Below are 54,488 nucleotides of genomic sequence, written 5' to 3'. Positions count from 1 at the left end.
AAGAGGGTGTCCATCGCGACCCACGCGGTGGTGTCCGTCTCCCGCTCCATGCGCTCCAGCAGGTGGGCCAGGTGGTCGAGGTTCTCCGGGGTGCGGCGCAGCGCCGCGTACCCGGCGACCGGGATCTCGACGTGGCGGCGTACTTCCAGCAGGTCGCTGGCCGCGTAGTCGCCGAAGGTGGGGTCCTCGACGGCGGTCGCGACCACGAAGGTGCCTTTTCCGGTCCTGGAGACGGTCAGACCCATCGTCTGGAGGGCGCGCAGCGCCTCGCGCAGGACCGGCCGGGAGACTTCGAGGGTGCGGCACAGCTCGGCCTCGGAGGGGAGCTTGTCACCGATCGCGTAGGTGCCGCTCTCGATGGCACCGCGGAGGTGGCCGAGCACCGCCTCCATGGCGCTCACGCGCCGCGGTGCCACACCACCTGTCTGGCTGTCTGACAGGTTCACAGGAACGATCCTGCGGTTGACGGGAGCAACCTGTCAAGCAGCCGAAAACGAAGGTGCGGGGTGTGAAGGCCGAAAACCGGCTTCACACCCCGCACCCTGTGTCCCGTCGCACACGGCCGTCGCGCACGGCCGGCGCACTCAGGCGTCGATCACACCGCCGGCGAGCAGACCGAACAGCGCCAGGCCGACGACGATCCGGTAGATCACGAAGGCGTTGAAGGAGTGCTTGGCGACGAACTTCAGCAGCCAGGCGATGGAGGCGTACGCGACCACGAAGGAGACGACCGTGCCGACCACCAGCGGGGCGGCGCCCACGCCCGTGCCCAGCGCGTCCTTCAGCTCGTACAGGCCGGCGCCGGTGAGGGCGGGGATGCCGAGGAAGAACGACAGGCGGGTGGCGGCCACCCGGTCCAGGTCCAGGATGAGCGCCGTGGACATGGTGGCGCCGGAGCGCGAGAAGCCGGGGAAGAGCAGCGCGAGGATCTGGGAGCTGCCGACCAGCATCGCGTCCTTGAACGAGGTGTCGTCCTCACCGCGCTTGTGGCGGCCCATCTGGTCGGCCGCCCACATCACGAAACTGCCGGCGATCAGCGAGCCCGCGACCACCCACAGCGAGGCGAGCGGCCCCTCGATGAGCGGCTTGGCGGCCAGACCCACGGCGACGATCGGGATCGTCGCGTAGATGACCCACCAGGCGAACTTGTAGTCGTGGCTGTGGCGCTCCTCGCGGTTGGCCAGTCCGCGGCCCCACGCGGACACGATCCGCACGATGTCCTTGAAGAAGTACACGAGCACGGCGGCGATCGCGCCGACCTGGATGACGGCCGAGAAGCCGACGACGGCGTTGTCGTCGACAGGGATGTTCATCAGCCCCTCGGTGATCTTCAGGTGGCCGGTGGAGGAGACGGGGAGGAACTCGGTCACTCCCTCGACTACTCCGAGGACGACGGCTTGGCCGACGGAGATGGCGCTCATGGAATCCAGTTCTGAGGAGGTTGGTCGACAGTGCTGTAGACAGTCTTACTACGTCCGGGGCGGCCCGGAACAGTCACGCCCACGTTCCTTGGGCGATCCACACCCCCGCCCAGGCCGCGCCGAGGCCCGCCGTCACACTCGCGACGATGTTGGCGAGGGCGTAGAACCCGGCGCCCGTCTCGGCCAGCCGCAGTGTCTCGTACGAGAAGGTCGAGTACGTCGTCAGGGCCCCGCACAGACCGGTTCCCAGCAGGAGCTGGAGGTGGGGCCCGGCGACACCGGCCGTCGCGGCACCGGTCAGCAGGCCCAGGATCAGACAGCCGACGACGTTGACGGCGAAGGTGCCCCAGGGGAAGACGGAGTCGTGACGGGACTGCACCGCCCGGTCGGTCAGATAGCGCAGCGGGGCACCCACCATGCCACCGATGACGACGAGCACCCAGTTCACAACGACTTCTTACCTTCCATTTCGCCGCCTTCGCCCGGTCCGCCGGTTTCTCCGGTGCGTCCGACGTACCGGACCACCTCGCAGGGTTCGAGGGTCACCAGTCCCTCGGTGACCAGTTCGTCGAGCTGCGGCAGGAAGTCCCGTACGCGCTCCTCGGTGTCCACGACCACGACCGCCACGGGCAGGTCCTCGCTCAGCGACAGCAGCCGGGCGGTGTGGATCCGCGAGGAGGCGCCGAAACCCTCGATGCCCCGGAAGACGCTGGCGCCCGCGAGGCCGGCCCGGTGGGCCCGGTGGACGATCTCGCTGTACAGGGGCTTGTGGTGCCAGCGGTCGCTCTCGCCGATGAAGACGGTCAGGCGCAGCGCGCCCAGGGTCTCTCCCGTCATGACTGCCTCCAGGTCAGGACGCGGCGGGTCGCCGTCGCGGCGAGCCAGACCGCCGTGAGCGCCGCGCACAGGGTCGCGGCGAGATAGCCGAACGCCGTGCCCGGGTGCCCCGCCCGCAGCAGCTTCTCGATGTCGACCGCGTACGTCGAGAAGGTGGTGAAGCCGCCGAGGACCCCGGTGCCGAAGAACGGGCGCAGCAGCGGGTGGGGGCGCCACGCCTCGGTGACGAGCACCAGGAACACGCCGATCACGGCACAGCCGACGACGTTGATCGAGAAGGTCGCCCAGGGGAAGCCGCCGGCCCGCGCGGACCACCACAGGGAGACCGCGTAGCGGGCGACGGCGCCGAGGGCTCCGCCGACGGCGACCACCCCGACCACCGGGAGCTGTCCGCGCAGGGCGTCGCGCCGCACGGCGGAGGTGCGGACGCTCTCGGCTTGTCTGGCTGTCATGTCGTACGTCTCCCGCTGGGGCGCCTCGTCGCACCAGAACGGTGACCACGGCCGGTCAACAGGGTAACGCCGGGTACCGCGAGCGGGTTCATCCGAGAGCCGGGGGAGCCGGTGCCTCGCAGACCGCGACGCCCCGCTCCCACAGGCTCCCCAGGATCAGATGCCCCTCGGTCTCGCACACACCGGTGATCATGCGGAACGGGGGGCTGCGGTGTGTGAGGTGGTGCAGCACCCGTCCTTCGTCGTCCACGGCGAGGACGCCCGACGTGCCGATCGGGCGGAAGGGTGCGCGCACGGCCACCGCGGCGGCGGCCCGGCGCACGGCCGGCGCGGCGCGGTGCAGCAGGTCCAGCGGCGGGACGGGCGGGCCGGCCAGCGCCACCCAGATCGGGCCCTCGGGACCCGCGCGCCCGATGTTGTCCGGCATCCCCGGCAGATCTTCGACGAAGGGCTCGGCGTGGCCCGCCTTCGGTCCGGTGAGCCGGTAGCGGACGAGCCGCCGGGCCCCGGTCTCGGCGATCACCAGGAAGGAGCCGTCGGCGCCGACGGTGAGCCCGTTGGCGAACTGGAGTCCCTCCAGGAGCACTTCGGGCGTACGGCTGCCGGGCGCCAGCCGCAGCAGCCGCCCGGTGCCGGTGTGTTCGACCAGGTCGCCGATCCACTGCCCCAGTGGGTAACGGCGGCTGGAGACGGTGAAGTAGACGGTGCCGTCGGGCCCGGCGACGACATTGCTGGCGAACCGCAGCCGCTCCCCCGCCACCGAGTCGGCGAGGACGTGGACGGTGCCGGCGTCGAGGTCGACGGTGAGCAGTCCGCGTTCCGCGTCGCACACCAGCAGGGCGCCGTCCGGCAGGAGTTCGAGGCCGAGGGGCCGGCCGCCGGTCTCGGCGAGCACCTCGACCCGGGCCGGCTCCTGACCGGTCAGTCCGTCCAGGCGCAGGATGCGGCCGTCCTCGACCCCGGTCAGCACCCGGCCGCGGGGGTCGACGACGACGTCCTCGGGTCCGCGGCCGCCGACGGCGACACGGCGGACGGGAACCAGAGCGGTGGAACGGGCCACGGGCGCCTGCCTCTTCGTTCGGGAGCGGGATGTCGGTGGGAGCCACCGGATCATCGCAGACGCGCCGGACGGGCGACGGGCCGGACGACGGTCAGGCCGACGGTCCGGACGACGGAAGGGCCCGGACCTACCAGCCCTTCTCGAACAGCCGGGCCACCTCGGCGATCCGGACCTCGTCGCGCCGGTAGTAGGTGCGGCGCCGGATCCGGGTGGTGCGCAGCAGTCCGATACGGGCCAGCAGGCCGAGGTGGGTCTCGGCGACCCGGCGGCGCACGCCGAGTTTCACGGCGACGGCATGGGCGGTGACGCCGTCCTCGACGAGGTCGCCGTGCCGCTGCGGAGGAAAGTGCGCGGCAGGATCCTTGAGCCACTCCAGGATGTCCAGACGCCTGTCGCCGACCGGAGCCCTCAGCATCTCGCCCCCTCCGTCCGAGCCTGCTCGAACCGCGTCCTTCCACTGTGGCGCAGCCCGGACCGTCCCGTCCTCCTGTCGGCCACTCCTGACCGGTATCGAACTGCACTGCACAGCAAGGGAGTTCGAGTGCGGGGCTGCTGAGGCGCGAAGGGGCCCGGCCGCGTGCACACGGCCGGGCCCCGTCATCCGCTCAGCGGTGGCTGAACCACGCCATCGACGAGAGCGCCTTGTCGTCGAAACCGAACAGGGCCTGGTTCTCCCAGCCGTTGCCGGAGGTGGCGTCGGTCGGGTCCCAGCCGTTGCCGGTGACCGCGGTCCAGGTCGCCTCCCAGTAGAAGACGCCGAGGCCGCGGCCGTTCGGGACGGCCTCCACGATGTTGGCCACGCTGTTCATCCAGGCCAGCTGGCCCGCCGCCGTCGCCGGGTAGCCGGAGACGAGTTCGGCGGTGGTGTCGATCTGGTTGGTGAGCGAGTCGTCGCTGTCGAGACGGAACGGGTAGGCCGTCTCGGCGACGAAGACGGGCTTGCCGTAGCGCGAGGCGACGTCGTCGAGCGTGGTCTGCGCCGCGGCGAGCGTGCCGTGCCAGTAGCCGTAGTAGGACAGGCCGATCACGTCGTAGTTGATGCCGTAGGCGGCCGCGTTGTCGAACCACCAGCGCACGGTGGCGTCGTCACCGGCGTTGGCCAGGTGCAGGGCGACCTGGGTGCCGGAGGAGACCGCCTTGGCCGCGCTGTAGCCGGAGTTGATCAGGCCGGCGAGCTGGGACCAGTTGTCGGTCGAACCCTCGGACCACAGCATGCCGCCGTTGATCTCGTTGCCCACCTGGACCATGTCGGCCGTGGTGCCCTGGGCCTTCAGGGCGTTCAGCACGTCGTACGTGTGGTTGTACACGTCCGTCTTGAGCTGACTGTACGAGTGCCCCGCCCACGCGGCCGGCTTGGTCTGCTTGCCCGGGTCGGCCCACGAGTCCGAGTAGTGGAAGTCGACCAGCAGCTTCATGCCCTGCGCCTTGATGCGCTTGGCCATGGCCAGCACGCGGGTCTTGTTGTTGTAGCCGTCGGCCGGGTCGACCCAGACCTTCAGGCGCGCGTAGTTCATGCCGGCCGACTTGAGGATGGCGAGCGCGTCCCCGGTGGTGCCGGAGCTGGTCTTGTAGACCCCGCCGTAGGCCTCGCTCTTGGCGAGGGACGAGATGTCGGATCCCTTGATCGACAGTCCGGTCGTGCCCGACGCGAAGGTCAGGTCGTCGACATTGATCCAGTTGCCCGCGTTCGCGTCACTGTTGATGCTGATCGTGCACTGGTTGTTCGTCACGTTGATCGACGTGACGATCCGTATCCAGCTGCTGGTCGAGACCGGCAGATCGGTGCGCTGTTCGGAGCTCCCGCAGTTCTTCAGGGCCAGGTAGGCGGAGTTCTGGCCGCCGCCCGAGCGGACCCAGGCGGTGAGGGTGTAGGTGCCGTTGGTCAGCCCGGAGAGGTACTGGTACGTCTCCACCTTGTAGGCGGCGGAGGCGTAGTGGCTCAGCCGGTAACTCCCGCCGTGGCCGCCGGCCTCCACGTACGAGGCGGCGGTGGAGCCGGACTCGGACCAGCCGCTGGGTACGGCCGTGCCGGTGCCGTCGGCCTCGAAGCCGCCGTTGGTGAGAGTACTGGCGGCCGTCGCGCTCTGGGCGGGCAGCGCGAGGAGGGCGAGCCCGGCGACGAGCGGGAGCAGCAGGGCCCTGATGGTGCGTCTGGGATGGAACATCTTCGTCCGTCGTCCCTTCGACGTGGTGGGGTGAGAGCGCCCCCGGTGGTGCGGTGGGGAGGGGGCGCCACCCCTCCGCCCGCGGCTCGCGGCTCGCACGGACGGAGGGGAGAATCGGCTCAGCCGTCGAGTCGTACGACCCGGACGGCTCCCGCCGGGAGCGCGAGGCAGCCGGCGGCGCGTTCGCCCGTGAGCAGTTCGGTGCCGTGCGCGTGGAGCGGCACCTTGGCGTCCGTGGCGGTGTGGTTGACGGCGAACAGGTACTCGCCCGCCTCGCCGGTGCGCAGCACCACCTCGACGTCGCGGGGCAGTTCGGCGTACGGGGCGACGCCCGCGTCCTGGGCGGCCCGGCCGAGGAGCGCGTCGAGGCCCTCGGGACCCAGACGGGTGGAGACGTACCAGGCGGTGCCCTCGCCCAGGCGGTGGCGGGTGACGGCCGGGCGGCCCGCGGTCAGGCCGTCGGCGTACGTCCAGACGGTCTCGGCGCCGCGCGGCACGACGAACTCGGTCCACACGTCGGCGCCGAGTTCGCCGCCGTCGGGGCCGGTGATCCGCACCGACTCGCCGGCCAGCAGGGGCGAGAGCTCCTCCACGGTCAGGCCGAGGACGTCGCGCAGCGCGCCCGGGCAGGCACCTTCGTGCACCGCGTCGTGCTCGTCGACGATGCCCGAGAAGTAGGACACGACGAGGGTGCCGCCGTTCTCGACGTACTCCTGGAGGTTGTTCCCGGCGGCCTCGGTCATCAGGTAGAGGGCGGGTACGACGACCAGGGGATAGGCCGACAGGTCGGCTTCCGGGTGGGCGAAGTCGACCGTGAGGTGGCGGTCGTACAGGGCCTCGTAGAAGGCGTCGGCGCGCTCGCGCGGGTCGTGGTCCTCGCTGGGGCGCCACTGGAGGTTCTGCGCCCACCAGGAGTGCCAGTCCCACAGGACGGCCACGTCCGCCCGGGTGCGGGTGCCGCGGACGGCGCCGAGCGAGTCGAGCGCGGCGCCGAGTTCGACGACCTCGCGCCACACGCGCGTGTCGGTGCCGCCGTGCGGAAGCATCGCCGAGTGGAACTTCTCGGCGCCGCGCCGCGACTGCCGCCACTGGAAGAACATCGCTCCCTCGGAGCCGCGGGCCACGTGCGCCAGGGAGTTGCGGGCCATCTGGCCGGGAGCCTTGGCGGGGTTGCGGGGCTGCCAGTTGACGCCCGAGGTGGAGTGTTCGAGCAGCAGCCAGGGGGCTCCGCCGGCCACCGAGCGGGTGAGGTCGGCGGCCATGGCGAGGTTGACGTGGGTGCGGCGGCCGTCGGTGATCAGGTAGTGGTCGTTGCTGACGAGGTCGACCTCGCGGCCCCAGGCCCAGTAGTCGACCGAGTCGCACTGGCTCAGGGCCGTCATGAAGTTGGTGGTGACCGGGACGCCGGGGGCCAGCCGGTGCAGGATGTCCCGCTCGGCCGTGAAGTTCTCGCGCATCGTGGCGTCGGCGAAGCGCTTGTAGTCCAGCGCCTGGCCCGGGTTGCCGACCGTGGGGGTCAGCCGGGGCGGCTCGATCTCGTCGAAGGAGGCGTAGCGCTGGCCCCAGAAGGCGGTGCCCCAGGCCTCGTTGACCGCCTCGACGGTCCCGTACGTGTCCGCCAGCCAGCGCCGGAAGTGCGCGGCGCAGGAGTCGCAGTAGCAGGCCGAGACGGGGACGCCGTACTCGTTGTGCACGTGCCACAGGGCGAGCGCGGGGTGCTCGGCGTAGCGCGTGGCGAGCCGGGTGGTGATGTCCGCGGCGGCGGCCCGGTAGGCGGCGTTGCTGTGGCAGATGGCGCCGCGCGAGCCGAACGCGTAGCGCGTGCCGTCGGCCGTCACGGGCAGCGCCTCGGGGTGGGCGCGGAAGAACCACACGGGCGGGACCACGGTGGGTGTGCCCAGGTCGGCCCGTATGCCGTTCTCGTGCAGCAGGTCGAGCAGCCGGTCGAGCCAGCCGAAGTCGTGGACGCCCGGCGCGGGCTCCAGGAGCGCCCAGGAGAAGATCCCGACGCTCACCATGGTGACGCCGGCCTCCCGCATGAGCCGGACGTCCTCGCGCCAGACGGATTCCGGCCACTGCTCCGGGTTGTAGTCCCCACCGAAGGCGAGCCTGGTGAGGCCACTGGGGGTGGTGTCCGGCATGGATCTCTCCCGTTTAATCGATCATTTGGGAACGTGCACACACATCGTTGGCGGCGTGAGCCCAACATAACCGCACAGCAACAACCATTGACAAGTGTCTGGGATGTTTCTCTACTGTGAACGCTCACAGACGCATGGCAGGGTCTCATGCCGCATCGAGACCTTGATCATGTGAACGCTCACAGCAGCATGGCAGGCCCTCGCATCAGGGCGGGGGCCCCAGGTCAGGGGAGAGATCCATGCCGAACACGAAGCGCCGTCGCCTCGTGGCAACCACCGTCGCCGTCGCCCTCGGCGCCACCGCCCTCGCCGCTTGCGGTTCGTCCGGCGACACCGGCGAGGCCGCGTCGGGGCCGGTCTCGCTCACGTACTGGACCTGGACGCCCGGCATGGACAAGGTCGTCGACCTGTGGAACAAGGGCCAGGGCAAGAAGGAACAGATCACCGTCACGGTCAAGAAGCAGGCCTCCGGCGACTCGCTGATCACCAAGATCCTCACCGCCCACAAGGCCAAGCAGGCGCCGGACCTGGTGCAGGCCGAGTACCAGGCGCTGCCGACCCTGGTCAGCAACGACGCGCTGGCCGACATATCCAAGAACGTCGGCGACGCGAAGAACGAGTTCGCCGACGGCGTCTGGCAGCAGACCACGCTCGGCACCGACGCGGTCTACGCGATCCCGCAGGACATCGGGCCGATGATGTTCTACTACCGCCAGGATCTGTTCAAGAAGTACGGCCTGACGGTCCCCACGACCTGGGACCAGTTCGCCGAGACCGCCCGCAAGCTGAAGAAGGCCTCGCCGGACACGGACCTCACCACGTTCTCCGCCAACGACTCGGGCCTCTTCGCGGGCCTGGCCCAGCAGGCCGGCGCCAAGTGGTGGACGGCCTCCGGCAACAAGTGGAAGGTCGGCATCAACGACGCGGCGAGCCAGAAGGTCGCCAAGTTCTGGGGCGGCCTGGTCAAGGAGGGCGTCATCGACAACCAGCCGATGTACACCCCGGCCTGGAACAAGGCCCTCGACACCGGCAAGCAGATCGCCTGGGTCAGCGCCGTGTGGGCGCCGGGCACGCTCACCACGGCGGCACCCGACACCAAGGGCAAGTGGGCCATGGCCCCGCTCCCCCAGTGGTCCGCGGGCGAGAACGTCACCGGCAGCTGGGGCGGCTCCTCGACGGCCGTCACCACGGACTCCAAGCACCAGGCGGCCGCCGCCGAGTTCGCCGCGTGGCTCAACACCGACAAGGACGCGCTCAACGCGCTGGCCAAGGAGAGCGGCATCTACCCGGCCTCCAAGGCCGCCCAGACCAGCGGCGCCTTCCTCACCCCGCCGGACTACTTCGCCAACCAGGCCGACTTCTACACCCAGGCCGCCAAGATCGCCGAGACCACCGCGCCGTCCGCGTGGGGCCCGAACGTGAACGTCGCCTACGCGTCGTTCAACGACGCCTTCGGCGCCGCCGCGAAGAACAAGTCGGACTTCGCCGCCGCCCTGGACTCCATGCAGGACGAGACGGTGGCCGACCTCAAGAAGCAGGGCTTCGGGGTCGCTCAGTGACCACCCCGGCACACCGGAGGTCGTACGGGGTCAAGGGGGCCCCGTACGCCTTCCTGCTCCCCGCGACGATCCTCTTCTGCCTGTTCTTCGCGCTGCCCATCGGGTACGCGCTCTGGCTCAGCTTCCGCAAGGTGCACGTCTCCGGGCTCGGCCTGGGCTCGGGCGCCCGGCAGGAGGTCTGGGCCGGGTTCCAGAACTACACCGCCGCCCTCACGGACGACGAACTGCTCGGCGGCGCGCTGCACGTCCTCGGCTACGGCTGCATCGTCGTGCCCGTGATGCTCGGGCTCGCCCTGCTCTTCGCGCTGATGCTCGACGCCGACAAGGTGCGGCTCGCCCCGTTCACCCGGCTCGCGATCTTCCTGCCGTACGCCATCCCCGGCGTCGTGGCCGCGCTGCTGTGGGGCTTCCTGTACCTGCCCGACGTCAGCCCCTTCTACTTCGTACTGGCGAAACTGGGCCTGCCGCAGCCGGACCTGCTGGACGGCGGTCCGCTCTACCTCGCCCTGTCGAACATCGCGGTCTGGGGCGGCACCGGCTTCAACATGATCGTCATCTACACCGCGCTCCAGGCCATCCCGGCCGAGGTGTACGAGGCGGCCGAGCTGGACGGCGCCACCCCGCTCCAGATCGCGCTGCGGATCAAGATCCCGATGGTGGCGCCCTCGCTGGTGCTGACCTTCTTCTTCTCGATCATCGCGACGCTCCAGGTGTACAACGAACCCACCACCCTCAAACCGCTCACCAACTCCCTGCCCACCACCTGGAGTCCGCTGATGAAGGTGTACCAGGACGCCTTCGGCAAGGGGGACATCTACGCGGCCGCCGCCGAGGCGACACTGATCGCCTTCGTCACGCTCGTGCTGTCCTTCGGGTTCCTGCGGGCCGCGAACCGCCGCAACAAGCAGGAGGCCGCCCGATGAGTTCTCTTGCCGTCCGCAAGGCCGCACCCGCCGCCGGCACCACCCCGGGCACCGCCCAGGGGCCGCCGCTGCACCGGCGGATCGCGCTGGTCCCGACCGTGACCCTGCTGCTCGGCGCGCTGTACTGCCTGCTCCCGGTGGCCTGGGTGGTGATCGCGTCCACCAAGTCCGGTCACGAACTCTTCTCCACGTTCACCTTCCTGCCGGGCAGCGGCTTCACCGACAACGTCAAGGAGCTGAGCACCTATCGCGACGGCGTGTACTGGAAGTGGATGGGCAACTCCGCCCTCTACGCCGGCCTGGGCGCCCTGCTGTCGACGGCCGTCTCGGCCGTGAGCGGCTACGCGCTGGCGATCTACCGCTTCCGCGGCCGGGAGACCCTGTTCAACCTCCTGCTGGCGGGCGTCCTCATGCCGCCGGTGATCCTCGCCGTCCCGCAGTACCTGCTGATGGCGAAGGCCGACCTCACCGGCTCCCAGCTGTCCGTGCTGCTGCCGCAGATCCTCGCCCCCTACGGCGTCTACCTCGCCCGGATCTACGCCGCCGCCGCGGTCCCCTCCGACGTGGTCGAGGCCGGGCGGATGGACGGGGCGAGCGAGTGGCGGATCTTCACCCGGATCGCGCTGCCGATGATGGTGCCCGGACTGGTCACCGTGTTCCTGTTCCAGTTCGTGGCGGTCTGGAACAACTTCCTGCTGCCGTACATCATGCTCAGCGACGACGAGAAGTTCCCGCTCACGGTCGGCCTGTACACCCTCCTGGAACAGGGGTCGAACACCCCGGCCCTGTACACCCTCGTGATCACGGGCGCCTTCCTCGCGGTGCTCCCGCTGATCGCGCTCTTCCTGGTCGTTCAACGGTTCTGGAGCCTGGACCTGCTGTCCGGGGCCGTAAAGTCATGACCATGAACAATGCGGGGGGCCGGCGGAAGCCGCCGACCATCCATGACGTGGCGCGCGAGGCAGGGGTCTCCCGGGGCACAGTCTCGCGCGTGCTCAACGGCGGCCACTACGTCAGCCCCACCGCACAGGAGGCGGTCAACGCCGCCATCCGTCGCACGGGCTACGTCGTCAACCGGCACGCCCGCTCCCTCATCACGGGACGGTCGGACTCGGTCGGCTTCCTGCTGACCGAGCCGCAGGAGCGGTTCTTCGAGGACCCGAACTTCAACATCCTGCTGCGCGGCTGCACCCAGGCGCTGGCCGCGCACGACATACCGCTGCTGCTGATGCTGGCGGGCACCGAGGACGAGCGGCGGCGCATAGCGCGCTACATCACCGCCGGGCACGTGGACGGGGTGCTGCTGGTCTCCAGCCACTCCGGCGACCCGGTGGCGGAGGAGCTGTGCGCGGCGGGCGTGCCGCTCGTCGCGTGCGGCAAGCCGATCGGGCTCGGCTCCAAGGTGAGCTACGTGGCCGCCGACGACCGGGACGGCGCCCGGGACATGGTGCGTCATCTGCTGTCGCTCGGCCGCCGCCGGATCGGCGTGGTCACCGGTCCGCTCGACACCCCGGGCGGTGTGGAGCGGCTCGCCGGCTACCGGGAGGTGCTCGCCGAGGCCGGTGTCGACTTCGACGAACGGCTCGTCGTCTCCGGCGACTACAGCCGGGCCAGCGGCGAGGCGGGCGCCGAGCGGCTGCTCGCGCAGGCCCCCGACCTGGACGCGGTGTTCGTCGCCTCCGACCTGATGGCCCAGGGCGTGCTGGCCGCGCTGCGGCGGGCCGGTCTGCGGGTGCCGGATGACATCGCTGTCGGAGGCTTCGACGACTCCCCCGCGGCGGTCGCGGCCACGCCCGCCCTCACCACCATCCGTCAGCCCTGGGACCGGATCAGCAACGAGATGGTGCGCGTGCTGCTCGCCCAGATCGGCGGCGAGGACACGGCCGCGGTGATCCTGCCGACCGAGCTGGTCAAGCGCGAATCGACATGAGCGGCACGTGAGACGGTCGGGCCGGTCATCGTTCGGGGACCGACGTGAGTGGTCGTGGCGCGGGCGGACCGGTCACCGTTCCGGTGCCGACGTGAGTGGCCGTGGCACGGTCGGGCCGGTCACCGTTCGGGTGCCGACGTGAGTGGCCGTGGCGCGGGCGGACCGGTCATCGTTCGGGGGAACGGGCGGCACCGTCCGTGCTTCCCGGACCGGTCCGTCGCGGGTGGGGCCGTCGGCCGCCTGACGGTCGCCGACCGGTCAGGATCGGAGAAGCCGCCGAGCGGTCGCCCGGCTTAACGTGAGAGCACCGACGGAACACGCCGGTACGACACCGGCGCGCCGCGTCGGCCTGTCGGCCCCCACCTTCACCGAGGAGTACGCCATGACCGCGGGCGTCAAGACGATCATCTACCCCGTCAAGGACCTCGCCCAGGCGAAGACCCTGTTCAGCGCGCTGCTGGGGGTCGAGCCGTACGTGGACGAGCCCTACTACGTCGGGTTCAAGGACGCCGGCCAGGACGTGGGCCTCGACCCGAACGGACACGGCAAGGGCCTGACCGGGCCGGTGCCGTTCTGGCACGTCACCGACATCCGGGCGCAGCTCGCGGCGCTGGTGGCGGCGGGCGCCGAGACCGTGCAGGACGTGCAGGACGTGGGCGGCGGGCGGCTGATCGCGTCCGTGAAGGACGCCGAGGGGAACATGGTGGGGCTCATCGAGGACCCGGTGGCCTGAGACCGGGACGACACGGTGGCTTGAGACCGGGTTCCGCCGGTTCCGCCGCATGCGCATGCACTAGTTGCATACTCAACAAATGGCCGGTTCGGTGTTACCGTGCGGGTATGGCAGTGAACACGGCGACCGCCCGGCTCGAACAACAGTGGCGGGACATCCTGGCGGTGCACGCACGCACGATGTGCGAGATCGACCGTGTGCTGCACCCGTACGGCCTGGGCGCGAGCGACTTCGAGGTGCTCGACATCCTCGACGCCGAGTCGCCCGTGGAGGGCGGGCTCTGCCGCGTGCAGAACCTCGTCGGGCGGGTGCATCTGAGTCAGAGCGCGCTGTCCCGCCTCATCGGGCGGCTGGAAAAGGACGGTCTGGTCGAGCGTTCCGTCTGTGTGGAGGACCGCCGCGGTGTGTGGGTCGCGCTCACCCGCAAGGGGCGCGACCTGCACGCCGAGGTACTGCCGTTGCAGCGCGCGGCGCTGGCCCGGATGCTGACCGAGGAGCAGGCCGAACCATCCGTCAGCCCCTGACCCCGAGAACCGGGGGACGGCTGTCGCCGTCGGAGTTGACGACGATCCAGGTGTCGTCCGCCCTCAGGAGCTGGGCGGTGTGCTCGACCTTGCCGTCGACGTCACGCACCAGGGTCCCGTCGTCCGCCCCCAGGCGGTGCCCGTCCCCCGTGTCGAGCCGCCACAGCCGGTCCGCGCCCCCGAACACCGCCACCTGGCCGCGACCCGCGGGCGCGAGGGCGGTGACCGTGCCGCCCAGGTCCTGGTGCCAGAGCCGTTTTCCGTCCCGCAGCGAGTAGCCGACGACCCGGTCGGGTCCGTCGGCGCCGGGTCGCGCGGCCGCCACGACGAGCCTGCCGTCGCCGACCGTCGCCGACAGCGCGGGCCGCGCGGCGAAGGCTTCGGCCACCGGAGCGACGGCCAGATCCTCCTCGCTCCCGCTGAGCGGGATCTCCACCGGGTCGCCGTCGTCCGTGCCGGAGTACGCCAGTACGGCGGCGACGCCGCGAGCGTCCCGCTCCTTGAGCAGCAGGGTGAACGGGTCGGCCGAGACCACCATGGCGGTGTCGACGGGACTCTCCACCGGCAGCCGACGGCTCCCGACCTCCCGGCCGGTGGCGTTGTCCAGGGTCACCAACCGTGCCGAGGTGGTCGTCGCGTCGCTCGCGGTGCAGGTGACGACGACCCTGGTGGTGCCACCGGCGGCGGAGCCGACCAGCGGCTCGCACCCGGTGCCGGTGTCCGCGCCGCCGCCCTCCTTCTTGTCCGCGCCGCCGTCGCGCGTGCCGCTCGTCCCGCTGAGGCTCGCGGTCCAGCGGGGCGTGCCGTCCGCGAGGCCGTAGCCGTGCACCGCGCCGTCCGCCAGCGCCACGGCCACGCCCCGGTCGGCGGTGAGCAGGCCGTCCGACGCGGTGGTGAACGCGGGTACACCGCTGATCTCCCGCTGCCACAGCTTGCGGCCGCTGCGCACATCGACGCCCCACACGGTGTCGCACGGCTTTCCGTAACGTCCGAAGCCGACCAGACCGACACCGTCGACGACACTCGCGCTCATCGCGCACACCGACCCGCGCACCGGCGCCGTCAGGGACCAGCGCCGGTCCCCGTCGCGGGAGTCGTACGCGACGAGCGCGTCACCGCGTACGCGGACCACCGTCGCGGCGTTCTCGCCGACGGTCCACACGCCGAGGCCGCGCACCGTCGACGGGCGGTCGCGGTCGGCCTGCCACACGGGGTCGAGGACCGGACCGCGCAACCACACGTAGAACTGCCGGCCGGGCCACAGGGCGAGCAGCACGCCCACCACGACGAGCACGGCGGGCAGCGCCCGGCCGGGACGGATCCGGGTGAACGCGGCGAGGGCCGCGGCCGTCGCACCGAACCCGGCGAAGGTGCACAGGAACGCCAGCAGGATGGTCGGCATGGTGCCGTCGGGGCAGGGGTCGAGGTCGCTGCCGCAGGAACCGCCGGGGATCGACGTCCACCCCAGCCAGTGGAACTCCACCGCCAGTCCGATGACCGCCCCCGCCGCCACGACGGCCGCCGCGGTCCACGCCAGTGTCCACCCTGCGCGCGGTCGCGCGTCCTCAACCACCTGTGGCCCCCACCCTGTTGCGTACCGCGGCACCCCCCGGTGCCGCTCCCCCGTCGCAAGCGTCTGGAGCATAACGCGGCGGATCGGATCATGTCAGCGGCGTACCGGCCGCCGGAACCGTCCCCTCACTGCCCCGCCGCGGGCGACTGCGGCCGCCGGTCGGCCGGACGCTGCGGGGAGACCGAGACGGCCCGGAAGTCGCGGGGGCCGGTCCACGGCGCCGGTACCGCGTCGCAGCGGCGGCACAGCTCGTGGGCGATGGCCTCGTAGTTGACCCGCCAGCCGTGGAAGTGCGGCCAGGCCTCGCGGGGGCTGCGCTCGGCGCGGAAGTCCGTGCGCTCCAGCATCGCCACCGCCTCCTCGAACTCGGCGAAGGTGAGCTTGATCGGGGCGTCCGGGGCCGGATCCGCGTCGAACGGGACGTGTACCGAGCGGGCGATGTCCCGCAGTGCCGTGAACCCGGCGCGCAGCACCAGCCGGGCCTCCGGCGGGGCGATCCGCGGGGTCAGCGCGAGCTGCATGGCCGCCGCGTCCATCACGGCGACCAGTCCCACCAGCCAGTTGCGGTACGGCCGGGGCGAGCGGAAGGCGAGCAGCACCGGATACGTGGAGTGGCTCTCGCCCATGTCGGCGGCCAGCCGCTCCCAGGACCGGTACAGCTCGGGCAGGGCCGTCTCGGTGTCGACGAGCCACTGCCGGGCCAGGATCTCCGGGCCCCAGGCGGGCTCCCCGGCCCGGGACTGGAGCAGCGTGACCTCCAGTTCGCGCCGGTTGTAGGCGGCGTAGAGGGTGGGCAGGTAGGCGATCTGGAGGGCGATGACGACCGGGCCGGTGGCCGCCGCGACGAAGTCGAGCGCCGACAGGCTGATCCGCGCGCCGCTGGCGAACCCGAGGGTGAACAGACTGGAGCCCGCCTCGCGGAAGGCGGTCGTCCAGGACAGCGGGGACAGCGCGTACAGCAGCAGGCCGTAACCGATCAGGGCTCCGCCCAGCCAGGTCGCGAGCATGCCGATCAGTATCAGCGGGGCGAGCCAGGTCTGCGCGCGGTCGACGGCACGGTAGCCGCCGGACGGCGCGGCCAGCCGCAGCAGTCGGCGCAGCAGCCACCAGAGCCGGAAGACCAGCACGGAGTAGAGACCGCGCGGCACCACGAGGGTGCGCAGGATGCTGCTGAGGACGAGTAGGAGGACGAGTCCGCCGGCCACGCCGGAGATCCAGAGCATGTGGTCATTCTGGCCCGCGCCACGGCCGGTCCACGGTCGGCGCGATCGGTACGATCGGCAGGGCCGCACGGCGCGGGATCCGACCTCGCGCTCCATGTCGAACACACCGTCGCGGGGGTCGGCGCGAACCGCCCGCGGTGCCATCATGCTCCACGAATGCCGCACAGGACGGCAAAGGCCGCAGCAGGGAGCGTCGCCATGGGCCAGGAGCAGTCGGCAGTCCGGTTCAGCAGCTACCGCACGCGATCCGTGGACGAGTCCCATGACGCGATCGCGAGCCACTACTACGACCTGAGTCTGGACGTGCCGGGTTCCCCGGACACCTTCCTCACCGAGATGAGCGTGGTCGAGCTCGGTGAACTCACCGTCGGAGAGCTCAGTTTCGGCACCGAGGTGGCGATGGAGTTCGTCGAGCCGCGCGCCTACCACGTGGCCCTGCCGCTCACCGGCCGGTTCCGGGTCGGACAGGGGCGCGAGGCCGCCTCGTACGCGACGCCCGACCGGGCCCTCTTCCTCGACCCCGACCGTCCGGTCCAGGTCGACGAATGGTCCCGCGACTGCCGGGCCCTGGCCGTCAAGCTCGACCGGGCGGCGGTGCACCGGCGGCTGGAGGGCCTGCTCGGCAGACCGCTCGGAGGCCGTCCCCGCTTCGCGCCGTACGTCGACATCACGCAGGGCCCTGGGCTGAGTTGGGCGAACCTGGCGCGGTGGTCCCTGTCGGAGAAGGATGTACCGGGCGGGCTGCTGGGCCAGCCGTTGATCCGTGCGTCGATCGAACGGACCCTGCTGGAAGGCGTGTTGTACGCCGCCGGGCACAACTACCGCGAGGAGCTGGAGATCCCCGGCCCCCGGCTGCGGCCCGCGCCGGTGAAACGGGTCATGGACGTCGTCCACGACCGGCCGGCCGAGCCGTACGACGCGACCAGCCTCGCCGCCATCGCCCAGGTCGGCGTGCGGACCCTCCAGGACGCCTTCCGTCGGCATGTGGGCATGTCCCCGATGTCGTACGTCAACGAGGTGCGGTTACGGCGGGTGCGTGAGCAGCTGCGGACCGCGGATCCGCGGACGACCACGGTCACCGACGTGGCCTACGCGTGGGGCTTCAGCCATCTCGGACGGTTCGCGCAGCGCTATCGGACCCGCTTCGGGGAGTCGCCGTCCCAGACGCTGCGTACCGAGTGACGACGACCGGACCACCGCGTGCGGAATCATGTGCGGAATCATGTGCGGAATACGGACATGGGCTTCGCATTCCGGAGCGTCCGCGCCGTCGCACGCGCCTAGCCTTGATCGAATGGGGTGAACGGGGTCGGCGCCGCTCACCCCAGGCAGAGCCAGGGCGCGCGAGGGCGCGTGAAACGCCCGCGCTCTTCGGGACCGGCCGCTCCCCCGAGAATCCGGCGGTCGGGTTCCGTCGGCCGCCGGGGTGCGCCCCTTGGAGCTCCGAACAGCTCTCAGCCCCCGGGCCGGGCCAGCAGCGTGCGAACGCCCTCCGACGTGAGCGTCAGGGCATGGTCCGCGGCTCCGTCGATGGCGAGCGAGAGCTCGCCGTCCGGCCACTGCGCGGCGAGCGCGCCCAGCGGCACCAGGCGATAGCGCGAGACGAACGGCAGCAGGTGGGCCATCTCCGGTTCCGAGGTGAACACGGGCACCACCGGTTCCCCGCCCTGGTACTCCAGGACGGGCAGGGCCACGGTGGTGAGATCGGCGGCGCTCTCCTCTGGGACGTCGTCGGGTACCGGTACGAGCACGTCGCTGTGCGCGAGCGCGTCCAGCGCGACCATGTCCTGGGTGTTCTCGGCCAGCGCGGTCAGCGCCCGTCGGGCGGTGCTGCCGGCCTCGCGGTGGGCGGGTGTCTCCATCTCGGGTCCCCTGGTAGCGGTGGTCGTCGGGCCTGCCCCGCCCGCACGGGCACCGGGCGCGGCTGGGTTCGCGTACCCACGACGGTCGCGGCCATGCACGACTCCGCGCAACAAGCGGAGCGGGTCCGTCAGCCCTGGCGGTAGAGCTCGGTGAGCACCTCGATCACGGCCTGGGTGGCGGGGTGCGGATCGTCGCGCCACCAGGCGAGCCGTACGGCTACGGGTTCGGCGTCCCGTACCGGCCGGTAGACGACGCCGGGCCGCGGGTACCGGTTGGCGGTGGACTCGGCGGTCATGCCGATGCACCGGCCGGTGGCGATCACGGTGAGCCAGTCGTCGACGTCGTGGATCTCCTCGACGGCCGGCCGGGCGTCGGGGGGCCACAGCTCGGGCGTGGTGGTGCCGGTGCGCCGGTCGACGAGCAGGGTGCGGCCGCCGAGTTCGGCGAGCCGCACCGAGCGCCGACGGGCCAACGGGTCGTCGGCCGCCAGGGCACACAGGCGCCGCTCCAGTCCGACGATCGCCGAGTCGAACCGCTGGTCGCCCGGGTCCCTGCGCACCACGGCGAGGTCGCAGCCGCCCTCCGCCAGGCCCGCGGTGGCGGAGTTGGCGCGCACGAGCCGCAGTTCCGTCTCCGGGTGCGTGTCGTCCCACCTGCGCTGGAAGGCCAGGGTGTGCCGGCCGAGGGCCGCCCAGGCGTAACCCACCCGCAGCCGGGTGTGGCCCGAGGTGGCCTCCCGGACCAGGTCGTCGACCTCGGCGAGCACCCGCCGGGCGTGCGCGACGACCCTCAGTCCGGCCGGCGTCGGCGTCACCTCGCGGGAGGTGCGCCGGAGCAGCCGGGTCCCGAGGCCGCGTTCGAGCGAGGCGAGGGTGCGGGAGACCGCCGCCTGGGAGACGCCGAGGGCGATTCCGGCGTCCGTGAACGTGCCCTCGTCGACGATCGCGACGAGACAGCGCAACTGCCGAAGCTCCACCTGGACGCCATCCATGACTCAAGCGTATAGACGGATCAGCCTATGCATTTCCCGTGAACGGCGTCGTGGCCGACGCTCGGGTCATGCATAACGCTCCCCCGCGTCCGCCCGCCCCGGTCCAAAGCGCCCAGGGCGCCCGCGCCTCACTGGCCGGGGTGGGCACCATGGTCGGCAGCGGTCTGTCCAACCAGGTCGGTGCCGCCGTCGGCTCCCTCGCCTTCCCCGTGCTGGGCCCCGTCGGTGTCGTCGCGGTACGCCAGTACGTGGCGGCGGCCGTCCTGCTGGCGGTGGCCCGGCCCCGGCTGCGCGGCTTCACCCGGGAGCAGTGGTGGCCCGTACTGCTGCTCGCCCTGGTGTTCGGGACGATGAACCTGTCCCTGTACACCGCGATCGACCGGATCGGGCTGGGCCTCGCGGTGACGCTGGAGTTCCTGGGCCCGCTGGCCATCGCGCTGGCCGCGGCGCGCCGGCGGGTGGACGCGTACTGCGCGGTGGTCGCCGCGGCGGGGGTCGCCGTCCTGATGCGGCCCCGGCCCTCCGCGGACTACCTCGGGACCGGGCTCGGTCTGCTCGCCGCCGCCTGCTGGGCGTCGTACATCCTCCTCAACCGCACCGTCGGCCGCCGGATCCCCGGCGCGCAGGGTTCGGCGGCCGCGGCCGGTGTCTCCGCCCTGGTGTTCCTGCCCGTCGGGGCGGTGGTCGCCGTCACGCATCCGCCGACCGTGGCGGCCGCGGGGTGCGCGGTGGCCGCCGGTGTGCTGTCGTCCGCGGTGCCCTATCTCGCGGACCTGTTCACGCTGCGCCGGGTGCCCGCGCAGGCTTTCGGCCTGTTCATGAGCGTCAATCCGGTGCTGGCCGCGCTGTCGGGCCTGGTCGTCCTGGGCCAGCGGCTGGGCTGGGCCGAGGCGGCCGGCATCGGCGCGGTCGTCGTCGCCAACGCGGTCAGCATGCTCTCGGGACGGCGCAGGACGGCACCGACGCCCAAGCCCACGGCGAGCCCTTCCTCGTAGGCCGGCCACCGAACCGGTGACCGATTTCGCTCACCGAACCAGTCACCGAACCAGTCATCGAATCGGTCACCGAACCGATCGTCGAACCCCCGCCCGGAGCTCGAATGAGCCACGGGTTATCATTTGAGCACTGCCTAGCTCGAAAGATGGACCTGTGACTGTCAACGAGGACTCGTTCACGAACTGGAAGACCCGCGAGGAGATCGCGGAGTCCATGATCCCGATGATCGGAAAGCTGCACAGGGAGCGGGACGTCACGGTCCTGCTGCACAGCCGCTCCTTGGTGAACAAGTCGGTGGTCAGCATCCTCAAGACCCACCGGTTCGCCCGTCAGATCGCCGGCGAGGAGCTCTCGGTCACCGAGACGCTGCCGTTCCTCCAGGCCCTGACCACGCTCGACCTCGGCCCGTCCCAGATCGACATCGGCATGCTCGCGGCGACGTACCGCGAGGACGACCGCGGCCTGTCGGTCGCGGAGTTCACCTCCGAGGCCGTGTCCGGCGCCACCGGCGGCAACAAGATCGAGCGCCGCGAGCCGCGCGACGTCGTCCTCTACGGCTTCGGCCGCATCGGCCGTCTCGTCGCCCGACTGCTCATCGAGAAGTCCGGCTCCGGCAACGGTCTGCGGCTGCGCGCCATCGTCGTGCGCCGGGGCGGCGAGCAGGACATCGTCAAGCGGGCCTCGCTGCTGCGCCGCGACTCCATCCACGGGCAGTTCCAGGGCACGATCACCGTGGACGAGGCGAACAGCACCATCACCGCCAACGGCAACGAGATCAAGGTCATCTACGCGGGCGACCCGTCGGAGGTCGACTACACGGCGTACGGCATCAAGGACGCCATCCTCATCGACAACACGGGCCGCTGGCGCGACCGCGAGGGTCTGTCGCAGCACCTGCGTCCGGGCATCGACAAGGTCGTCCTGACCGCGCCGGGCAAGGGCGACGTCCCGAACATCGTGCACGGCGTCAACCACGACACCATCAAGCCGGACGAGCAGATCCTGTCCTGCGCGTCCTGCACCACCAACGCGATCGTGCCGCCGCTCAAGGCGATGGCCGACGAGTACGGTGTGCTGCGCGGCCATGTGGAGACCGTCCACTCGTTCACCAACGACCAGAACCTGCTGGACAATTACCACAAGGCCGACCGTCGCGGCCGGTCCGCGCCGCTCAACATGGTGATCACCGAGACCGGCGCCGCCTCCGCCGTCGCCAAGGCGCTGCCCGAGCTGAAGGCGCCGATCACCGGCAGCTCGATCCGGGTCCCGGTGCCGGACGTGTCGATCGCGATCCTGAGCCTGCGCCTCGGCCGGGAAACCACCCGCGAGGAGGTCCTCGACCACCTGCGCGACGTCTCGCTGACCTCGCCGCTCAAGCGCCAGATCGACTTCACCACCGCACCCGACGCGGTCTCCAGCGACTTCATCGGCTCGCGCCACGCGTCGATCGTGGACGCCGGCGCCACCAAGGTCGACGGCGACAACGCGATCCTCTACCTCTGGTACGACAACGAGTTCGGCTACTCCTGCCAGGTCATCCGCGTCGTCCAGCACGTCTCCGGCGTCGAGTACCCGACCTTCCCGGCCCCGGCCGTCTGAGCGTTGGACCACCCAGGCGTCCTCTCTGGTCGGAGACAGGACGCCGAGGGGGTCGCGGCACGCGCCTGACCAGCGCGACCGATAGAGCCGCGACCTACATCGAGGGCCGCCACCCGTGCTTCGGGCGGCGGCCCTCGGTGATCGCGCGAACAGCGAGGGAGTTCTCAGGGGGTTTCCGTCCCGCCCTACGACTCACTCTCCAGCCAGGCGTCCATGGCGGTTCGACCCCGCATCCCGTTGTCGGGCATGAAGTGTGCGTACGTCTCCAGCGTGATGGTGACCGAAGCATGGCCCATCCAGTGCGACAGCGACACCGGATCCTCGCCCGCGGCAAGCTGCACGCTGGCGTAGGTGTGCCGCCACCGATGGTGCATCATCTCGCGCGACGGCTCCCACCCCCACGACTCGTCCTCCCTACGCGCCGCGATGAGACCGGCCGCCGCCAATGCCGGCTTCATGGTCTTCTCGTTGAAGCTGCCGGGGCGGATCCGGTTTCGCCACTGCGTCGTGACAAGGAGCCGAACGGTAGCTGTCTCTCGGCCCGCGTTCCCTGGCCCTAGCCACGGCAGGGTCACCGTGACCGCGGGGAACGCCTCTGTGTACTCGTTGAACCGCTTGAGGAAGTCCGGGGACAAGGGGACTTGGCGCTCTTTCCGGTTCTTCGGCAATTTGAAGTAGGCCGTCTTCCCGTCCTTGCTCCACTGGAGCTGGCGGCGGACGTTCATGACCATCTGGTCTTCGTCGACGTCGTCGAGGCTGAAGGCGATGGCCTCGCCCTGGCAGGGCCCTTCAGGGTGCGGAGCGGGCGGCAGGTTCCAGGGCGATGAGCTCGGTGACGTTGAGCACCGGCCGCACGGCTGCTCCCGCTGGTATCGGGGTCTGGTCAGGGGAACCGGGGGCCGCAGCCGCCCGTGAGGCACCAGCGCTCGCCGTCCGACACGATGTCCACGTGCTTGCGCAGCCTCATGAGCTGCTCGGCGGCCTCGTCGGCGGTGCGCGGGGCGATGTCCTGCGGCAGGGTCTGCGCGCGGGTCTCAGGCATGGGCGGCTCCTGCTCGGTGAGGGCGGGTGGGGGTGCGGGTCACCATGAGCCGCTCCAGTCGCCGGGTCCGTCCCACATCGCTGCGACGGTCTCCGGCGTGCGGTGCTCGTCGCACAGCGGCTCCTGGAAGTGCATGGGAGGGATCTGCGCGACGCCCTTCGTCGGCTCGTCGCAGATCCGGCCGCCGACGGGTGCGGTGCAGCCGGACCAGTCGGCCAGACGTCCGGTCAGGGTGAGCCGGGTCAGCAGGACGGCGCGCATGTGGGCGTAGGCGTCGGCGGCGGTGTCGTGGCCGACGTCCTGCCACGCAGGGCTGCTGTCCCGCTCGTCCTCCGGTACGCCGTAGACCAGGAGGAAGGCGTCGGCGCAGCACTCGACGTAGCGGGCTCGCTCGCCGCCGCCGGTGTAGACGTACTTCCCGGCGCGGGGCCCGGCGGACAGCTGCTGGACGGTGTGGTGCTGCATGGGCGGCTCCTTCCGTGCCGGGTGAGGAAGAGGCCGTCGGCCCGCGGGGCGAGGTCCGCGACTGGCCGACGGCTCCCGGGGAGCGCTCTGCCCAAGCTGAGCTACCGGGTGTGCCGGGCGGGATTTGAACCCGCGCCCCCTCCCCTTCGCTGATCTGCCTGGCAGCGAGCCAGAAGCGATCCGTGATCGCGGCAGACCATCCGCCGTGGTCGGCGAAGTGGCCCGCGCGCCCCTGGGGATTCGGCACCGAGGGCGCGCGGAGATGTGAGCCGGCCCCGGCGGAGCGCATGCCGCCGGGGCCGATGCGGTCCTCGCGGATACCGCGTGTCGCGCCCCTGCCCGGCGTACGACACAGGGCTCACGAGCGCTGGCGGCCGCACACCCCGGCGCTCGTGAGGTCGTTGTCCGCTGCCCGGCCGGGTGATCCCAGTCCCGTATCTGGGGTCACTAGTCGGCCCTGCCGTGCGCGACGGCCGGGCAGCGGAGTCGGTGGTGGACCGCCGCCGTACGGCGACCCTCAGCGCCGCCCGGCGACGGTCCGGTCCCTGCGGCTGCGGCTGGTGCGTCGCAGGGCAGGGCGTCTGAGCGGGGCGGGCCTCGTCAGGGTCAGGCGGTCGCCTGGGCCGGTACGCCGTGGCATCGGCGGGCGCGCTGGCGGGTGGCGCTCTCGGCGCGGACGACGTCGATCGCCCGGAACAGGGGCTGTCCGGCAAGGTTGCGCATGGGCCGGCCCTGCTCGGTGCAGGCCTGGTGGAGGTGGCCGCGGTACTTCCAGTTCCTCACGACGTGAGGTGTGACGCCCGCGGCCTCGGCAGCCTCGGCAGCCGTCCACAGCGTGCTCTGGAGGTCACCGGTCAGGTCCATGCTGCACCTCCGGTGCGGACGAAGGGGGGAACAGGAAAAGGCCCCGCGGGAGCCGCGAGGCCTTGCTGAGCGTGGACATAGTGATCCGCGCTCAGGATCATGCGTGATGCACGGCGCGTCAAGCTGCGGGTTTCTCGGGCGCGTCGCCGACCTGACCGGCCGGGCCGGGCACTGCGGTGCCTCAATCAGCCGTCCATGCCGCCGGAGATCGATTGAAATATCCCACGCAGATTCGGAAGCACCCAGGGACGCAACTGAAGGTCACACTGGGGCGGACACCGCAACAGGTACGGCGACTTCTCCTGATCCCCAATATGTTTCCACTCAACGCACGCGGCCTGGCCTTGCAAGAAGCCTGCATCGTACCCCTTGTCGTATCCTGCCATGTAGGCAGGATTGGTGGGGTTCTTCGGATCCCTCCCCTGAAAATGTTGCCCCGCACACGCGGCAAGGTAGCCGTGGCGGCGCCCTAAGGCGTAACCGTCCTTGTAGCCCTGGGCGTAGTCGGCTGCGTCGTCCTGGCGGAGATTTGGCGCTATCCCTAGTGACGTGGAGTCGGGTGCTGCGGAGGCCTGGGCGACGACGGAGGGGGAGGAGGCGAGAGCAGCAGCAACGAACACTAGACTGAGCCGGCCAAATAGTCGTCCGAAATCCATGACGCTTTCCTTTGATCGACTTAATCTTTGAGACGGTCAACCTTCTGACGGGGCATTGATACCAGGCCGCCGGGTTATCGATCGCCCAAGGGTCACCCTGTCCACTCACCCCATGTTGCGCTTCGTCCCCGGTGTCGTCATCTCGAATCTTCCCGGTGCTTTAGGCGTGTGGTGGCGACGAGGTCTTTGACGTGGCGGCGGTACTCGTCGGGCCGGTACAAGGTCTGGCATTCCGGGTTCTGGCACTCGATGTACGGCTCGTCGCCAATCAGGTGGAGGTCGCGGCACTCGGTGAGCCAGGGGCCGCCGCACCGCGCGCAGGGGGCGAGGCGCTTCGTCTCGGGGGCCCGGTCGCGGCGGGTGAACCGCGTGGCGGCGGTGTGCCAGTGGGCGACCTGCGCGGCCGGGTTCCCGGAGTGCACGACCGAGTGCGCGCGGCGCAGCGGCTCGTGCGACTCGGTGGCGAGCGGGTGCTCCTGGAGCAGCCAGTCGACCGCGTGGAAGAGCGTGTTGACGGACTCTCGGATCCACTCGGCCTCGCGGATGCCAGGGCGGCGCAACGGCTGATCGCGGTGGTGGTGCAGGGCGCGGACCGTGGCGGCGGTCTCGGCCAAGCCGCCGGCGATGTGGTCGATGAGCAGACGCGCGGCCTGGCCTGGCCAGGGGGTGGTGTCGGTGGGGGCGCCGTGTGTGCTGGCGGACGGTACGCCGCGCTGCCCGTCCAGTGCCTCCAGGGCGACCAGGTCGAGGAGGTGGGGCAGGTCGGCGAGGTAGTCGCCGGTGCGGTCCACGCAGTCGGCGCAGTGGATGGGGGTACCCCAGGTGACCGGGATGTCGTGGTCGGTGCCGGTGGCGGTGCGGCGGTGCTCAGCGCGCCGCCAGGCCGTGTTGCAGGGGCCATGGCACGGGGCGGGGGCGGAGGTTGGCATGCGGCCTCCCCGACGGGTGGGCGGTCTCGGGACATGAACGCGAACGGCTCCGTCCGCTTTCGGGGACGGAGCCGCTCACGGTGATTCAGCAACTCAGGGCGTGGCACGCGCCTGTCGGCTTGATCCTGCAACACTCATCACGCAAAGCGCAATAAAAAGCCGCAAAGACGAACAAACGCCCCTTCGGTCTCGCTACTGACCGAGACCCCACATATTCAGCAGCCGTTCGGTGAGGGGGTGCGGCTGCTTGCCAGGAGGGGCGCACTCCGGGCAGAGGTTGACGGGCCTGGTGCCAGACCAGCCGCGGAGCCCTTGGAAGCAGCTCACGCCTACGCAGGTGTCGCTCTCGCTCCTCAGGCGCCGGACCTCGGCTTCCGCCACAGCGCGCAGGCGTGCGGCCTCCCGGTCCCGGGCGTCGCGCATCTTGCTGCATTCGTCCGCGTCCCAGTACATGTCCTCGAAGATGTCCGGGTCGCCGAACAGTCCTTGCAGGATGTCTTCCGTCACGACGTCGTACCAGCCTGTGGCGAGCGCGGCTTTCACCAGCACGTCCGCCTCGGTGCTGCCTCCGGCGTTGGCCCGGTCCTCCCTGCGGGTCTCGGACCGGTCGTGCGACCAGGCTTGTGCCATGTTCACGAGGTCGATGGCGCCGCATCGGGTGAGGTGCTCGTCGCAGTGGGTGAACGTGGGGTGATCGGGGTGGTGGCTGCAACCGGGGATCTCACAGAGGGGCCAGGTGTTGCCTTGGCTGAGGAGCCAGAAGCGCCGTCGTCCGCACGTCACGACGGCGCCGTATTCGGGGTCGGCGGACTCCACGGTGAGCCTCGCCTCGCGGCCGTCCCCTGACAGCAGGCCGGCCAGCTCCAGCACTGCACCGTAGGGGACGATCGTTCCGATGAGCTTCGACTCGAAAGCCTCAGGCGCGTACTCCGGGGGGCAGTCCGACCAGTCGGAGCGAACGGGCGGGAGGGAGGCGCATTCCGCGAGGAGTGCGCCCAGTTGGAAGACTGCGGGTGCAGCGGCTGCCATCTCCCGGGCTACTGCGGTGTAGCGGCGTCCGGAGGCTCGTGCAGCCTCACGGATGGCGGCCTTGCGCTTCTTGTCCTTCGTCACAGCGGGTCCTTCCGCAGCACGCCCACGCCCGTGCCGCAGCAGGGGAAACGATCAAGGTTGGGGTGTGCGCGAGTCTGTGACCCTTGTCCGCGTCCCGGTGCGCGTGGGTGCTAGCCGGTCGGGAGTCTGGCAGGCGCTATCTGCCGCGGGCAGCACAGTAGCGCACTGCCGCCGCCGTCGCGGCCGTATCCGGTCGCGCCCCGGGTTGAAAGCGCCCGGCCCTGGGTGCGCCTTCCCTGCGGAATATCAACCTCCTCTCACCAAAGCGCGATTGGGCATCTATCTTCGGAGAATGACGTGGTGGCAAGCGGCTCTTTGGGGTCTGGCGGGGGGCGGTGCCGCCTCCCTGGTCTCACTGTCCGCGGCCGTGCACTCAGCGGGATACGAGTGGCCATGGCACGGCAAGCGCAAGGCCGAGCTACCGCCGCGGCTGTTTGTCATGGGGTGCGGGTTCATCCTGGGCGCCGTCGTCGCGGCAGCCGCTCATGACCAAATTGACGGGCCCTGGCCCGCATTCATTTTCGGAGTCGGTGCACCAGCCACTATCCGGGGCATCATGTCGGGCGTGGAGGTCCAGCCGAGAGCAAACTCTCTGGCGCAGGGGCGAAGGCCGTCCGAGGTCATGAGGCGTGAGCGCACAGCGCAGGAGAGTGCCCGTGAAGACGCGTCCTGACACACGGCTCGCCCGCCTTGCCGATGCCGCCCGCCCCACCCGTCCCTGGCTTCGAGTGAAGGCGTCCGGCTGGTGGATCCGGGTGCTCGTCGCCGGAGGCGCTCGCCTCACGCTTCCTGCCGTCTCGGGGCTGAGGCTTATGGACCTCAGCCGCCTGAACCTGAGCCGCACATGGCTGCTTGAGGCGGACCTGCGGCTGGCGGACCTGAACGGCGCGGACCTGACCGGCGCGAACCTGACCGGCGCGAACCTGACCGGCGCGAACCTGACTGGCACGCAACTGACCGACGCGTACCTGAACGGCGCGTCCCTGAACGACGCGGACCTGACCCGCGCACGCCTAACTGGCGCCTCCCTGATCCAGGCGGACCTGACCTGCGCGAACCTGAACGGCGCGGACCTGACCGACGTGAACCTGAACGGCGCAAACCTGACCGGTGCGAACCTGACCCTCGCGCGCCTGACCCGCGCGCGTCTGACCGACGCGAACCTGACCCAAGCGGACCTGAACGACACGTACCTGATTGGCGCGCACCTGAACGACGCGGACCTGACCGGCGCGCAGCTGCTCAGCGCGAGCCTGACCGGCGCGCACCTAAACGGCGCGAACCTGAACGACGCGGACCTGACCCGCGCGCGCCTGGACGATGCTGCCCTGGCCCACGCGAGGTTCTTCCGCGCGAGCCTGACCCGCGTGAGCCTGACCGGCGCGAATCTGACCGGCGCGTACCTGACCCTTGCGGACCTCACCAGCGCGAACCTGACCGGCGCGGACCTGACCGACGCAAACCTGACCGAAGCGAACCTGAACCACGCAGACCTGACCGGCGCGAACCTGACCGGTGCGAACCTGTACGGCGCGGACCTGACCTTCGCAGACCTTGTCGACGTCGTTTGGTCAGAGCGGACAACGTGGCCTGCTGGCATCAGGGACACAATGCGGCACCGGTCCGTGCCTCTGGGGGGCGGCCGATACCGCGTACAAGGGTCCGGTAACAGCGGCGCAGATCTGGTCGTACCGCCTGTACCGGTCGGATAGCCGATCAGGGCGAGGCGTTCGGGACAGGTGAAACGCCCCCAGAAGTTAGGGCCGCTCCCCTGTCCGGGAACGGCCCTGGTAGGGCTCCTCCCCTGTCCGGGATCGGCCCTGGGATCGCGGGCCCGTTGGGGTCCTCGTCGCCGGCCCAACCGTACGTACGCGCCGCGCATCCAGCAGACCAGCCGCGAACTCACCGCGCGTGCCGGTCACGTCCGGCGCGGCCTCACGCACCAGGCCAACGACGACCCGCAGACGGCCGCCCATCGTGCGCCCCAGCGCCTCATACGTCTCCGCGCCGGTCCGCGCGATGAAATCCAGCTCTTCGGCAGGCTCTCCCGGCCGGTCCGTTGCGTATCGCTCCGCGACCGCGACGAGGACCTGGACGGCCAGGCTCACGTGTTCACCGGTGACGTCCCGGACCAACCCGGGCCGCAGCTCAGTAAGGTTCTGCATGCGTCAGCTCCATCTGACGTGGCCCCCGGTCGGCGTTTCCTAGGCCCCGACCGGGGGCCGACTTGTAGGTCCAGGCAGCAGCGCGTGCCGCCACCCGGTGCAACCGTAGACTAGTCTACGGTCGATGGCCGGGCAGTGCCACGCGCCCGGAAAGGTGAGCGCGTGTCGGGAGAGCCGAACGAGGAGGTGGAACGGGCCATGGACGCGTTGGAAGGCCTGTTCAAAAACACCGAGGACCCCGCCGAACGCTTCAAGCGGTTGTCCGAACTGCTCGAAGGATGGCCGGACTTGCACCAGGGCGTGCGCCTCCTGCGCCAACAGGCGGGCGAGCAGCTTTACAAGGGCGGCCAGGGCATGACGTACGGCGCCATCGGCGACCTGATCGGCGTGACCGAGAGCCGCGCCCGCCACATCGTCAAGGGGATCACCAACCCCTCACGCCAGAAACGCAAGGCAGAGGAAGAGGAGGCGAAGCGTGCAGAGCGCGAGCGCCGAGCAGGAACTGACGGAGGCGAAGCAGGAGCCTGACCGCACGGCCACCGCGGAGCCGACCGGCGCCATGGGGGCCTGGGCCCGACGCTGGTACTCGCCCGCCGCCGTCTACCGGCTGTGGGATGCCGCAGGGAATCTCCTCTACGTCGGGTCGGCGTTTGACCCGGAAAAGCGCTGCCACGGGCATAGGGATAGGCCTTGGTGGCCCGAGGTGGCCAGGCGCACCGAGGAGTGGAAGGAGAGCCGCGGGGCGGCGTATACCGCGGAGCTGGAAGCCATCGCGATGGAACGCCCCCGGCACAACGTCATGGGGACGCCCGAGTACCGGACGCCGGACACTCCCGCGATCCGGCGGCGCAACGCCCTGGCCAGCATCCGCGGGCGCTACCTGCGCCAGTCGGGAGAGCTGCGCTCGGAGATTGCCCAGGCAGCCCGCGAGGCAGGCTACACGTGGGCGCAGGCGGACCGTATGGGCCGCGTAGCGGAGGTGGAGTTCCTTGGCCGCACGGACCTCTTTGCCGACTCGGTGAAGCGACGCCGAAGGGCCCTGGCCGAGGAGACCGCCCCCCGGGCATAGCGTGACGCGCGGCGGCCCCCACCAGTTCGGTGGGGGGCCGGCCTGCACCGCTCGCCGATGAACGGCGCAAGGGCCCGCCGCGCACACAGTTCGTCGGCCGACTCGAGCCGGGACGGGGCAGCGCCCCGACACGAGACGCGAGCAGGCCCCGGCCGCTGGGTGCGGCAGGGGGCCTGACGTGCGTGAGGAGTTCGATCGAATCAGCATCCCGCTTGCGTCCGCTGGGGCAGGATGTGGGGTCATGCCAGAGTCTCCTGACAGCCAGCTTCCCGTACGTTGGTTCCTGCGGGGCCCCTGGAAGTCGTGGTGGGCCAACTTGGCCTACTACACGGCATTCATCGGGGGCTTGGTGATGTCGCCCTGGTTGAACTTTCACCTGCGGGGCAGCCAGTTCTCGGCCTTCGCGTTCGTTCCCATCGTCGTGTCCTTGTGCCTAGCTTTGTTTGCAGCCTTCTCGCTTGACAGACGTCCGCCTGGAGATTCGGAGTCTCGACGGCGTGTGCTTGATGCCGAGCGTGAGCTTGAGGAGGCGTTGCGGAGGCGTCCTCCTGTCTTTCCAGGCGGTGTCGGCCAGGGCGAGGTTCCGCATCAGCGTGCGCCTGAGTCTGCGGACGCGGCGCTGGTGTTGCCGGAGTTGTGGAAGGTGACTCACTCGCGGCTTGATCACTATCACGAGACGGTTTTGGGGCAGGCGCGGCGGTCGTTTCGGAGTGCGCAGCTGGCCATGTGGCTGGGGTTTTTGCTGTTGGTCGCGTTCGTGATTGTCGCGGTGCGGGCGAGTTCGACGGCGGGTGCGGTGGTGGCTGGGGGGCTTGGTGCGGTGTCGGCCGCTCTCGCTGGGTATGTGGGGCGGACGTTCATGAAGTCGCAGGAGGCGGCGTCTGCGCATCTGCGTGCTTACTTTGATCAGCCCCTGGCGTTCTCGCGGTATCTGGCGGCCGAGCGGTTGCTGAGGAACAGCGAGCTGGAAGGCACGGCGCGGGCCGAGGTGGTGGCGGCGCTGGTCTTGGCGGTCGCCGATGTTCCTGGCGCCGGGAGTACTGGCAGGCAGGAAGGCGCGGCAGCGGAGAACGGGCAGGCGGAGCGTTCTCCGGCGGCACCCTAGACCGGCGGCCTCCCACGCCGGCCACGACCCAGGTCGGGGCACACGCCCCCATCCGGCACCTCTCCCACCGTTCTGCGGCGAGACGCGAGCAGGCCCCCCGCCGCTGGGTGCGGCAGGGGGCCTGACGTGCGTGCGGATTCAGACAGTTCCGCGGCGGCGCAGGCACCAGAGGAGCGGCGCGAAGGCCAGGGGGCCCGGTGTCATCGACGATCAGCGCGGTCGGTCTGATCACCTGCTGCATCCGCCAGGCGAGGCGGGCGCGGACATGCGCCGCGCCCCACGGGCTGGTGGTGATGAAGTTCGCCAGGGCCTGCCGGTTGCCGTCCTCGCCCAGGCGGGCGGCCATCGGTTCCACCGATTTGCGCCGCCCGTCCAGCAGCAGCCCTCACAGATAGAGCCCGCCCCACCGGCGCTGATCCGCCCGCGCGAACGGCTCGAACATCTCTGCCGCGAAGTCCTCCAGATCACAGCGGACCGCGGCCAACTCCCCACCCATCACGCCCGATCAACGACACACCCGATCAAGCGGACACGCCACTGACGAAACAACCTGACCAGGCACTACTAGTGGTCGTTGAGGTAATAGTGCCTGGCCATGCCGTATTCGTGGTAGAGCGGCCCCAGCCAGATTGCGATCTCGATTTCCTCGTTTTCAGGGAGGTCGTACCGGCCCCCCTGTGAAGCTCTGGCGGAGACGCACGAGCCCTCCCCGCCCGTGGCGTCAAGTGCGTAGGCAAAGCCCCAGTCGCCGGGGCCATCCTCGTAATTTACTTCGAGGTGGGGAGTCCGCCCGTCGGCGTTCGTATCGCAGAGCGTGACGATGTCGCCGTGCTCAGCGATGTAGATCGTGCCGCCCTTGCCGGCGTCCGTGGTGGTCCACGTGTGGTCCCAACCCCCCGAGGGCGGGTCAACAGTTGCTGACGCCGACGACGCGGTAGCGAGTACCCCACTGGCGGCGATAACGGTGGTTGCGGCCAAGGTCGCGATCCGGTGACGCATCTTCCCCCTCTTCCCGCTCGCTCGGCCAGTCCGGCGAGCGTAGTGACGCTATGTCATCCAAGTAGACGGTGGACATATTTTCGATCAACTTTCTCGCGTGATGGGCCTGGCGCCTGAGGGGTCGCACGGTCCACCACGGAGCAGTAAATTCGAATGCGTGACCGATTTCTTGGATACTGAGGGCGCGCCTCCCCCACCTTCGGGGGCGACGGTGCGTGCGTACGGTCCATACGAGGTCGTACGGATCAACCTGCGCGTGGCCCGTGAGCCGTATCGGGGTGTGGTGCGGGCGCACTACGACTCTCCGGACGGCCGGCGGGCGTACCGGCTGACGCTGTGGCCGCGCCCGGATGCGGCGCCGAACGGCTGGTACTGGTGGGATGCGGTGCGGATGACCCGGCGCGATTACCGCAGGCCACAGAGCTAGACTCGAACATGTGAGCGATACTCCATCCCCTCTTGAGCTGCTCCGCTTCGCCCGGCGCGTGGTGGCGCAGCAGGCCGCGGCGTCCCTGGCACAGATCGACGGGTGGATCGCGACGGAGGAGCGGCGGGAGGCGGAGCGACTGCGGGGCGAGGAGGCCCGGCCCGAGCCGCCGAAGTGGGTGGTCGAGCAGGGGCTGAACCGTGACAACGTGGTCGCCGTACACCAGGGCCGCTGCTGGGATGCGGGCAAGCGCCGGAGGCCGGTGACCCGGGACCAGGCGGTCGAGGCGCTGCGGCAGCAGGTTCCGGCGTGCACGCACTGCCGCCCGGATACGGCGCTCGGGATACTGGAGTAGCCGACCGCCTTCCGCTTAGCGGGCGGATCACGCGCACTCTCTTGCCGCGCATCTCACTCTCCCCCATGCCATAGTGGAAAACAGGACACTCACCCCATCGGGGGAATGCGGGTCAAGAAAGAATAGACCTGGCTGTCCACATCGAACGTTCTCCGAGCCTGGCGGGACCTACCCGACCAGCGGTCACCCTGAACCCGATTTCCTGACCAGATATCGAACCTTGGGGAGAAGTGCAGTGTGCGCATACCGGGCATCTCGAATTCAGCACTTCGTGACGCTGGCAGCCTCAACCGCCTTGGCTACCGGGGTCGCTTTGCTTCCCTCCAGCGCATTCGCTGCGCATCAACAGGCCGCAACCGCGCCAGCACGGCCGCACGCCGCGCTCCCGAAGTCGGGCACGACAAGCGTAATCACGATGCCGAAAAAGCACACGCTTTGCAGCGATGTACATCAAGCTGGAGGCCCAGGCGGGAAAGACGTTTGGGGTGACCCGAACGATGTCGGGTGGTACAAAGAGGGATATTGTTCCGGCCGGATACTGGGATCCGCATCGGGGAGATCCGACAGGGCTCTGTGCCACAAATCCAAACTCGACGATCCTCAATTTCTAGCCGCTTTTTCCACCAGCACTCCGAATGAGCAGGGGTACAAGGACGGCTATATCGCGTGGTATCGCGCCTCTTACAGGTTCTGCCCTATTCCCCCGGCAAACCTCCCGCCCTTCTCTCGATAGCGCCTTGCGCAGAGGGGACCACCGAGGTGGGGGCGGGCAGGGGCTGATCCGCGGCAATGCTGTGGCGGTGCGCCAGGGCCGCTGCTGGGATGCGGGCAAGCGCCGGAGGCCGGTGACCCGGGACCAGGCGGTCGAGGCGTTGCGGCAGCAGGTTCCGGCGTGCACGCACTGCCGCCCGGATACGGCGCTCGGGATACTGGAGTAGAGCCGCCCGCTCATCCCCCGTGCGGGCGGCTCACGCCGTGTGTGTGCAGAGTTCAGGGTCGGCGGCGGAGACGTAGGCGTCCTGGGCCGCTAGACGACACCGGCCGGGGCCGGTGGCGGGATTCGAACCCGCGTTACCCGCTTGATAGGCGGAAGTATCCGCTGCCTGCGCACCTGCACGTCATGGACGGTAGCCGACCGGGCTCGTGTCAGGCATCCGGGTTTCGCCGGGCCCGGGCCACGAGGCTGACGGGCGGACGCTTGCCGTCCGGTGACCTGGGGATAGGTACAGACGCTCCGGTGGAGACATAGAAGGTGGCGGGCAATTTGGTGTCTTCGTCTGTCCTTGCCGAAGTCACCTGCTCCAAAGTCAGTCCCCTGCTGCACGACAGGTCTGCGTCGCGGAGGTCGGCCTCCTTGAACGTCGCCTGGTCCAGGCGGGCGTTCGTGAGCGTCGCCATGAACAGGCTCGCCTCCGTGAGCGTCGCCCTGGACAGGTTCACGTCCGTGAGCGTGGCCCCGGACAGCAGGGCCCCCGTCAGCGTCGCCCCGACCAGGATGGTCCTCGTGAGCGTCGCCCCGGACAGGTCCGCCCCCGTCAGCGTCGCCCCGGCCAGGCCCGTCCCCGTGAGCGTCGCCCCGGCCAGGCGCGCCCCCGCAAGCGCTGCCTGGGACAGGTTCGCGTCCGTGAGCGTCGCCCTGGACAGGTTCGCGTCCGTGAGCGTCGCCTCGGACAGGTTCGCGTCCGTGAGCATCGCCCCGGTCAGATCCGCCCCCGCGAGTGAGGCTCCATGTAGGTCGACGTGGGTGAGGTCGGCGTGAGTCAGGTCGGCGCCGTCGAGGTGGAGGCCGTGGAAGTCGAGTTTTTCCCGGCTGTCGACGTGGGTGCGTGATTCGGTCCGGGTGAGGGCGGCAAGGGCTGCTTGCACGTCGGCGGCAGGTTCGTCAGTCAGGGGTTTGACTGCGTCCAAAACTTTCGGCGCGCGGTCGCGGATGAAGTGGCCCAGGACGCGAGCGGCGTCGGTAGCCGCCTGCTCGGGCGCGTCCTGCACGATCTGTTCCAGGGCGAGGATGCCGCCAATGCGTACGTAGATCTCGGGTGAGCCGAGGCGTTCAAGGGCTTTGGTGAAGCGATCGGTGATCTGTCCGCGTCGGGTGAGGCGGTAGGTGCGCGCGGTGTAGAGCAGGGCGATACCGGCACCGAGCGCGGCGGTGAAAGCAACCACGGCGGTGCGAAGGCCGGTCACGAGGGCTGCGGATCCCTTGGCCAGTTCGTTCCGGTCGATGTACTCGCCGTCGATGACGTATGGGCCGCGCCACACCAGCCACGGCAGGACACCGAGAATCACAAGGGCTCCGGTCACGATCAGAGCCCTCATGGCCCATCGCTGGGCGCGTTCCTTCAGCCGGACGCGTGCCCGGCGCCTCTCCAGCTCGGACCCGATGCCCAGGACCGCGTCGTGAGCGCGCAGCGCAGCAAGGAGTACCCGGCGCAGCGCAGCACGGAGTACCCGGCGGGTGATTCGTCGCCTCATGCATCGCTACATGCCGTTGGGAGGGTTTTCGGTTGCGGCATCCCGTGATCGACATCGGCCGCCGCCACGGTGGAGGTCAAACGCGCTCCGGCATCCTGCGTCCACGCGATCGGGCGACTGCTCTGTGCTCTGGTTGCGTTTCGGCGCGCGGGCGGAAGTGATCCACTTCAGCCTTGTGACGTGGAGTTTCCCGTGGATGTCGCACTTGCCCAGCTCGCACCTGCGCTGCCGACGGGGCCGGGCTGGTGGTACGAGATCAAGCTCGACGGTCACCGGACGGTGCTGTGGCGGACGGCGGACACGGTACGGCTCCAGGCGCGGTCCGGGCGGAAGGTGACGTCTTCCTGGATGGACATCGCGCTCGCCGGGATGGAGCTGCCGCCGGGCGTGGTCCTCGACGGTGAGGCCGTCGTCGTGGTCGACGGCCGGATCTCGTTCGGCGCGGCGCAGTCCCGTGCGGCGTCGTCGCCGGCTCGGGCGCGGCAGTTGTCGGAGACGCATCCGGCGCTGTTCATCGTGTGGGACGTCCTGGCGGTCTCCGGCCGGGACCTGCGGGGGCGGCCGTACGTGGAGCGGCGTGCGGTCATGTTCGACGTGATCGGGGCGCTGCCGTCGCCGTCGGCGATTCAGGCGGTGTCTGCGACGGACGATCCTGAGGTGGCGCAGGCCTGGTACGACTCGCTTCAGGACACGGGAGTCGAGGGCGTCGTCGCGAAGCTGGGTTCTTCGACGTACCGGGCGGGGCGGTCGTCGTCGTGGCGGAAGGTCCGTCACGCGGAGACGGTGGACGCCGAGGTGGTCGGCTACACCGGTACGCCCATGCGGCCGCGGTCGCTCGCGGTACGTCTGCCGGACGGGCGGACGTCGCTGTCTCAGAGGCTGAGTGCTCCGCTGTCGGCGCAGGTCGCCGTGCACCTGGTGGCGGTTCTTGCGGGCGGGAGAGGGCGGACGTCGGCGGGTGACGCGTACTCGGCGGTGGGCTCCGGCCTCGTCGTGGAGGTCCTGGCCGGCACCACCCGGCATGCAGTCGTGACGGTCACACGGATCCGATGACGACCGGCGAAACGCTCCACGGGACTGTGGTCGCCGGAAGACATCGGCGGCCGGCCAGGTCGGGGGCACGGTGTGGGCGACGTATGTCCCAATCTCAAGGTCACGGGCCAGAACCGCCTGCCAGTGACCTGGGTGGATAGGAGCGCACAGAGTTCGATCACGTGCGGCCGACAGCATGAGCCGACGGCCCGACGGCACAGGCCTAGTCACCTCCCCCCGTCGGACCTTCTGTTCGCAAACCTCCCCTCCGCCCCGCTCCGTCCCGGCTATCGTGTTTTGCGCTGGTCGTCTCGGCTTGGGGAGAGGCCGTGTTGGACTTTTCAGACGTAGTAGTGCTGGTGCTCTCAACCGCAGGGGCCATAGCGGTCGTGTGGGACACGACAAAGGCAATCCTTGGGAGCCGGCGCGGAGATCTAACGATCCGACAGACCCGGGATTGGGACGGAAGAACAGTCAGGCGGCGAAGCGCGGGTACAGGCCGGCTGAGAAGGCCGGCGGCCAAGAGCGGGATCGCGGGCGGAATCGCGGTCGGGGGTATCGCGGGGAGCATCACGACAGACGACGCGATGATGATCCACCGCGTCGTCATTGAGAACGCCGCCGAGGACGCAGTCCAACGACCGGCGGCCGCCGACGCGGACCTTTCGGCGGACGAGTTCGACCACCCGTCCACAGATGATGAACAACTGGTCGCCGAGGATGCAGCCGACACGATCAACGCCACCCTGGCGCGAATGCTCGTACGCCTCGGCCCACCTCCCTTGAGAACAGACGGCGGGGGCCTGGCTCCCACATCGAGCGATGACGACGGATCAACGCGGTGAACAACGGGGAACAGATGCCTGCCAGGCAGCCTTCTGACAATGACGCCGTCCTGTCGGCGGGTGCCAGTATCGCCAAGCAATGGAAGGACCTTGGAGCCGAGCAGCTCGAGGTCGCACTGCGCGGTTTGGAGCCGCAGCTTCGCCGAGAGCACCGAGAGCACATGCAGAGCCTTGCGATGCAACACGAGGCGGAGCAACGGCAGCACGAGGACCGACTGCGGGCGCGGGCGGACCGTCGGCAGACCGTGGAGCTGATCACGGGGGCGGTCGTCGCGCTGGCCATGCTCGGGGCCGGCGTGTACGTGGCTCCTGAGAACGGGTGGCTGTCCGCGCTCCTGTGCGGTCCCAGCCTGCTGGCTCTCGCGAGGGTCTTCGTCTTGAGGCAGAGCGGCCCGGAGGACATGCGCGCTGTCTCACTGGCGGGGCGGCTCGCCACCAATGCCGTCATCCAGGTGCAGCAGCCACAGCAGCCGCAGCCGCCCCAGTTGCCGCCCGTCCTGTAGCGAGGTGGGGCGCGGCCTCCGAGCGGGGGGCAGGCAGGCGCTGGCGGAAGTGCCGGTGCAGTGCCCGGGCGGCGCAGGCCTACACGCCCTACTCGCTAGCGCCTCACATCCGCCCTCCTGCTACGGAGGCGTGCAGCTTGGACGCGGCCAGGTACTCGGCGTACATGGCCATGGCGACCGCATCGCCCCTGTCCGGCGAGCGCCGCACCTGGTAAGCGGGGCTCGCCGATCGGTTCGGGGGTTACATGGCTTGGGTTCCCGCCACAACAGCTACGGCCCAATGGATGTTGGACCCGTCAACTTGCATGGAGAGGTTCTGTGGCTTTCCGCGATCGGTGTAGACACGGCCCACGGTCACCGGGGTGCCGCATTTGACCTTGCTGGGATCTTCATCGTGAGGGCCATAGTGGATAGTCACAGTGCCTTTTCCGGTGCACAGGGCGTGAATGCTGTAGACGCCTTCGGTTGGCTTGAAAGCCGGCAGGTCTTCGCTGCGGCTTCCCTCAGTGACAGGAACGAGGAAGCTGGGCTTCTGTGGGAGAGCGAGAGAGTCCCGGGGGCTCTTCGGGGAAGCGGGTGCCGAGGGTGCTTTGGCTGCCGCGGATGCGGAGGTGGCGGGATGAGTACTGCCTTCGTCCTGTGCGGAGCATGCCGACAGAAGCAGAAGAAGCAGAATGACCGGCACGGGCGCGACTGCACGCATACGGTTTCTCCTTGGCTACAGACGTGCGCGCCTCAGCCAGTTGGACCGACCGAGGCGCGCGAGCGTGAAGTACCTGTTAGTTCGTGAGACGTCTGTTACTTGATGACCCAGCCCTCTCGGTACGGCGCCCAGACCTTAGCGTAAGTCTTATCGCTGACCGTGCAGTTGCTGTAGGTCTTGTAGGAGTACCCGTACACGTTCTCTTTCATGATGCCGTAGTCGCCGTAGACTGTTGAGTGGGCCTTGACCTTGCCGCCCACCTCAACGCCGAGTTCGGAAGTCCAGCTCTTGCTGGCGTTCGCATTGACCTCGGTCTTGATCTTGCCGAGCCACAGGATCTTTCCTTCACCACTGAACGTGATGGAACCGCCGAAAGTCGTGGTGCCTGACTTCTTGGAAGTGAACTTGAAGTCGATAGAGGAAGACCTGTCATTCTTCACGAACGTCGAGTCTTTGACGGCCATGGTGTTCGCCAAGTTCGAGGTGATTTTGACAATCTGTGCGTTCTCACACCTCACTGCGTCGGGGTACAGATCACCGCCGCTGGGCTTGCCGTTGAATACGGGCTCCTCCACCACGTCCGCTTGGCCCGGAAGGGCGGCGTCCTCGCTCAACTCCCCCGTACCGTCTTCGCCGCTGACAGCGTCGGCGGCAGGAGCGTCGGTGACACTGCCGGGCTCGACAGCCGCACCGTCGGCGACCTCGGCCGGTGCAACAACACCGCTTTCCGGATCTGTGCCGTCAGCGAAGGCCGGTACCGCAGTTGTCAACATGATCAGACCTGCAAGACCGGCGATGGCGCTGACGCTGGACCTACTCTTCATGGCTCCCCCAAGTATGTGCGCCACCCTCCGGGCGGCGAGCAACGTTCCGAAGCTCATCATGCACAGGACTAGGAAGCACGTGAATTGAGCAAGGTCAGAGGGTGACTGGTGATTATTCGGCCAAGTACCGAAAGAAATCAGGCAGATGTCGAGCCGAGACCGACTCAGGACCGAAAAGGGAAAGCCCGCTTCCCTTTATGGGCAGCGGGCCCACAACAATGAACCTTCAACCTTCCGACGCCCTCTGCGGCTGACTGCTAGGCGGGCGGTCGGCTTGTCAGTCACTTCGCTTCAGTCCCTTCGCCGGTGCGGCGCGTCGGCCGGTCCCGGCGGGCCTGATCCTCGGTGGCCGGGGCGCCCTGTTGTTGGCTGCTGCGGCTCCGTGCTTCGCGGGCCTCGTAGTAGCGGGGCGCGTCGCGAGCGTCGGCGAGATCGTTCTGCGCAACGATCGCGGCGAGCGGCAGGAGGGACAGCAGCAGGAAAATCAGGGCGGCGGGGGTGTTGCCGTACAGGTACTGCTGAGTGGCGCACCATGCGGACCAGAGCGCGTGGAGGGCGTAGAGCAGGACGAGGACGCGGTCGACGCGGGTCACTGTGGCTGCCCTCCGTCGGTGTCGTAGCCGCGCGGGTGGTAGGCAATGTGGCGCTGGGCTGCGGCGACGAGTGAGGGGTGTGCGGGCTAGGCCAGGCCGATGGCGGCGAACGCTTACTCCTCGTTTCCTGGGCGAGGCTGGCACGCACCTGGCGCCGTCGAAGGCGTCCGGGACGGTCGACGGCAACGACTGCTCGTACGGCATCGAGGCCGAGAATCTCGGCGACGGCAAGGACACGTACAGCCGTGCCCAGTACGACGCCTGGGTGCGGATCAACACGGCGATCTGCCGCGAGTACGGCTGGTTCGCAGAGTTGGTCGCCTGCCACCGGAAGACGTCGGTGGAGGGCAAGCCGGACCCGGCCGGACCCGTCGAGGGCTATGGCACCAGGGCCCGCTTCGAGTTCACGCCGGGCCAGTTCCGCAAGGACGTCGCCGAGCGGCTCACCGCCGTGGAGAAGCGCGTCACCGCGCTGGAGAAGAAGGGAACCTGATCATGGCTCAGGAATCGACGAAGCGCACCGTCCTCCAGACCACGGTGGGTGTGGCTGTGATGCTGCCCCAGATCGTGGCGGCGTCCGGCGTCCCCGAGTCGCTGCCGTGGGTGGCGGGCGCCCTGGCCGTGGCTGGCGGGCTCGCCCGGGTCATGGCTCTGCCCGGCGTCCAGGCGCTGCTCCCTGGGTGGCTGCGCACTGACACGCAGACGAGCCGGTGACGCCCCCGGAGTCGACTGCGGTCGCCGTTGAGCTGGAGCGGCTACGCGGGACCGTCGAAGCTGGCTTTGCCCGTGTCGACGGGGCGCTCGCGCTGCTGGTCCAGCGCAACGACCAGACCGACCGGCAGCTCGCCGACCATGAGCAGCGTCTGGACGCGATCGAGCGGAACCGGTGGCCGGTCCAGGCCGTCACTGCTCTGACCGCTGTGGGCGCACTCGCGGTGACGTTGTGGCAGGCCTCCGGCCGCTGACCTTTGCCCCCTCTCGCCTGCGGGCGAGAGGAGGCCTTTCGTCATACCCTAGATGTGGCGTCTCGGCACATCCATTCCGCCGAATTGCTTCACTGCTGGGTGATTCCTTTCTAAGGGCTGTCCCGCAAAAGCTGGCTGGGTCGTGAACCGGGTGCTGGGCGGGATACTCGCGAGACTCCGACACGGCAGCTGTGGCAGCCTGCGGACATGCCCGAGTTGCGTGTTCATGCAGGCCGTCACTACGCCGTCCAGTTCCACTACGCGTTGCCGGACGATGCCTGGTGTGTGGAGCTGAGCGAGGCTGTCCCGGCACCGGCCGCGTGGGCTGAGATTCCCAACGCCGAGACACACCTGCCTGGAGCTGCCTTCCTGGTGGCGGTGATACCCGACGAGGATCCGGGCCTGGAGCCGACCGTCCACATCCACGGCCACGACGAGCACGTCATCCCCTACGAGATCATGCGCTGGTTCATGGAGCAGGTAGCCGAGCAGGTTGACCGCTGCCGTATCGCGTTCGAGCAAGGAGAACCTGAAGCGGTGGAATGATCACGCAGTGACTGGTGTGATCACGGCGTCGGAGCCTTCCTGGATAACCCCGTTCAGCGGGCTGAGCCCACGGCAATTCGGCAAGCTGATCACCGCGTTACGACGCGAGGGCGTAGACCCTATTCGCAGAGGTCGGCCATGGAGTCTGCCGTTGGAGGACCGAGTGCTGCTGGTTGCCGCGTACTGGCGGACGAACCTGACGCTGCGGCAGCTTGCCCCGCTCTTCGGGATCTCGAAGTCGGCCGCTGACCGCATCATCGACCACCTCGGTCCGTCACTCGCCCTGCAGCCGCGCAAGCGGTTCCGCAAGGACGCCGTGCTGATTGTCGACGGCACGCTGGTCCCCACTCGTGACCATGCGGTCGCCGAGCAGTCCAAGAACTACAGGTATTCGACCAACCACCAGGTCGTCATCGACGCCGACACCCGGCTCGTCGTCTCCGTTGGCCGGCCAGTGCCCGGCAACCGCAACGACTGCAAGGCATGGGAGCTATCCGGCGCCAAGGCCGCCGTCGGCAAGACCACGGTGATCGCGGACGGCGGCTACCGAGGCACTGGCTTGGTCATTCCACACCGCCGCGAACCCGGCCAGGCCGAACTCCCGGCCTGGAAAGAGGAGCACAACGCCTCCCACCGCAAGGTCCGTGCCCGGGTCGAGCACACCTTCGCCCGCATGAAGACCTGGAAGATCCTCCGCGACTGCCGACTGAAGGGTGATGGCGTTCACCAGGCCATCCTTGGCATCGCCCACCTCCACAACATGACCCTCGCTGGATGACCCGAGGGGCCCGACGCCGAGCTGGCTGACTCAGCTCGACAATCATTGCGGGACAGCCCTTAGCCTCGGACCATGGATTGGTTCATGGCGGCGATGGTGGGAGCGGCCGGCGGCGCCTCCATGGAAGCTGTCGACATCATCAAGGCCGTCAAGTGGCACCGTCAGATGCCGTGGAACGTCCAGTCGGACACCATTGATCCGCCCCAGCGCAGAGGTGATGTGCGACCCGGCGAGGAGCACCTCCCCGCCCCCGGTTGGAAGGCGTACTGCGTCGCCGGGGTGCTGCGGTTGTTCGTCAGTAGTGCCCTGACTGGCGTTGTGGCAGCAAGCTATCCGCAGAGCACGAATGCGCTCGTTTCCTTTCTCATCGGGCTGGGCGCGCTGTCCGCTGTCCAGCAGGCCACCACACTGGTGCCGCTGATGGTTAAGAACGTGGGCCGGGCTGCTCTGGGCGGCGTAGTCGAGGCGGCGCAACAGCCATCACAGGCCCCCATACCTGGCCCCGCTCAGCCGAACGGTGGTCCGCCGGGGGTCCCGACGGGTAGTCATATCAGCGGGAATCCATCGCCAGCCCCTGGCGTCGCCGGAGAGCAGGAACTGACAGGTGGAGGAGGTACAGCGTGATGGTTGCTGCCGATTCCTTCGCGGGCCGCGTTTTGGCCGTGTTCTCACGTCGTTCTCCCGGCTTCCGGCCTCCCCTGAAGGCTTCTGGCCTGCATACGCGGGGTGGCAGCGCGGCGTCTCCTTCCGTTCCAGTCCTGGATGTTCCTAGGCCTCATGCAACGCCCGACGCCGAAAACGCAATGGAGAGGCTGGTTATGGAGACGGCTGGCTGGAAGGCCGCCCCTCCTCAAGAGCGGCTCCAGTATCGCGGCGATCTCCTCAAGATCGAAGAATTTCTGGACGCTGCCGCCGAACACATCGCCTTCCGCCGCTCCCTCCCACGCGGCTTCGACGGCCTCGATCTGACCCTTGACTTCCTGCGCGACCTTGGCCGCGAACTCACCCGTGCCATTGCCCGCGACCTCGCCCGTGTCCGCCGGGCGGTCGTATCTGACGTCAGCTTGGACCCTTCCCGCGGCCTCATCATCGACCTCTACCGTGAGCTCGATGCGAACCTCGTCACCAGCCGAGCCGACGTGCTTCACCCTGCCCTCCACCTCGCCGGCGCACTCGCCGCCACCATCGACATCGCACGCGAACGCCACCTTGACGAAGTCCGCGGCAAGGCCGACGTCCTCCGCGTCGCCCTTGTCCGCGCCTCCGCCCTCGCCGTCGGACTCGACCGCAACAACGTCGGTGACTTCACCGAACCTCAGGGCAACCTGACGCACGCGGCAAGCAACTTCGTTGGCGCCGACCTCCGCACCGTGGACCTTTATGCGGTCGACCTCTCGGGGATCTCTTGGGACGGCAGCACGAAGTGGCCCAACCATCAATGGGAAGTTCGCATGCGCAGAGCATCAGTGGAGGACCCTCCAGGATCCGGCGTCTTCACGGTCCTGCCCGAAGAGGACCGCGACCGCGCGGGTCGTGGTTCCCTGTCGCCAACCGCATGAGATGGCACACCTAGAGCGGCTGTCGGTAGGCCACCTTGCCCGGGTTCTCCTCCGCGCCGCGCGCCTCGTAGAAGGCGAGCGCCGGGGGGTTGTCGGCGTCGGCGGTCCACTCCAGCCGTGAGCACCCAGTGCGCCGGCCGACCTCGACGACCGCGTCCATCAGGGCTCCGGCGACACCGCGGCGGCGCGCAGTCTCGCGGACGAACAGCTCCTTCAGGTAGATCGAGGTGTCGGCTCCGGCGGCCGGCCAGTGGAAGCTGTAGGAGGCGAAGCCGAGGAGGGCCTGGTCGTCGTCGCGGGCGAGGAGGACAGTCGCGACGGCGCGTCCACCGAACAGCGCGGCGCGCACCTGGTCGACGGGCGCCGCGGTGTCGGGGCCGCCGTAGTACGCCTCGACCTCGCCGAGCAGCATCGCGATCTCGCCCGCGTCCGCCTCAGTCGCCTCGCTGATCCGCACTCTCGCCCCTCTCACCGGCGGGCAGCGCCAAGAGCTCACGCAGTACCCGCAGTTCACGTGTCTCGGGCACCCTACGTGCGACCTGGCGGGCGCGGTAGGTGATCAGCACGGACCTGTGCTCGGGCGGGAGGGCGGTGATGGTCTGTGCGGCGAGGGCCGCGGCCGCGCCCGGGTCGCCGTCGAGTGCCGTGCACATGGCCTGGTCGAGACGGACGAGGGCGATGTCCATGCGGTCGGTCGTGGGGTAGAGCTCCAGGGCGCGGGCGTGCTCGGCGGCGGCCGCGGTCGTGTCGCCGAGGTGGGTCCAGGCGTTCCCGGCGTGGAAGCGTAGCTGCGACTCGGAGTAGCCGAAGGCGGACGCGGCTCGACTCTCGTCTGGGAGCCGGCGGAGCGCGGTCTCGGCTGCCGTGAGCGCGTCGGCCGCGGCCGTGTGCGCGCCGAGCTGCGCGTGCGCGCGGGCCTCCAGGGGCGCCGCGAGGGCGGGCCCGACGCAGGGTAAGGCGCCCGCCAGGTGCCGGGCGCGGACCGCGAGCTCGACGGCTCCGCGTGCGTCGCCTCCGTAGTAGAGCTGGTAGGCCTCTTGCGCGTACATCCAGGAGAGGGTCGCCCGGTCGTCGGCTGCGGCGGCCGCGGTCCGGCCGGTCCGCCACCAGGACCGCGCCCGGTCGTCGCCCAGCTTCAGCAGGGTGAGGGCCATCAGGCCCGACATCTGTGCGGCCGCGATCGTCAACCGCCGGTGCGCTGCCGGGGAGTGCCGGTGCGTGAGGGCCAGGCGGAGGTCGCCGAAGTCGGCGGCCAGGTCGGGTAAGTGGTCGGCTTCCGGCCGGTAGCGGGTGGCTCTGCCGTGGCGGGCGACGGTGAACTCCCACTCGCCGAGGCCTGCGTCCGTCATGGGCCCGGACGCCAGGCACTCCGTCAGTCCGGCCTGGAGGGCGTCCACTTGTTCCATGACGCTGGTGCCTGAGTCGGCCAGTGCGGCGAGCTCACCGTCGGCGTGGAGTGCCCTGTCGAGGGTGGCGGCGAGCTCGGGGGAGGGGTGGCGGCGTTCGTTCTCCAGGTCGGCGATGGTGCTCTTGCCGCAGCTCGCGAGCTGCGCCACGTCGCGGAGGGAGAGGGGGCCGCGGAGTCGGCGGAGCGCCTGGGCGAAGGTCTCGTGCATCGGGTCTCCTGGCTGTCCGCTCTGTCCGCACAGTTGCGGACGCCTGCAGACACCTGGGTGCTATGCCGGATGGCCGGTACAGGAAACGCTAGTGGTGAGCCCGCTGGTACGTCAGCGGATTGAGCCTGGATGACCCCCGCGGCCGCGGCACACGGCCCGGGGCGTGGACGACTGCGAGGAGTCGACATGGAGCACGGTAGCGCCGCCGTGGAGGACGCGGCAGGGCGTGCGGGACATGATCTCCCGGACATCGCGACGATGCGTGAGAGGGCCGCTTATGCCCTGAGCGACCAGGTGCCGGACGATGGCTGGGAGACGCTCACGGAGTTGTTCCGGGGCAGTATCTGCGAGCTCATCCCTGCGTGTGCGGCGCTGATCCCCAGGGTGCCGAAGGGTGACACCCGGAGGGTGCTGGTCGCGGCGGCCGTCGACGAGGCCAGGAGGAAGCTGCGCATTGGGGACGGTGGGACGGTGGCGCTCCGGCAGTCCCGGGCGCGGAAGCTCGCACGGTGCGTGAGCGTCTTGTGTCACCACTACGAGGACCTCACTAGCGCAGACGCGTGAGCCCCCATTTGCTGGATGGGGGCGCCGCTTCAGCCGTGTGGAGGCGCCTCCACCCACGAGGGTGGACAACGCGTCCCAGTGTTCGACGGGGCTGTCGCTGCGGCGGCTGATGAGGGAACGCCGGGCACCCCACCAGGAGTAGGACCCCGATGTCGGCGGGATCGGCATCGGCACTGGGAGCGGCCGACCCCTGCACCCCGTCGCGGGGCGGCCGCTCAGCAGACGAAGTCGGCGAGCGACGCTTGCGGCCTGCCAGACCTGGTCCTGGGCGAGGCTCTGGCTGCGACGCTCCTGGCGGATGCGATCGCCGATGGCCTGACGCCGCTCAGGGAGCCAGGTGTCGTCGTCGGGCAGGTCTTGCACTCGCCCCACACCGAAGCGATCTTGATCGAATGCCCGCGAACCGCATTCCGCCTCTTTCGATCATGATCGACAAAGAGGGAGGCCTCCGAGGCATAGTCGATCAGCAACGGTGGCCCGTCGCCTGCCACCTGGGAGTGCAGCCCCGCGGCCATCGGTCATATGCCGCAGGGCTAGATGCAGTACGCCAATATCGAACGCGCGTTCGCTAGAACGAGTGAGTGACTCTCTACATCGGCAACCGTTAGACGAGATGCAGACAGAACGCGGTTACTACGCACCGGAGAACTCCCGCCAGGCGAGCCGTTGGGAAGCGCGCCAGCCTGCGGGAGACGGCCCCCGCGCCAGCAGACGGCGCGGGGGTACGTCATTTTCCCACCACATCCGCCTGCCAGATGCCTCCCTCCACGTCTCTTCGACGGGCCCCCGAGGGGGCCCGAGGGAGTTCCCGTCGCTGAGGGGGGCCTGAGGGGGTGCATCGCGAAAGGTCGTGAATACCCGTGAAAGACGCTGAAAGGTGCCATTCCCCTGGTCGCGCCGTGATCACCACACGCGACTCGGACCACGCGCCCTCCGGCGTGGAGTACCCGATCTTCCCGGCCCCGGCCGCCTGAACGTCGACCGACTCCAGGCCCCTCTCTGGTCGGAGAGCGGGGGCCAGGCCGGTCGCGGCGAACACCTGACCGGCACAGTCCGGCAGGCACTCGCCGCGACCAACCCCTGAGGGCCGCCACCCGCACTGCGGATGGCGGCCCTCAGCCACATACCGGGTTCGGACCCAACACAGAGACGGCCAGGGGCCGTTGCATGTCGGATCATCGCGGTACCGTCGGCCCATGACGTCTGAAGGCGAAACGGCCGGACGATTTAGGCCCAAGGACTCGGGCGACGATTCGTCGCGGGGTGAGCGACATCGCGTACTGGCCGAAGCCCTGAACCACTACGGGTTGTGGGACCACCTGCCGGCCGAGCAGCGCGGATCCGCGATGGCCGACGTCGCGGCCGGCAGCTATCCGCTGCGCCTCGGCCTTCTCCTCGAGCAGATCGTGTTCTGGGCGGACGGGGAGGAACTGGCCGAGGGCGGGGTCGAGGAATTCCTTCGGACGCTGGCCCCGGCCCTGGCACGCTGCGGCGTGGTCCTGGAGGTGGAGACGATCCGGGACACCGACGACTACACGGTCTCGATCAACGGAACCCGCTACGTGGTGCTGAGACCCGAGGACCGGGAGCACGGGGATTCCTGGGCATTGGCGACTGTCCGTCCCCTGGCCGTTGTCAACCGACTGCTCGCCGCCGCCGGGCGGAGCCCGCTGCGCGTTCACACCCTCCACACCACAGGGGGGAACGACGGACTCGCCCTCCTGATGGACCCGCGAGCCGCCGAGGCGATGCGAGCCAGCGGCCTGTTTTCTGAACACAACGTGCCGAAGCCGGCCGAATGGGAGTGAATGCCCGCCGAGGTTGCGGGCGGCCCGCGCTATTCCGATCCGGGGCCTGCTGTCGAAACCCCACGGTGTGCATGCTGTCGGTGTGCCGTCCTGGCCCCGGCCGATCCGCCCTGGCAACGGGATGTGTGGCTGAACCCGTCGACGTTCGAGAACCTGGACCGCATCTTCCACACACTCTTCGACGACTTTTGTGACGCCGACGAGCCCGAGCGGTTTCCCCGCGTCAGCCGAACTGGCTCTGCATCCAGTCGGAGACGCGGCTCAGTCGGCCGGCCGCCTTGGCGGGATCGCCCGTTCGGGTGGGCTGATCCACTTCGAAGTCGTGGCCGGTCAGGCCGCTCTCCTCCTCGACGATGCGAGCGACACGGTAGGCCTGCTCCATGAGTGCCAGCGCTTCCGGACCCGAGCGCCCGTATGCGACCTCGATGTTGGCTGTGTCTCCGCAGTAGTCGAGCTGTACCCGCCCCGGCGGGCCGACCGTCTCAAGGGTCAGGCTGTACAGGTACTCCGCGGACTCGACCGACCCTATGTCCCGCGAGACCCGATCGAGGATGCGGTTCCACTCGGCCCGCTCCCCGGCGGAGGGCCGGTACACGGGCAGCTCGGCGTCGTAGTCGAAGTCGGCGTTGAGGAGGTCGAGTGTCTCCTGAAGCGTCAGGCCCGGCCGCACCCGTACAAAGGAGATGTCGTAAGTCACCGGAGTGAATGTACGTACGCTTCAGACGATCAGCGACCGCATTACCGCAGCCGCAGGGGAACCGCGGGGAACACCGGCGAACCAGAGGACCCGCTCGAGCGTCCGAGGCCCCTGAGGCGAGGTTGATCGAACCCCTACAGCGGTGGCTTCCTGGCAACCAGCGGCAGCGGCCAGCCGGCACAGGCCACGAGTGCACTGCCGTCCTCGGTGAGGAAGATCAGGGTGGTCCATGTCCGATCGGCGGCATCGATCAGCCCTGTACGCACGGGCCGGCCATGTTCACTGACGAGCTGCACCGCTCGTTCCAGCCCAAGAGGTTCGAGTCCGTGCATCCGCATGCGCTGAAGTCGGCCCTTGAAGACTCCGGCATGTACGCCAGCGGGTTGTGCCCGGTCTGCCACCCAGTAGGTGGCGCCGCTGCGGAGGGTGGCCAGAGCTATCACAGACGCCTCGTCATCACCGGCCAACAGCGATTCCAGCACATGCCGTTCCATGGTCACCCCCGTCTGGATCCTGCGGTACAGCAGTCAGGTACCGCAACCCCAGCAGCGAACCGGCGCATCGCTTACAGAAGCACTGATGGTCGGAGTCGACGCGGCCGGCAGTGAGCCCTAGCCTCACGTCATGAGTGACGCAGTCGAGGCAGAGGATGCCGTCGAGAACCGCTGCCTGAGAGCAGCCCGCATTCTTGCCCCGTGCGTGAGCTACTTCGTAGAACGGGTCTCGTTCGGGGCCGTGGACGACGGCGACTGTGTGGATGTCTTCCTCAGGGAGGGTCCGCACAAGCCAGACGTCGTGATCTCGCTTACTCATCTGCACCACGTCGAGACAGGAGATCCGATCGCGGTCCAGAGCTCCTTCATCGACGAGATCTCGGTGGAGTACCTCCCGCGGCTGCCACACCCATGGCCTGACGATGCCATCGGTCTCATCGACCGCTCTGCCGATCTCCCCGAGTTGGTGCGGCTCCGGATCGCAGGGCCTTCGGAGGTCGATGTCGTCGCATCCCGCCTCACTGTCTACACCGCGATGAGCGACGACGAAGCGAGCTTGCCGCTACATGGATGAGCATGGCCCAGGCGGTTGCTGTACGGCAGCGAAGTACGGCAACCACAGCACCGACCCCAACCAACAGCGCCCTGCCAAGGCCGCGCAAAGGCCGGTTTGACCGTCAGCGACTGATCTCTACAGAGCTACGGATCAGAAGGTCCTGCCGGCAAGAGACGACTCGGACTCTCGTCCCGGGTCGCCCGTGGGTGACGAGAGATTCCGCGCCGCTGAGTTCAGCGCAGAGCCCGACGCTCGTCTACACGGCGTGTCGGCACACCCAGAAACACGTCGGGTGCCGCAAAGCCATAGACGATGTTGAACGTTTCCAGTTCATAGGACCAGGCCCCGCCACAACTGCCGACGAACCGGTAGTTGATCAGCCATTGCAGCCATTGGCCGGGAGCCAGGCGAACGGCAGGCGGGCGCCGATTGCGTCGTGGCATGGCGAACATGCTCACCTCCGGCGGGTCCACGCGCAGCAGCCCATCGACCTCGCGAAGGATCGCCCCGGGCGCCGACAAATCCCGTACTTGCATGCGGGGTTCGAAGGAGTCGGACTCCCGCATGGCGACCTCGTGAAGGGCGGTACTCAAGCTCGGGGGCAGCGAGAAGGCCGTTGGTGCGGCGTTTCTGCGAGCAGCTCCAGGGCCGCCGCGCGACTCCTTCGTCCACGACGTGCGCACCCGCTGAACGACAACATCCATGGGGCCAATCATCAGCCGGGACGCCGCACTGCGGCGACAGAGTTACGTGCCGTGCCAGAACCGTGCCAGATCGAGCGGGGAACCACGAGGAAAAGCGGCGAGTCACAGGCAACTCGAAGCGATCACCCATGGCCCGGAAGCCGCAGCTCACGACGTATCCCCCCACCTCGCTCCTAAAGCGGTGCCGGGAGTGGCGGCCCCTGAGGCCGTGGCTTCAGATACCGCGCTTGGCCGGCACACGAAACACCGGGCCTCGGGTGCCCAGCAGCCCGGGCACGGTCTGCCACAGGTCTGCCCCGTTCACCCGCTCCCACTTCGCGGTCGCCCGGGACTGCGCCCACTGGACCACGGCCATCGGAACCAGCATGAGCGGCGGCATCAGCTGATGCGTTGCCAGGCCGATGAGCATCATCCAACAGACCACTCCGCCCACGAATCCGGCCGTGCGCCGTAGCGACAGCCGCTGCGCCGCGTCCTGGCCGGTGTGCGGTTGCTCTTCGGCGCTGTCGATCCGCACGGCATGCTCGTACGTGCGGCGAAGCCGGGCGGGGAGACGGAAGCGCAGCGGCAGTAGCAGCAGGGACACAAGAGCCACCGCAACTGCTCCCACCAGGAGGGTCTCCAGCCGGTGAGCCGCACCGATCAAGACCAGCAGCAACCCTTCGGACAGTACCGCGCCGCCGGCCATCATCGATGCGCACGTCTGCTGGAAGTACACCACCCTTATCAGCCCGGGTCTGGCGTCCTCGGTCATCGTCCCAGCTCTCTACCCGTACACCCGCACGGGCAGGGAAGATCCAACGCCGTGTGGAGCGCGGCGTCAACAGACCGCGCGTAAGTGAGAGGCACACCAGCCCGAGGTCGAGCGCCCCGCGTATTTGCTTTGGGGCGAAGAGGTCGTGGGTTCGAGAACGCACAGCCCCGACTCGGTCTTCAGCCGGAACGGGCGACGACCTGCCCGACGACGGAGAAGCGCTGCTCACACTCCGGGCAGGTCGCCTCGCCGAAGGCATAGGTCAAGGCGCGCGCGATCTCCTCATGGCCGTCGGCCCGGGCAAGGTCGTAAAGGCGCCGACCGAGACCTTCCAGGGTGCCGGGTTCGGCCGGATGGAGAGGGAAGGTCTCGACGTCGTCGTCCGAGAGGGCGTGGTCCTCCGCTGTACTGAAGAAGCCCCGCTCTCCGATAATCACCCACAGCGACGCGCACCCGTCGGGGTCTGGGCACTCGAGCTCGTATTCCTCGCTGACGATGCCCCAGATCAAGTCCTCCGCCCAGTGGATGTCGCCCTCCAGGTTCAGGACCGCCTCGACCAGATGGCAGTAGTCATTCCGGTCGACGGTGACCTGCCGCCAGCGGTTCGCGGCGCCCAGCAGGCGTGCGACTTCCGGTGCGTACTGGTGGCGCAGGTTCCGGGTCTCGTGTCGCTGGTCGGACTGGACGAGCAGGGCGCCGGCCAGGTGGAGGGCCGAAGCTGCCGTGTCGGCATGGTCGCCCTGCGCCATGTCGGCCAGCGTGTGCAGCACCAGCGGATGGGCGACCTCCAGAGAGCCGTTGTGATACAGCTCCGTCCAAAGGTCGCTCCAAGCCTGACTGTCCCGCCCCGTGGCGGCACGCTCCAGCAGGGCCCTCGGACGGTCGGAGCCGGCGTCGTCCGTGCGGGGGACAGGAGAACTCGTCGTCATCCCGGGTATCCAAGCAGACGACGCCGGACTCGACCGCGCACACCCTTCGGGCATCACGCTCGACCGGCGGGACTGACGCCCGTCGGAACACAGCGCGATCACGTCACCGCATCAACCGGCCACGGGCGCAACTGGGAGCGTTCGTCGTCCTCACCTGCACATATACGATGCTCAGCCCGGGGTCCCGGTGAATGGTTCGACAAAAGGTGTACCGACATGCTCGACCCGCGCCAGGCCCGCCGAACGAGGCTGCGTATCTGGCTGCACCGCGCCTGGGGGTCGTGCGCCTTCGCGCTCGGGGCAGGTCTGCTGGTGGCCGCGATTGTGGAGGTCGGCGAGATACCGGGATCCCTGGCCGAGGAAAGGTCGTACCTCACCGCCGAGGCCTGCACACCCGCAGCGGCTCTGGACGCGCGCGCCGACTGTCTGCGCTCCATACGGGCAAGTGTCCGAAGCACAGTGATCATCGATGAGGGCAAGCGGCAGCAGTTCACCGTTCGCCTCGCGGGGCCGAGTCCGGTGCCGAAAGAGGTCGACCTGTACGGCTCCGGTCCGCTGTTGAAGCGGCTGCGTCCCGGCGATCAGGTACGGGTCACGATGTGGCGCGACTACGCGACCGCGATCAGTCGCGGGGATGTCACCCAGGAGTCCGGCGACACACCGGTCTCCGCGCCGGAGATCATCACTGCTGTGGTGCTGGCGCTTGTGTCGCTCGGTCTGTTCGCCATGTATGCGGGCGGTCGAGCAGTGCTCCGAGCGCGCCGTCTGGCCGTGGAGGGTCTGCCCGACACGCTGGTGCCACTGGGCAAGGGGGCGCTGGCCGCTGCCGCGTGCGCAATCCCCGCGGCCCTCCTCGGAGCCTGCTGGGGAGGGCCGCTCGTGATGGTGTCGGCTTGGGCGGCCATGCTGCCGGGGGTGTGGTGGCTGACCCGCCTGTTGCAGCGTCGGGCCCGACACCGGACACGACACCGGCACCGCAGCCGAGCCGGTACGCCGGGAGTGGTCGACCGGACAGCCTGAGCGTTCCACACTCGTCGTGTCCCTCGCACTCCCGTGCAGTACGCACTCGGAAGGGGCCCATCCGGGCGTCTCAGCCCAGCCAGGCGCGGGCCGGCCAACAGATCGGGCAGTCTCTCGACGCGATCGACGAGCACGACAACGAGTGGGCGGTGAACCAGCTCGTAGGGGCGTCCCTCGTGGGGCGCCCTTCCTGTTTCGGGAAGCGGGGGACCTCTCAAGCCGTCTGCCTGCATGCTGGATTGAACATGAGGGGGAATGTCGGGAATGATGCGCCATCTACGGGCACAGTCTGGGGCCGTAGAGCAGGGCACAGGGGGATCTGGGATGGCAACGTTCAAAGCCCTGGAGCCGGAGGACCCGCGGCAGGTGGGGCGCTACCGGATCGTGGCACGACTCGGTGCCGGGGGAATGGGCCAGGTGTACTTGGCGCGCTCGCCCGGCGGGCGTGCGGTCGCGGTGAAGACGGTCCGCCACGAGCTGGCCGAGGACGGTGACTTCCGGCGCCGTTTCGCCCGCGAGGTGGCCGCGGCCCGGCGGGTCAACGGGGCCTTCACCGCCGGCGTGGTGGACGCCGACGCGGATGGCTCGCCGCCCTGGCTGGCCACCGTCTACGTCCCCGGCATCCCGTTGGGGGAGGCGATCGCCAGGCATGGTCCTTGGCCGGCCCGGCCGATCTTCGCTTTGGGCGCGGGGCTGGCCGAGGCCCTGGAAGCGATCCATGCAGCCGGCATCGTCCACCGCGATCTCAAACCGTCCAACGTGCTGCTGGCCGCCGACGGCCCCCGTGTCATCGACTTCGGGATCTCGGCGGCCAGCGAGGCCAGCGTGCTGACCCACACCGGCATGACGATCGGCACCCCCGGCTTCATGTCTCCCGAACAGATCACCGGGCAGCCGGTCGGGCCGGCCAGCGACGTCTTCTCTCTCGGCGTACTGCTGGCCTGCACCGCCACCCGGGTCGGCCCGTTCGGCACCGGCACACCGCACGCCCTGCACTACCGCGTCGTCCACGAACCGCCCGACCTGGAGGCCATCCCGCCCGAACTGCGCGAGGTGGTGGCCGCCTGCCTGGACAAACAGCCCGGGCGGCGCCCCACCGTGGCCCAGCTTCTCGACCAACTCACCAGCACGGACGGCGCGGACGAGGACAGCCGAGCCTCCACCGCCTCGCCAGGGCTCACCGAGCCCGGCTGGATGCCCGCCCCGGTCGCCCGGTTCGTCCAGGAGCACGCCTCCACGCCCATCCCCCACATCCTGCCTCCGACACCGTCGAATGCGGGCCCCGCACAGCCCGAGACTCCCCGCCGTCCCTCCCCCGGGACCCCGGATGCCTCCGCACCACCATGG

Annotated in this window: 62 protein-coding genes, 1 tRNA gene and 1 pseudogene (1 of these 64 running past the window's edge); 30 read left to right on the top strand and 34 right to left on the bottom strand. The window is 69.4% G+C overall.

The genetic code is table 11. The features are described 5' to 3' along the window. The 9 genes from FNH09_RS08545 to FNH09_RS08505 form a co-directional block, all read right to left on the bottom strand. Positions 1-392, bottom strand: partial view of a FadR/GntR family transcriptional regulator gene (locus tag FNH09_RS08545; RefSeq protein WP_152886160.1) — the 5' portion only. 319 nt of this gene lie to the left of the window's left edge; 392 of the gene's 711 nt are visible here — the first part of the coding sequence; the start codon lies at positions 390-392; its stop codon lies off the left edge, out of view. 192 nt (positions 393-584) lie between these two features. Then, a complete protein-coding gene (locus FNH09_RS08540; RefSeq protein ID WP_152886139.1) occupies positions 585-1,421 on the bottom strand; it encodes an undecaprenyl-diphosphate phosphatase in 837 nt (278 codons plus the stop codon). A gap of 73 nt (positions 1,422-1,494) precedes the next feature. Then, complete coding sequence (gene crcB, locus FNH09_RS08535; RefSeq protein WP_162468272.1) at positions 1,495-1,869, bottom strand: fluoride efflux transporter CrcB; 375 nt, start codon at positions 1,867-1,869, stop codon at positions 1,495-1,497. Then, the gene (locus FNH09_RS08530) at positions 1,866-2,258 is read right to left on the bottom strand and encodes a DUF190 domain-containing protein (protein WP_152886138.1); all 393 of its coding nucleotides are present in this window, start codon (positions 2,256-2,258) and stop codon (positions 1,866-1,868) included. Before FNH09_RS08530 ends, crcB (FNH09_RS08535) begins: the two co-directional genes overlap by 4 nt. After that, the gene (gene crcB / locus FNH09_RS08525) at positions 2,255-2,710 is read right to left on the bottom strand and encodes a fluoride efflux transporter CrcB (RefSeq protein WP_152886137.1); all 456 of its coding nucleotides are present in this window, start codon (positions 2,708-2,710) and stop codon (positions 2,255-2,257) included. Before crcB (FNH09_RS08525) ends, FNH09_RS08530 begins: the two co-directional genes overlap by 4 nt. 88 nt (positions 2,711-2,798) lie before the next feature. Next, a complete protein-coding gene (locus FNH09_RS08520; protein WP_162468271.1) occupies positions 2,799-3,770 on the bottom strand; it encodes an SMP-30/gluconolactonase/LRE family protein in 972 nt (323 codons plus the stop codon). A 127-nt stretch (positions 3,771-3,897) separates the two neighbouring features. Then, a complete protein-coding gene (locus FNH09_RS08515; RefSeq protein WP_152886135.1) occupies positions 3,898-4,185 on the bottom strand; it encodes an ArsR family transcriptional regulator in 288 nt (95 codons plus the stop codon). Positions 4,186-4,375: 190 nt separating this feature from the next. Beyond that, the gene (locus tag FNH09_RS08510; protein WP_152886134.1) at positions 4,376-5,935 is read right to left on the bottom strand and encodes a glycosyl hydrolase 53 family protein; all 1,560 of its coding nucleotides are present in this window, start codon (positions 5,933-5,935) and stop codon (positions 4,376-4,378) included. 119 nt (positions 5,936-6,054) lie between these two features. Then, entirely contained in the window at positions 6,055-8,076 is a 2,022-nt protein-coding gene (locus FNH09_RS08505) for a beta-galactosidase (protein ID WP_152886133.1), read from the bottom strand. 239 nt (positions 8,077-8,315) lie between these two features. Between FNH09_RS08505 and FNH09_RS08500 the strand changes: the two genes are divergently transcribed. The 6 genes from FNH09_RS08500 (at position 8,316) to FNH09_RS08475 (ending at position 13,745) form a co-directional block, all read left to right on the top strand. Further along, a complete protein-coding gene (locus FNH09_RS08500; protein ID WP_152886132.1) occupies positions 8,316-9,635 on the top strand; it encodes an ABC transporter substrate-binding protein in 1,320 nt (439 codons plus the stop codon). Next, positions 9,632-10,558 carry an ABC transporter permease subunit gene (locus tag FNH09_RS08495; protein ID WP_162468270.1) on the top strand — a complete coding sequence of 309 codons (927 nt, stop codon included), beginning with the start codon at positions 9,632-9,634 and terminating at the stop codon, positions 10,556-10,558. The genes FNH09_RS08500 and FNH09_RS08495 overlap by 4 nt, the downstream gene beginning before the upstream one ends. Then, positions 10,555-11,460 (top strand): carbohydrate ABC transporter permease, encoded by a 906-nt coding sequence (locus tag FNH09_RS08490; RefSeq protein WP_152886131.1) that lies wholly within the window; start codon positions 10,555-10,557, stop codon positions 11,458-11,460. The genes FNH09_RS08495 and FNH09_RS08490 overlap by 4 nt, the downstream gene beginning before the upstream one ends. Then, positions 11,457-12,488 (top strand): LacI family DNA-binding transcriptional regulator, encoded by a 1,032-nt coding sequence (locus FNH09_RS08485; RefSeq protein WP_152886130.1) that lies wholly within the window; start codon positions 11,457-11,459, stop codon positions 12,486-12,488. The genes FNH09_RS08490 and FNH09_RS08485 overlap by 4 nt, the downstream gene beginning before the upstream one ends. A gap of 382 nt (positions 12,489-12,870) precedes the next feature. Beyond that, entirely contained in the window at positions 12,871-13,221 is a 351-nt protein-coding gene (locus FNH09_RS08480) for a VOC family protein (RefSeq protein ID WP_152886157.1), read from the top strand. Positions 13,222-13,328: 107 nt separating this feature from the next. Next, entirely contained in the window at positions 13,329-13,745 is a 417-nt protein-coding gene (locus FNH09_RS08475; RefSeq protein ID WP_152886129.1) for a MarR family winged helix-turn-helix transcriptional regulator, read from the top strand. Here FNH09_RS08475 and FNH09_RS08470 read toward each other — a convergent pair. Beyond that, the gene (locus FNH09_RS08470; RefSeq protein ID WP_338017512.1) at positions 13,735-15,318 is read right to left on the bottom strand and encodes an outer membrane protein assembly factor BamB family protein; all 1,584 of its coding nucleotides are present in this window, start codon (positions 15,316-15,318) and stop codon (positions 13,735-13,737) included. The two genes, FNH09_RS08475 and FNH09_RS08470, sit on opposite strands and share 11 nt — an antisense overlap. Positions 15,319-15,443: 125 nt before the next feature. Then, on the bottom strand, positions 15,444-16,541 hold the full coding sequence (locus tag FNH09_RS08465) for a hypothetical protein (protein ID WP_152886127.1): 1,098 nt from the start codon (positions 16,539-16,541) through the stop codon (positions 15,444-15,446). 156 nt (positions 16,542-16,697) lie between these two features. On the opposite strand from FNH09_RS08465, the gene FNH09_RS08460 reads away from it, so the two are divergent. Next, positions 16,698-17,723: an AraC family transcriptional regulator gene (locus FNH09_RS08460; protein ID WP_238426545.1), complete on the top strand. Its 1,026-nt coding sequence runs from the start codon at positions 16,698-16,700 to the stop codon at positions 17,721-17,723. Positions 17,724-17,995: 272 nt separating this feature from the next. On the opposite strand, the gene FNH09_RS08455 is transcribed toward FNH09_RS08460, so the two are convergent. Then, positions 17,996-18,403, bottom strand: a complete 408-nt coding sequence (locus FNH09_RS08455; protein ID WP_152886126.1) for an SseB family protein — start codon at positions 18,401-18,403, stop codon at positions 17,996-17,998. A gap of 128 nt (positions 18,404-18,531) precedes the next feature. Beyond that, positions 18,532-19,395, bottom strand: coding sequence for a LysR family transcriptional regulator (locus tag FNH09_RS08450; RefSeq protein WP_152886125.1), 864 nt, complete (start codon positions 19,393-19,395; stop codon positions 18,532-18,534). A 68-nt stretch (positions 19,396-19,463) separates the two neighbouring features. On the opposite strand from FNH09_RS08450, the gene FNH09_RS08445 reads away from it, so the two are divergent. Continuing rightward, complete coding sequence (locus tag FNH09_RS08445) at positions 19,464-20,390, top strand: EamA family transporter (RefSeq protein WP_202919617.1); 927 nt, start codon at positions 19,464-19,466, stop codon at positions 20,388-20,390. A gap of 154 nt (positions 20,391-20,544) precedes the next feature. Next, positions 20,545-21,990 (top strand): glyceraldehyde-3-phosphate dehydrogenase, encoded by a 1,446-nt coding sequence (locus tag FNH09_RS08440; protein ID WP_162468269.1) that lies wholly within the window; start codon positions 20,545-20,547, stop codon positions 21,988-21,990. Positions 21,991-22,175: 185 nt separating this feature from the next. Here the strand turns inward: FNH09_RS08440 and FNH09_RS08435 are convergent, their stop codons facing one another. The 7 genes from FNH09_RS08435 to FNH09_RS08410 form a co-directional block, all read right to left on the bottom strand. Next, positions 22,176-22,721, bottom strand: coding sequence for a tyrosine-type recombinase/integrase (locus FNH09_RS08435; RefSeq protein WP_152886123.1), 546 nt, complete (start codon positions 22,719-22,721; stop codon positions 22,176-22,178). 152 nt (positions 22,722-22,873) lie between these two features. After that, positions 22,874-23,032 carry a hypothetical protein gene (locus tag FNH09_RS46650; RefSeq protein ID WP_156110809.1) on the bottom strand — a complete coding sequence of 53 codons (159 nt, stop codon included), beginning with the start codon at positions 23,030-23,032 and terminating at the stop codon, positions 22,874-22,876. A gap of 39 nt (positions 23,033-23,071) precedes the next feature. Beyond that, positions 23,072-23,497 carry a hypothetical protein gene (locus FNH09_RS08430; protein WP_152886122.1) on the bottom strand — a complete coding sequence of 142 codons (426 nt, stop codon included), beginning with the start codon at positions 23,495-23,497 and terminating at the stop codon, positions 23,072-23,074. Between the two features lie 606 nt (positions 23,498-24,103). Beyond that, a complete protein-coding gene (locus FNH09_RS08425) occupies positions 24,104-24,361 on the bottom strand; it encodes a MerR family transcriptional regulator (protein ID WP_152886121.1) in 258 nt (85 codons plus the stop codon). A 185-nt stretch (positions 24,362-24,546) separates the two neighbouring features. Then, entirely contained in the window at positions 24,547-25,017 is a 471-nt protein-coding gene (locus FNH09_RS08420; protein WP_152886120.1) for a FliH/SctL family protein, read from the bottom strand. Positions 25,018-25,154: 137 nt separating this feature from the next. Beyond that, a complete protein-coding gene (locus FNH09_RS08415; RefSeq protein WP_152886119.1) occupies positions 25,155-25,946 on the bottom strand; it encodes a hypothetical protein in 792 nt (263 codons plus the stop codon). 192 nt (positions 25,947-26,138) lie between these two features. Next, entirely contained in the window at positions 26,139-27,059 is a 921-nt protein-coding gene (locus FNH09_RS08410; RefSeq protein ID WP_152886118.1) for a hypothetical protein, read from the bottom strand. A gap of 656 nt (positions 27,060-27,715) precedes the next feature. Here FNH09_RS08410 and FNH09_RS08405 point away from each other — a divergent pair. The 4 genes from FNH09_RS08405 (at position 27,716) to FNH09_RS50100 (ending at position 31,398) form a co-directional block, all read left to right on the top strand. Next, the gene (locus tag FNH09_RS08405) at positions 27,716-28,771 is read left to right on the top strand and encodes a pentapeptide repeat-containing protein (protein ID WP_152886117.1); all 1,056 of its coding nucleotides are present in this window, start codon (positions 27,716-27,718) and stop codon (positions 28,769-28,771) included. A gap of 651 nt (positions 28,772-29,422) precedes the next feature. Next, positions 29,423-29,752: a hypothetical protein gene (locus FNH09_RS08400; RefSeq protein ID WP_152886116.1), complete on the top strand. Its 330-nt coding sequence runs from the start codon at positions 29,423-29,425 to the stop codon at positions 29,750-29,752. Beyond that, complete coding sequence (locus tag FNH09_RS08395; RefSeq protein WP_152886115.1) at positions 29,700-30,293, top strand: GIY-YIG nuclease family protein; 594 nt, start codon at positions 29,700-29,702, stop codon at positions 30,291-30,293. The genes FNH09_RS08400 and FNH09_RS08395 overlap by 53 nt, the downstream gene beginning before the upstream one ends. Positions 30,294-30,609: 316 nt before the next feature. After that, positions 30,610-31,398, top strand: coding sequence for a hypothetical protein (locus FNH09_RS50100; RefSeq protein WP_162468259.1), 789 nt, complete (start codon positions 30,610-30,612; stop codon positions 31,396-31,398). Between the two features lie 193 nt (positions 31,399-31,591). Here FNH09_RS50100 and FNH09_RS50095 read toward each other — a convergent pair. Continuing rightward, positions 31,592-31,894: pseudogene (locus FNH09_RS50095) on the bottom strand (transposase); the annotation flags it as partial. Between the two features lie 68 nt (positions 31,895-31,962). Further along, a complete protein-coding gene (locus FNH09_RS08385; protein WP_238426544.1) occupies positions 31,963-32,397 on the bottom strand; it encodes a hypothetical protein in 435 nt (144 codons plus the stop codon). A 157-nt stretch (positions 32,398-32,554) separates the two neighbouring features. Between FNH09_RS08385 and FNH09_RS08380 the strand changes: the two genes are divergently transcribed. The 3 genes from FNH09_RS08380 (at position 32,555) to FNH09_RS48300 (ending at position 34,117) form a co-directional block, all read left to right on the top strand. Then, complete coding sequence (locus FNH09_RS08380; RefSeq protein ID WP_152886114.1) at positions 32,555-32,824, top strand: hypothetical protein; 270 nt, start codon at positions 32,555-32,557, stop codon at positions 32,822-32,824. Between the two features lie 10 nt (positions 32,825-32,834). Then, positions 32,835-33,179, top strand: coding sequence for a DUF6233 domain-containing protein (locus FNH09_RS08375; protein WP_162468267.1), 345 nt, complete (start codon positions 32,835-32,837; stop codon positions 33,177-33,179). A 635-nt stretch (positions 33,180-33,814) separates the two neighbouring features. Then, on the top strand, positions 33,815-34,117 hold the full coding sequence (locus FNH09_RS48300; protein WP_238426543.1) for a DUF6233 domain-containing protein: 303 nt from the start codon (positions 33,815-33,817) through the stop codon (positions 34,115-34,117). A 107-nt stretch (positions 34,118-34,224) separates the two neighbouring features. Here the strand turns inward: FNH09_RS48300 and FNH09_RS08370 are convergent. Continuing rightward, a tRNA-Asp gene (locus tag FNH09_RS08370) sits at positions 34,225-34,294 on the bottom strand. Between the two features lie 31 nt (positions 34,295-34,325). Next, positions 34,326-35,495, bottom strand: a complete 1,170-nt coding sequence (locus FNH09_RS08365) for a pentapeptide repeat-containing protein (protein WP_162468266.1) — start codon at positions 35,493-35,495, stop codon at positions 34,326-34,328. A gap of 348 nt (positions 35,496-35,843) precedes the next feature. Here FNH09_RS08365 and FNH09_RS08360 point away from each other — a divergent pair, with 348 nt between their 5' ends. From FNH09_RS08360 to FNH09_RS08350, 3 genes are all read left to right on the top strand, one after another. Then, positions 35,844-36,704, top strand: coding sequence for an ATP-dependent DNA ligase (locus tag FNH09_RS08360; protein WP_338017511.1), 861 nt, complete (start codon positions 35,844-35,846; stop codon positions 36,702-36,704). A gap of 308 nt (positions 36,705-37,012) precedes the next feature. Then, positions 37,013-37,528, top strand: a complete 516-nt coding sequence (locus FNH09_RS08355) for a hypothetical protein (RefSeq protein WP_152886112.1) — start codon at positions 37,013-37,015, stop codon at positions 37,526-37,528. A 161-nt stretch (positions 37,529-37,689) separates the two neighbouring features. Further along, positions 37,690-38,031, top strand: a complete 342-nt coding sequence (locus FNH09_RS08350) for a hypothetical protein (RefSeq protein ID WP_238426542.1) — start codon at positions 37,690-37,692, stop codon at positions 38,029-38,031. A gap of 798 nt (positions 38,032-38,829) precedes the next feature. On the opposite strand, the gene FNH09_RS08345 is transcribed toward FNH09_RS08350, so the two are convergent. Both FNH09_RS08345 and FNH09_RS08340 read right to left on the bottom strand, forming a co-directional pair. Next, complete coding sequence (locus tag FNH09_RS08345; RefSeq protein ID WP_152886111.1) at positions 38,830-39,618, bottom strand: hypothetical protein; 789 nt, start codon at positions 39,616-39,618, stop codon at positions 38,830-38,832. 221 nt (positions 39,619-39,839) lie between these two features. Next, positions 39,840-40,151 (bottom strand): hypothetical protein, encoded by a 312-nt coding sequence (locus FNH09_RS08340; RefSeq protein ID WP_152886110.1) that lies wholly within the window; start codon positions 40,149-40,151, stop codon positions 39,840-39,842. Positions 40,152-40,230: 79 nt separating this feature from the next. Between FNH09_RS08340 and FNH09_RS08335 the strand changes: the two genes are divergently transcribed. From FNH09_RS08335 to FNH09_RS08310, 6 genes are all read left to right on the top strand, one after another. Then, positions 40,231-40,644, top strand: a complete 414-nt coding sequence (locus FNH09_RS08335; RefSeq protein ID WP_162468264.1) for an N-acetylmuramoyl-L-alanine amidase — start codon at positions 40,231-40,233, stop codon at positions 40,642-40,644. A gap of 2 nt (positions 40,645-40,646) precedes the next feature. After that, positions 40,647-40,865 carry a hypothetical protein gene (locus tag FNH09_RS08330; protein ID WP_152886108.1) on the top strand — a complete coding sequence of 73 codons (219 nt, stop codon included), beginning with the start codon at positions 40,647-40,649 and terminating at the stop codon, positions 40,863-40,865. Further along, on the top strand, positions 40,862-41,116 hold the full coding sequence (locus FNH09_RS08325) for a hypothetical protein (protein WP_162468263.1): 255 nt from the start codon (positions 40,862-40,864) through the stop codon (positions 41,114-41,116). The genes FNH09_RS08330 and FNH09_RS08325 overlap by 4 nt, the downstream gene beginning before the upstream one ends. A 207-nt stretch (positions 41,117-41,323) precedes the next feature. Next, positions 41,324-41,662, top strand: coding sequence for a hypothetical protein (locus tag FNH09_RS08320; RefSeq protein WP_152886107.1), 339 nt, complete (start codon positions 41,324-41,326; stop codon positions 41,660-41,662). 7 nt (positions 41,663-41,669) lie between these two features. Next, positions 41,670-42,440, top strand: coding sequence for a transposase (locus FNH09_RS08315; RefSeq protein ID WP_162468262.1), 771 nt, complete (start codon positions 41,670-41,672; stop codon positions 42,438-42,440). Between the two features lie 72 nt (positions 42,441-42,512). Further along, on the top strand, positions 42,513-43,064 hold the full coding sequence (locus FNH09_RS08310; protein WP_152886106.1) for a hypothetical protein: 552 nt from the start codon (positions 42,513-42,515) through the stop codon (positions 43,062-43,064). 44 nt (positions 43,065-43,108) lie between these two features. Here FNH09_RS08310 and FNH09_RS08305 read toward each other — a convergent pair whose 3' ends face one another. The 3 genes from FNH09_RS08305 to FNH09_RS08295 all read right to left on the bottom strand — a co-directional run bounded on the left by FNH09_RS08305 (position 43,109) and on the right by FNH09_RS08295 (position 45,615). Then, entirely contained in the window at positions 43,109-43,774 is a 666-nt protein-coding gene (locus FNH09_RS08305) for a hypothetical protein (protein WP_152886105.1), read from the bottom strand. A gap of 235 nt (positions 43,775-44,009) precedes the next feature. Next, on the bottom strand, positions 44,010-44,456 hold the full coding sequence (locus FNH09_RS08300; protein WP_162468261.1) for a GNAT family N-acetyltransferase: 447 nt from the start codon (positions 44,454-44,456) through the stop codon (positions 44,010-44,012). Continuing rightward, the gene (locus FNH09_RS08295) at positions 44,434-45,615 is read right to left on the bottom strand and encodes a helix-turn-helix domain-containing protein (RefSeq protein WP_152886104.1); all 1,182 of its coding nucleotides are present in this window, start codon (positions 45,613-45,615) and stop codon (positions 44,434-44,436) included. Before FNH09_RS08295 ends, FNH09_RS08300 begins: the two co-directional genes overlap by 23 nt. A 186-nt stretch (positions 45,616-45,801) precedes the next feature. Between FNH09_RS08295 and FNH09_RS08290 the strand changes: the two genes are divergently transcribed. Further along, positions 45,802-46,179 carry a DUF6415 family natural product biosynthesis protein gene (locus FNH09_RS08290; RefSeq protein ID WP_152886103.1) on the top strand — a complete coding sequence of 126 codons (378 nt, stop codon included), beginning with the start codon at positions 45,802-45,804 and terminating at the stop codon, positions 46,177-46,179. A 1,196-nt stretch (positions 46,180-47,375) separates the two neighbouring features. Beyond that, a complete protein-coding gene (locus FNH09_RS08285; protein WP_152886102.1) occupies positions 47,376-47,987 on the top strand; it encodes a hypothetical protein in 612 nt (203 codons plus the stop codon). A 223-nt stretch (positions 47,988-48,210) separates the two neighbouring features. Here the strand turns inward: FNH09_RS08285 and FNH09_RS08280 are convergent, their stop codons facing one another. Together FNH09_RS08280 and FNH09_RS08275 are read right to left on the bottom strand one after the other, a co-directional pair. Then, a complete protein-coding gene (locus FNH09_RS08280; protein WP_162468260.1) occupies positions 48,211-48,684 on the bottom strand; it encodes a hypothetical protein in 474 nt (157 codons plus the stop codon). Positions 48,685-48,818: 134 nt separating this feature from the next. Then, positions 48,819-49,178 (bottom strand): hypothetical protein, encoded by a 360-nt coding sequence (locus tag FNH09_RS08275; protein ID WP_152886146.1) that lies wholly within the window; start codon positions 49,176-49,178, stop codon positions 48,819-48,821. A 130-nt stretch (positions 49,179-49,308) separates the two neighbouring features. Here FNH09_RS08275 and FNH09_RS08270 point away from each other — a divergent pair, with 130 nt between their 5' ends. Next, positions 49,309-49,752 (top strand): hypothetical protein, encoded by a 444-nt coding sequence (locus tag FNH09_RS08270; RefSeq protein WP_152886101.1) that lies wholly within the window; start codon positions 49,309-49,311, stop codon positions 49,750-49,752. A gap of 215 nt (positions 49,753-49,967) precedes the next feature. Here the strand turns inward: FNH09_RS08270 and FNH09_RS08265 are convergent, their stop codons facing one another. From FNH09_RS08265 to FNH09_RS08255, 3 genes are all read right to left on the bottom strand, one after another. Continuing rightward, entirely contained in the window at positions 49,968-50,438 is a 471-nt protein-coding gene (locus FNH09_RS08265) for a hypothetical protein (protein WP_152886100.1), read from the bottom strand. 214 nt (positions 50,439-50,652) lie between these two features. After that, positions 50,653-51,192: a hypothetical protein gene (locus tag FNH09_RS08260; RefSeq protein ID WP_152886099.1), complete on the bottom strand. Its 540-nt coding sequence runs from the start codon at positions 51,190-51,192 to the stop codon at positions 50,653-50,655. 179 nt (positions 51,193-51,371) lie between these two features. After that, complete coding sequence (locus FNH09_RS08255; protein ID WP_152886098.1) at positions 51,372-52,121, bottom strand: hypothetical protein; 750 nt, start codon at positions 52,119-52,121, stop codon at positions 51,372-51,374. Positions 52,122-52,337: 216 nt separating this feature from the next. On the opposite strand from FNH09_RS08255, the gene FNH09_RS08250 reads away from it, so the two are divergent. Together FNH09_RS08250 and FNH09_RS08245 are read left to right on the top strand one after the other, a co-directional pair. Further along, positions 52,338-53,141: a hypothetical protein gene (locus tag FNH09_RS08250; RefSeq protein ID WP_152886097.1), complete on the top strand. Its 804-nt coding sequence runs from the start codon at positions 52,338-52,340 to the stop codon at positions 53,139-53,141. A 324-nt stretch (positions 53,142-53,465) separates the two neighbouring features. Further along, positions 53,466-54,488, top strand: a 1,023-nt coding sequence (locus FNH09_RS08245) for a serine/threonine-protein kinase (protein ID WP_152886096.1), incomplete at its 3' end; no start/stop codon positions are given.

It is taken from the genome of Streptomyces adustus, assembly GCF_009377175.1.
Classification (GTDB): domain Bacteria; phylum Actinomycetota; class Actinomycetes; order Streptomycetales; family Streptomycetaceae; genus Streptomyces; species Streptomyces adustus.
This window is presented reverse-complemented; position numbering and strand designations above follow the sequence as displayed.

What these genes read in the sequence shown, in the direction of transcription:
- FNH09_RS08540 (WP_152886139.1), bottom strand. Translation starts at nt 1,421, where the DNA reads ATGAGCGCCATCTCCGTCGGCCAAGCCGTCGTCCTCGGAGTAGTCGAG.
- FNH09_RS08530 (WP_152886138.1), bottom strand. Translation starts at nt 2,258, where the DNA reads ATGACGGGAGAGACCCTGGGCGCGCTGCGCCTGACCGTCTTCATCGGC.
- crcB (WP_152886137.1), bottom strand. Translation starts at nt 2,710, where the DNA reads ATGACAGCCAGACAAGCCGAGAGCGTCCGCACCTCCGCCGTGCGGCGC.
- FNH09_RS08515 (WP_152886135.1), bottom strand. Translation starts at nt 4,185, where the DNA reads ATGCTGAGGGCTCCGGTCGGCGACAGGCGTCTGGACATCCTGGAGTGG.
- FNH09_RS08510 (WP_152886134.1), bottom strand. Translation starts at nt 5,935, where the DNA reads ATGTTCCATCCCAGACGCACCATCAGGGCCCTGCTGCTCCCGCTCGTC.
- FNH09_RS08505 (WP_152886133.1), bottom strand. Translation starts at nt 8,076, where the DNA reads ATGCCGGACACCACCCCCAGTGGCCTCACCAGGCTCGCCTTCGGTGGG.
- FNH09_RS08500 (WP_152886132.1), top strand. Translation starts at nt 8,316, where the DNA reads ATGCCGAACACGAAGCGCCGTCGCCTCGTGGCAACCACCGTCGCCGTC.
- FNH09_RS08490 (WP_152886131.1), top strand. Translation starts at nt 10,555, where the DNA reads ATGAGTTCTCTTGCCGTCCGCAAGGCCGCACCCGCCGCCGGCACCACC.
- FNH09_RS08485 (WP_152886130.1), top strand. Translation starts at nt 11,457, where the DNA reads ATGACCATGAACAATGCGGGGGGCCGGCGGAAGCCGCCGACCATCCAT.
- FNH09_RS08480 (WP_152886157.1), top strand. Translation starts at nt 12,871, where the DNA reads ATGACCGCGGGCGTCAAGACGATCATCTACCCCGTCAAGGACCTCGCC.
- FNH09_RS08475 (WP_152886129.1), top strand. Translation starts at nt 13,329, where the DNA reads ATGGCAGTGAACACGGCGACCGCCCGGCTCGAACAACAGTGGCGGGAC.
- FNH09_RS08465 (WP_152886127.1), bottom strand. Translation starts at nt 16,541, where the DNA reads ATGCTCTGGATCTCCGGCGTGGCCGGCGGACTCGTCCTCCTACTCGTC.
- FNH09_RS08460 (WP_238426545.1), top strand. Translation starts at nt 16,698, where the DNA reads ATGCCGCACAGGACGGCAAAGGCCGCAGCAGGGAGCGTCGCCATGGGC.
- FNH09_RS08455 (WP_152886126.1), bottom strand. Translation starts at nt 18,403, where the DNA reads ATGGAGACACCCGCCCACCGCGAGGCCGGCAGCACCGCCCGACGGGCG.
- FNH09_RS08450 (WP_152886125.1), bottom strand. Translation starts at nt 19,395, where the DNA reads ATGGATGGCGTCCAGGTGGAGCTTCGGCAGTTGCGCTGTCTCGTCGCG.
- FNH09_RS08445 (WP_202919617.1), top strand. Translation starts at nt 19,464, where the DNA reads ATGCATAACGCTCCCCCGCGTCCGCCCGCCCCGGTCCAAAGCGCCCAG.
- FNH09_RS08435 (WP_152886123.1), bottom strand. Translation starts at nt 22,721, where the DNA reads ATGGTCATGAACGTCCGCCGCCAGCTCCAGTGGAGCAAGGACGGGAAG.
- FNH09_RS46650 (WP_156110809.1), bottom strand. Translation starts at nt 23,032, where the DNA reads ATGCCTGAGACCCGCGCGCAGACCCTGCCGCAGGACATCGCCCCGCGC.
- FNH09_RS08430 (WP_152886122.1), bottom strand. Translation starts at nt 23,497, where the DNA reads ATGCAGCACCACACCGTCCAGCAGCTGTCCGCCGGGCCCCGCGCCGGG.
- FNH09_RS08425 (WP_152886121.1), bottom strand. Translation starts at nt 24,361, where the DNA reads ATGGACCTGACCGGTGACCTCCAGAGCACGCTGTGGACGGCTGCCGAG.
- FNH09_RS08420 (WP_152886120.1), bottom strand. Translation starts at nt 25,017, where the DNA reads ATGGATTTCGGACGACTATTTGGCCGGCTCAGTCTAGTGTTCGTTGCT.
- FNH09_RS08415 (WP_152886119.1), bottom strand. Translation starts at nt 25,946, where the DNA reads ATGCCAACCTCCGCCCCCGCCCCGTGCCATGGCCCCTGCAACACGGCC.
- FNH09_RS08400 (WP_152886116.1), top strand. Translation starts at nt 29,423, where the DNA reads ATGGACGCGTTGGAAGGCCTGTTCAAAAACACCGAGGACCCCGCCGAA.
- FNH09_RS08385 (WP_238426544.1), bottom strand. Translation starts at nt 32,397, where the DNA reads ATGCGTCACCGGATCGCGACCTTGGCCGCAACCACCGTTATCGCCGCC.
- FNH09_RS48300 (WP_238426543.1), top strand. Translation starts at nt 33,815, where the DNA reads ATGAGCAGGGGTACAAGGACGGCTATATCGCGTGGTATCGCGCCTCTT.
- FNH09_RS08365 (WP_162468266.1), bottom strand. Translation starts at nt 35,495, where the DNA reads ATGAGGGCTCTGATCGTGACCGGAGCCCTTGTGATTCTCGGTGTCCTG.
- FNH09_RS08350 (WP_238426542.1), top strand. Translation starts at nt 37,690, where the DNA reads ATGCAGAGCCTTGCGATGCAACACGAGGCGGAGCAACGGCAGCACGAG.
- FNH09_RS08345 (WP_152886111.1), bottom strand. Translation starts at nt 39,618, where the DNA reads ATGATGAGCTTCGGAACGTTGCTCGCCGCCCGGAGGGTGGCGCACATA.
- FNH09_RS08330 (WP_152886108.1), top strand. Translation starts at nt 40,647, where the DNA reads ATGGCTCAGGAATCGACGAAGCGCACCGTCCTCCAGACCACGGTGGGT.
- FNH09_RS08320 (WP_152886107.1), top strand. Translation starts at nt 41,324, where the DNA reads ATGCCCGAGTTGCGTGTTCATGCAGGCCGTCACTACGCCGTCCAGTTC.
- FNH09_RS08310 (WP_152886106.1), top strand. Translation starts at nt 42,513, where the DNA reads ATGGATTGGTTCATGGCGGCGATGGTGGGAGCGGCCGGCGGCGCCTCC.
- FNH09_RS08295 (WP_152886104.1), bottom strand. Translation starts at nt 45,615, where the DNA reads ATGCACGAGACCTTCGCCCAGGCGCTCCGCCGACTCCGCGGCCCCCTC.
- FNH09_RS08290 (WP_152886103.1), top strand. Translation starts at nt 45,802, where the DNA reads ATGGAGCACGGTAGCGCCGCCGTGGAGGACGCGGCAGGGCGTGCGGGA.
- FNH09_RS08285 (WP_152886102.1), top strand. Translation starts at nt 47,376, where the DNA reads ATGACGTCTGAAGGCGAAACGGCCGGACGATTTAGGCCCAAGGACTCG.
- FNH09_RS08275 (WP_152886146.1), bottom strand. Translation starts at nt 49,178, where the DNA reads ATGGAACGGCATGTGCTGGAATCGCTGTTGGCCGGTGATGACGAGGCG.
- FNH09_RS08270 (WP_152886101.1), top strand. Translation starts at nt 49,309, where the DNA reads ATGAGTGACGCAGTCGAGGCAGAGGATGCCGTCGAGAACCGCTGCCTG.
- FNH09_RS08265 (WP_152886100.1), bottom strand. Translation starts at nt 50,438, where the DNA reads ATGGATGTTGTCGTTCAGCGGGTGCGCACGTCGTGGACGAAGGAGTCG.
- FNH09_RS08260 (WP_152886099.1), bottom strand. Translation starts at nt 51,192, where the DNA reads ATGACCGAGGACGCCAGACCCGGGCTGATAAGGGTGGTGTACTTCCAG.
- FNH09_RS08255 (WP_152886098.1), bottom strand. Translation starts at nt 52,121, where the DNA reads ATGACGACGAGTTCTCCTGTCCCCCGCACGGACGACGCCGGCTCCGAC.
- FNH09_RS08250 (WP_152886097.1), top strand. Translation starts at nt 52,338, where the DNA reads ATGCTCGACCCGCGCCAGGCCCGCCGAACGAGGCTGCGTATCTGGCTG.